Here is a 54,863-nt window from a genome sequence, read left to right on the forward strand (position 1 = left end):
TTCAGCGGCTGTATGAAGAGGGGATTTCCAACGCCAAGGTGCTGGAAGTCATCCGCCGTACACCGCGTCACCTGTTCGTCGACGAGGCGCTGGCTCATCGCGCCTACGAAGACACGGCGTTGCCGATCGGCAACAACCAGACCATCTCCCAGCCTTATATGGTCGCTCGCATGAGCGAGCTGCTGCTGGAGGCCGGTCCTCTGGACAAGGTCATGGAGATCGGCACCGGCTCGGGTTACCAGACTGCCGTGCTGTCGCAACTGGTCGAACGCGTCTTTTCCGTCGAGCGCATCAAGGTTTTGCAGGATCGGGCCAAGGAACGCCTGGTCGAGTTGAACCTGCGTAACGTGGTGTTCCGCTGGGGCGATGGTTGGGAAGGCTGGCCGGCACTGGCGCCGTACAACGGCATTATAGTGACCGCGGTGGCTACCGATGTCCCTCAGGCGTTGCTCGATCAATTGGCGCCAGGAGGACGACTGGTGATTCCGGTCGGGTCCGGCGAAGTGCAACAATTGATGCTGATCATCCGGGAAGAGCAGGGCTTTTCCAGGCGTGTTCTGGGGTCTGTGCGCTTTGTGCCATTGCTCAATGGGCCACTGGCCTGAGCATTTGTTTCAACGCGCTGAATTCTCTTCGATTGCTCCTGTCTTACAGCGGCATCGATAAGTTAAACGGGATTTATCGTCAGGCAGCAAACGTGTGCGCGAAGCCATTTCGCTGCATTAAAGGTAAAGCCTGTACGGCCCGTTATACTTGCGACATTTCTTGCCGGAACACGGCAATCCACATTTTCAGCCACCACAAAGGGAGCGGCGGGTGAGTCTCACAGTCATTGCGCAGCGAATGGGTATAACGAGCTTTCAGCGCCTGGTGACTGGCCTTGTCTTGAGCACCTTGCTGGTCGGTTGTTCCAGCAACAAATCGAGCGACGTGCGCGTCGTCGATCGCAACAATGCCGTCGCCCAGCGTCCGGCGGTGACTACGGGTCAGTACGTCGTTCGGCCGAAAGACACCTTGTTCTCCATCGCCTTTCGCTACGGGTGGGACTACAAAGCCCTCGCGGCACGGAACAACATTCCTACGCCATACACGATCCATCCGGGTCAGACGATTCGCTTTGATGGTCGCACCGGTTCAACGCCGACGACGGTGGTCAGTGCACCGGATTCAACACCTTCATCCTCGTTGAAAACCACGGTAATTCGACGCCAGCCAAATGGCGCTACCACGAGTACAGCGGTGGTTGCACCGTCCGTCGCCAACAAACCTGCACCCGCTCCGATGCCTCCGGCAGGCCCGGCCCCGACCGGCTGGGGATGGCCTTCTAATGGCATTCTCATTGGTAAATTCTCTTCAAACGGCAGTTTGAATAAAGGAATTGATATCGCCGGAGATTTGGGACAGCCTGTTTTAGCTGCGTCTGATGGGACGGTGGTATACGCCGGGAGTGGCTTAAGGGGCTACGGCGAATTAGTCATCATCAAACACAGCGACACCTACGTCAGTGCCTACGGACATAACCGCAGGCTGTTGGTTCGGGAGGGGCAGCAGGTCAAGGTCGGACAGACAATTGCCGAAATGGGGTCAACGGGTACAGACCGGGTGAAACTGCATTTTGAGATTCGCCGCCAAGGTAAACCTGTAGATCCGCTGCAATTCCTGCCACGTCGTTGATTGCTTGCCAGCCTGTTCCGTCACGTAGAGGGAACAGGCTCCAGCGCTGCCAAGGATAAAGGCGTCGCTTGAGCCTGAGGTCGAACTCACCAAAGGACTATAACAATGGCTCTCAGTAAAGAAGTGCCGGAGTTTGACATCGACGATGAGGTTCTCCTGATGGAGACCGGCATCGGTACGGATTCGATGTCGAATGATGAAGGGGCTGCTCCACCTTCCGTTCGTGCCAAATCCAAACACTCCGCTTCGTTGAAACAACACAAGTACATTGACTACACGCGGGCGCTCGACGCCACGCAGCTGTATCTCAATGAGATTGGCTTTTCCCCTCTGCTGTCCCCCGAAGAAGAAGTTCATTTTGCGCGCCTGTCGCAAAGTGGAGATCCGGCCGGGCGCAAACGCATGATTGAAAGCAACCTGCGGCTGGTGGTGAAAATCGCCCGGCGTTACGTCAATCGTGGGCTGTCGCTGCTGGACCTGATCGAAGAGGGCAACCTCGGGCTGATCCGGGCGGTAGAGAAATTCGATCCTGAACGCGGCTTCCGCTTTTCGACCTACGCAACCTGGTGGATTCGTCAAACCATCGAGCGCGCAATCATGAATCAGACCCGGACCATCCGGTTGCCGATCCATGTGGTCAAAGAGCTTAACGTGTACCTGCGGGCTGCACGGGAGCTGACGCAAAAACTCGATCACGAACCTTCACCCGAAGAAATCGCCAACCTGCTTGAAAAACCAGTGGGTGAGGTCAAGCGCATGCTTGGCCTGAACGAACGGGTTTCTTCGGTCGACGTCTCGCTGGGTCCGGATTCGGATAAAACCCTGCTGGACACCCTTACCGACGACCGTCCCACCGATCCATGCGAACTGTTGCAGGATGACGACCTGTCCCAGAGCATCGATCAATGGCTCTCGGAGCTGACCGACAAGCAACGCGAGGTGGTTGTTCGACGCTTCGGCCTGCGCGGTCACGAGAGCAGCACGCTTGAAGATGTAGGCCTGGAAATTGGCCTGACCCGGGAACGGGTCAGACAAATTCAGGTGGAAGGGCTGAAACGACTTCGGGAAATTCTGGAGAAGAACGGCCTGTCGAGCGAGTCGCTGTTTCAATAAGCCATTCGCCAGGTAAGCAACAAAAGCCTCGACTGGTTCGGGGCTTTTTGTTGCCTGGAAGTTGGGCCGGGAATCGCTCAGGTTTGTAGTCTCGCGCTGTAAGTCTTTGCTTACTCTTTCGTAAGTGTTCGTTATTTTTACAGGGTGGCAGTCGTCTATTTTCCTACGCGTGTATGTTTTAACTATTTGATTAACATGCTTATTTTTTTAGATTAACAGCATATGACAGTCCGTTTTTGCGCGGAGGGGCAATTGCTCTTGATTGGGAACTCTCTAGTATCTGGGTTGTGTCGACGGACAGACACGCCCTTCAAGGATGAGGGGGAAGGACATCGCAGGACGCGATTCATCAGGACGATGAAAAGGAACACAGGGAATAGGGAAAAAATGTGGGCGGGTCAAACCGCCCCTTTTTTTTGCCTGCTGGAAAGTCAAAAGATCGCAGCCTTCGGCAGCTCCTACATTGGGATGTGTACACCTGTAGGAGCTGCCGAAGGCTGCGATCTTTTGATCTTTGAAAAACAAAAAAGGCCCTTGTGGGGCCTTTTTCTGGAACGCGGGGGTAATCAGCGTTCGAGGTCTTTGATCTTGCCTTTGACGCCATCCCACTCTTCGGCATCGGGCATCGATTCTTTCTTCTCGGTGATGTTCGGCCAGATTTCCGCCAGCTCAACGTTCAGCTGAATGAATTCCTGCATCTCTTCCGGGACTTCATCTTCAGAGAAAATGGCCACGGCAGGGCATTCTGGTTCGCACAGTGCGCAGTCGATGCACTCATCCGGGTGAATCACCAGGAAGTTCGGGCCTTCGTAAAAGCAGTCCACCGGACAGACTTCTACGCAGTCGGTGTACTTGCACTTGATGCAGTTGTCGGTGACGACGAAGGTCATTTCTAATTTTCTCCTCAGGCGGCGGCAGCGAAGCCCCTTTAGGACGGGGGTCGCCAGGTTTGGGAGCGATAGTCTGCAGGCCAGGCTATTAGCCTGCAGCATCCCAAACCGCGCGAGATTCTAACAGCTTGCAGGCAAGTGCGTTAGATCCGTGTCTTTAATGTATAGAGCATTTCCAACGCCCTGCGTGGCGTCAGGTCGTCCAGGTCAAGCTTGGCCAGTTCATCCAGCACGGGATGCGGCAGGCTGGCGAACATGTCGCTCTGCTGCGGCGCGGCCAGTTTGCCCTTGGTTGGCTTGGGAACTTCATGAGGCAGGGCGGTGGCTTCCAGTCGGCCCAGGTGCTCGCGGGCGCGCACGATCACTTCAGTTGGCACGCCGGCCAGCTGCGCAACCGCCAAGCCATAACTCTGGCTGGCAGGCCCCGGCAGCACGTGGTGCAGGAACACGATGCGCTCATTGTGCTCGGTGGCGTTGAGGTGAACGTTGGCTACCAGTGGCTGGGCTTCCGGCAGTACCGTCAGCTCGAAGTAGTGGGTGGCGAACAGCGTGTAGGCCCGCAGAGCCGCCAGGCGTTCGGCCGCCGCCCACGCCAGGGACAGGCCGTCGAAGGTGCTGGTGCCGCGCCCGACTTCGTCCATCAGTACCAGGCTGCGCTCGGTGGCGTTGTGCAGAATATTCGCGGTCTCGCTCATTTCAACCATGAAGGTCGAGCGCCCACCCGCCAGGTCATCGCTGGAACCGATCCGGGTAAAGATCCGGTCCACCAGCGACAATTCGCAACTGGCTGCCGGCACGAAGCTACCGATGTGCGCCAGTAACACGATCAACGCGGTCTGACGCATGTAGGTGGATTTACCGCCCATGTTCGGACCGGTGATCACCAGCATGCGCGTATTGTCGTCGAGGTTCAGGTCGTTGGCCACGAACGGCGTGGTCAGCACTTGCTCGACCACCGGGTGACGACCCTGGGTGATGCGCATGCATGGCTCGTCGACGAAACGCGGGCAGTTCAGGTCGAGGTTCAGCGCACGCTCGGCGAGGTTACTCAGCACGTCCAGTTCGGCCAGTGCGGCGGCGGGGTCCTGCAACGGTGGCAACTGGGCGATCAGGTCTTCGAGCAGCGCTTCGTACAGCATCTTCTCGCGGGCCAGGGCGCGGCTCTTGGCCGACAGCGCCTTGTCTTCGAACGCTTTGAGTTCCGGCGTAATGAAGCGCTCGGCGCCTTTAAGGGTCTGACGGCGGATGTAGTCGGCCGGCGCCGATTCGGCCTGCTTGCTCGGCAACTCGATGAAGTAACCGTGAATGCGGTTGTAACCGACCTTCAAATGCGACAGGCCGGTGCGGGCCTTCTCGCGGGCTTCAAGGTCGATCAGGAACTGGCCGGCGTTTTCGCTGAGCGATTGCAAGTCATCTAACTCGGCGTCGTAACCGGTTTTCAACACGCCGCCGTCACGGATGACCGCGGGCGGGTTGTCGATGATGGCTTTTTCCAGCAGCGCCGCCAGTTCCGGGTAGGTGCTGGTGGTCTTCGCCAACTGAATGATGTGCGGCGCTTCCAGCTCGGTCATCGCGACTTGCAGTTCTGGCAGGGCGCCGAGGGCGTCGCGCAGGCGAGCGAGGTCACGAGGACGGGCATTGCGCAGACCGATCCGCGCCAGAATCCGTTCGATGTCGCCGATTTCCTTGAGCTGCGGTTGCAGCTTTTCGAAACGGTAACCGTCGAGCAGGCAGGTGATCGAGGTCTGGCGCGCCAGCAATACCGTCAGATCGCGCAGCGGGCGGTTCAGCCAGCGGGTCAGCAGGCGGCTGCCCATGGCGGTCTGGCAACGGTCGACCACCGATTGCAGGGTATTGTCGCGACCGCCGGCCAGGTTGGTGTCCAGTTCCAGGTTGCGACGGCTCGCGCCGTCCAGCACCACAGTGTCGTCCAGGCGTTCATGCCGCAGGCTGCGCAAGTGCGGCAGGGCGGTGCGCTGGGTTTCCTTGGCGTAGCTCAGCAGGCAACCGGCGGCGCCGATGGCCAGGGTCAGGTTCTCGCAGCCGAAACCTTTCAGGTCCTGGGTCGAGAATTGCTGGCAGAGACTTTTCAGCGCCGAGTCGCGCTCGAAATCCCACGGCGCACGGCGACGAACCCCACGACGCTTCTCCGCCGGCAAATCCTTCGGCCAGTCGTCCGGGATCATCAGCTCCACCGGATTGACCCGCTCCAGTTCCGCCAGCAGGTTTTCCCAACCCTTGATTTCCAGCACGGTGAAGTTGCCGCTGGTGATGTCCAGCACGGCCAGGCCGAACAGGCGTTCGTCACCCAGCACCGCAGCGATGAGGTTATCCCGACGCTCATCCAGCAAGGCTTCATCACTGACCGTACCCGGCGTGATGATCCGCACCACCTGACGATCTACCGGCCCTTTACTGGTCGCCGGGTCGCCGACCTGCTCACAAATCACCACCGACTCGCCGAGCTTCACCAGTTTCGCCAGGTAGCCTTCCGCGGCGTGGTAAGGAATCCCACACATCGGAATCGCCTGGCCGGCCGACTGCCCGCGGGCGGTCAGGGTGATGTCCAGCAATTTGGCGGCTTTCTTCGCGTCTTCATAGAAGATCTCGTAGAAGTCGCCCATGCGATAGAACATCAACTGGTCAGGGTGCTGGTTCTTCAGGCGCCAGTATTGCTGCATCATCGGCGTGTGAGAGGACAGATCGGAGAGTGCTTTATTCATCGGATATCAGGCAAATTCGTTGAAAGGTGTAGGGCAAAGGAGGGACGTCGGCCCGGCTTTTCCGCGATGGGCGCAAGGTTAACATGGGCGGTCCTCCCGACGCAGGCATGAAAGCCGTGCGATACGTTTCTGCTGTTTATGCACCGATTATGCAAATCAGCATTTGTCTTGCGTAAAAAGATCCAGCACTATGCGCGTTATGCAAAAACGCAATGTTTCTACTGTCTTAAGAGCGCTGCTCGATCAGCACGGGATCTCCCCCACGGAGCTTCACCGTCGTACCGGCGTGCCTCAATCCACACTCTCGCGCATTCTCAGCGGCAAGATCGTCGATCCCTCGGACAAGCACATCTCGAAGATCGCCGAGTATTTCGCCGTGAGCACCGACCAGTTGCGAGGCCGCGCGGATGTCGCGTCCGCCGCCAATTCCGGTCGCGATGCAGTGCATTCGGAACTCAAGGATATAAGCCTGTGGGACGACGATACGCCTGTCGACGACGACGAGGTCTCGGTCCCCTTTCTGCGCGAGGTTGAATTGGCTGCGGGATCAGGAAGATTCGTCATCGAAGAGAGCGAGCGCTCTAGCCTGCGCTTCGGCAAACGTAGCTTGCGCCACAACGGTGTGCAGTTCGACCAGGCCAAATGCGTGACGGTGCGTGGCAACAGCATGTTGCCGGTACTGCGCGATGGCGCCACCGTGGGGGTTAACGCCGGCAAGTGCGGGATCGGCGATATCGTTGACGGTGACCTTTATGCAATCAATCACAACGGGCAGTTGCGGGTGAAGCAGTTGTATCGTCTGCCGACCGGGATTCGCCTGCGCAGCTTCAATCGCGATGAACATCCGGACGAGGACTACACCTTCCAGGAAATCCAGGAAGAGCAGATCGTCATCCTCGGTCACGTTTTCTGGTGGGGCATGTACGCCCGTTAACCTAATCCCTGTCAGATAAAACCCGCTATCCGGTGGGTTTTTTTTCGCCTGCCAAAAACCGCCAACGCCTTTCTCTACGGGGCTTTCATGCGTCAGCGCATTCAAAACGCATAAATAAATGCATTTATGCATTGACTGTATATGCATCCATGCATATTCTTTGTCTCAAGCCGCTCGACAAAGCAGCTTGAAACGAAGCTCTTCAGTTCCACAAGCAAAGGCAGCGATGAACCGGCCTCAACGGTTCAGAGGGTTGGCAACTGACCCGGGTGTGCAGCGTAAAGCACCAGAAGCAGTTATCCGGCGGGCAGGGACCGCGGTCGGAAAACAATGCAAGGACCGCATTGCTGAAAAGCCCGGCAAGTGCCGGGCTTTTTGGAATGCCTACCTGATGCAGGCAGTTTCTGAAATCAATAAGGATATGAACATGAAGAAATACGCACGCATTGTTGAAGAAAAAATCGACAACATCCTCGAAACCGCTAACCCCGTCACCGACCCGCTTGCGCTGAACATTGGTTGGCATGAGTTGGCATAAGAGCGCGACGATTCGTTCGACCGTTCCGCCGGGCACCTCAAGCATCACCGTATGAAAGACGTATATCTCTCATCTATCACCCCCAGGAGGCGAGACATGACAAACGAGCAACTAGCGTTGCTGAACATGCCGATCTGGCTGGTCATCGTCCTCGCCCTGATGGGTGCTGTGTCCGGCGAAATGTGGCGTGCCGACAAGGAGGGCGCTCGTGGCTGGTCGCTGCTGCGGCGTCTGGCCTTGCGCTCGGGGGCCTGCATGGTCTGCGGGGTCTCGGCATTCATGCTGTTGTATGCCGCCGGCATGTCGATCTGGGCTGCTTGCGCGTTGGGTTGCCTCACGGCGATGGCCGGGGCAGATGTTGCCATTGGCCTTTATGAACGTTGGGCCGCCAAACGGATTGGCGTTTGCGAAGTGCCGCCACGCGATAACCGCCAGGATCTCTGACACCCAAGCCCAATGGATTGGCGAATTGCGGTGCCGACCGGCATCCGACCTGCAAGGACGCGGGTTCCCTGTGGACAGTACCTTTTGCTTAAATCAGCCCCCTATGACAATTACGCAAGAACAGCTACTTAGCGTTATGCCGAACGCCCGCTCTCAAGCGGGCGTTTTCATTTCATTTCTGAACATCGCCATGTCGCACTACAACGTAAGCACCCTGAAACGCATCGCCGCTTTCCTCGCGCAAGTCGGCCACGAGTCAGGGCAGCTGCAATACGTGTGTGAATTGGGCGATGACCCCTACTTGAGCAAGTACGACACCGGTACTCTGGCCGCCCGCTTGGGTAATACGCCAGGGCCCGATGGCGACGGTCAAAAATACCGTGGCCGTGGCCTGATCCAGATCACCGGTCGTGACAACTATCGACAATGCAGCCTGGCGTTGTTTGGCGATGAGCGACTGCTGAATCAGCCCGAGTTGCTCGAGCAACCCCAGTGGGCTGCCGAGTCAGCCGCCTGGTTCTGGAATCGCAGCGGCTTGAATGAACTGGCTGATCGCGACCAGTTCAACAGCATTACCCGTCGGATCAATGGCGGTCTGAATGGGCTGCAAAACCGTTTGCAACTCTGGGCGCGGGCGAGGGCGGTGTTATTCAAGCCTTTGGCCTGAACCCGGTTTTACAGCGGGTCTTGCCGATGTTGTGTTACTGGCCGTGTTGGCCGGTGGGCTCGGCAACCACGCGCGCCTGCCAAGCTTGCGTCAGAGCGCTCGCTCGCTAACATTTTGATCGATCCTGCGCCTTGCAAGCGCGATACGCTCGTGTACGGTAGTCCCATTCCGTTCGCTCAGGAGATGACCGTGAAAGAAATCACCCAACTGGCCGCTGAACTTGGCAGGCGCTTGCAGGTTCTCAATGCCCACGTCACCGCTGCAGAATCTTGTACCGGCGGCGGGATCAGCGAGGCGATCACCCGCATTCCGGGCAGTTCGGCGTGGTTCGAGGCCGGTTATGTCACCTATTCCAATCGTCAGAAAACCGAGCAATTGAATGTTCCTGCGGAGTTGTTTCCTGCGGTGGGGGCGGTCAGTCGCGAGGTGGTCGAGGCCATGGTCCGCGGTGCGCAGGAAAAAAGCCGGGCGCGTTTTGCCGTCGCGGTCAGCGGCGTGGCCGGGCCCGATGGCGGTTCGCCCAGCAAGCCGGTGGGTACGGTTTGGCTGGCCTGGGGCGTTGGCGAGCAGGTGTTCAGCGAGGTTCAGTACTTCCCCGGCAACCGCGACGAGGTCCGCCGACAAACGGTGAAGGCCGCGCTAGAGGGGCTGCTGCGGCATGCTGCTGGAGAAATCTCAAATCAGGGGTAGGCGATCCTGAAACGCTGTGGAATAATACTGGCTACTTATACAGGTGTTGGCCGTCAGGCCTTATTGATTACGTGAGGACTTTAATGGACGACAACAAGAAGAAAGCCTTGGCTGCGGCCCTGGGTCAGATCGAACGTCAATTCGGCAAGGGTGCCGTAATGCGTATGGGCGATCAGGACCGTCAGGCGATCCCGGCTATCTCCACTGGCTCTCTGGGTCTGGACATCGCACTCGGCATTGGCGGTCTGCCAAAAGGCCGTATCGTTGAAATCTACGGTCCTGAATCCTCCGGTAAAACCACGCTGACACTGTCGGTGATCGCCCAGGCTCAAAAAGCCGGCGCGACCTGCGCATTCGTCGACGCCGAACACGCACTCGACCCTGAATACGCCGGCAAACTGGGCGTCAACGTCGACGACCTGCTGGTTTCCCAGCCGGACACCGGCGAGCAGGCCCTGGAAATCACCGACATGCTGGTGCGTTCCAACGCGGTTGACGTGATCATCGTCGACTCCGTGGCAGCTCTGGTTCCAAAGGCTGAAATCGAAGGCGAAATGGGTGACATGCACGTGGGCTTGCAAGCCCGTCTGATGTCCCAGGCGCTGCGTAAAATCACCGGTAACATCAAGAACGCCAACTGCCTGGTTATCTTCATCAACCAGATCCGTATGAAAATCGGCGTAATGTTCGGCAGCCCGGAAACCACCACCGGTGGTAACGCGCTGAAGTTCTATGCCTCGGTTCGTCTGGACATCCGTCGTACTGGCGCGGTGAAAGAAGGTGATGAAGTCGTTGGTAGCGAAACCCGCGTCAAGGTTGTGAAGAACAAGGTGGCTTCGCCGTTCCGTCAGGCCGAGTTCCAGATTCTTTACGGCAAGGGCATCTACCTCAACGGTGAGATGATCGACCTGGGTGTTCTGCACGGTTTCGTTGAGAAGTCCGGCGCCTGGTATGCCTATGAAGGCACCAAGATCGGTCAGGGCAAGGCCAACTCGGCCAAGTTCCTGGCAGACAATCCGGAAATCGCCGCCAAGCTCGAGAAGCAGCTGCGCGACAAGCTGCTGACTCCAGCGCCGGATGTCAAAGCATCGCCAGTCAAAGAGACTGCTGATGACCTGGCTGACGCGGATATCTGATTGATCCGATGACCGCCGTACTCGATACACTCGTCGCGGTGCGGCGAACCGCAATGGACCTGCTCGCACGACGCGAGCACGGTCGAGTCGAGCTGACGCGTAAACTGCGTCAGCGCGGCGCCCTCCCTGAAATGATCGACACCGCACTCGACCGCTTGACGGAAGAGGGCCTGCTGTCCGAATCCCGTTACCTCGAAAGCTTCGTTTCCTACCGTGCCCGTTCCGGCTACGGCCCTTTGCGTATTCGCGAAGAGTTAAGCCAGCGGGGCCTGCAGCGCACTGACATCGAACTCGCGTTACGCGAGAGCGGAATCAACTGGCAGGAACAACTCGAAGACACCTGGCGACGTAAATTCTCCGGGCATTTACCGATAGACGCCCGAGAACGCGCCAAGCAAGGGCGGTTCCTGAGTTATCGGGGATATTCCATGGAAATGATCAGCCGCTTGTTCATCGGCCGAGGGATGGACGATTGAATGAAACGGCTCGCTATTTCGATAGCGGGCCGTTTTTTTTTGCATCACGTCACCTTTGACGGTTCCCGCGTGCGCTGTTGCGCTTGGGGTTTGGGCTGTGCCCAGTTTTCCGGCAGGTTGATGTAGTCCACCAGTTCCCGCAGGCGTCCATGGTCTCGGGCATTAAAGGTGAAGGCCAGTCGCGCCAGATGGCTGAACTGCGGTTCGTCATGCTCCTCGCCGCTGTAGACGTGTTGATGGAAATGATCGCTCAGGCACAGGTCGGCAAATGCCTCTTGCATGTGTTCGAGTGCCTGATCGCTGAGCTTGTGATGCATCCGAATCACGAACTGATGCTTGAGCCAGCGGCTGGAGTGGAAGTTGCTGTAGAACTGGTTGATCTGCTCCACAGCCTCTTCGGCGCTGTAGACCAGGCTCACGAGCTTCATGTCGGTCGGCAGGATGTAGCGATTTTCCTCCAGTTGCTGATGAATGAAGTCCAACGCACCTTGCCAGAACTTGCCGCCAGGGGCGTCCAGCAACACCACCGGCACCAATGGGCTTTTACCGGTCTGGATCAATGTCAGCACTTCCAGCGCTTCATCGAGGGTGCCGAAACCGCCGGGGCACAGGACCAGGGCATCGGCTTCCTTGACGAAGAACAGCTTGCGGGTAAAGAAGAAGTGGAAGGGCAGCAGGTTGGTGGTGCCATTCACGGTGGGATTGGCATGCTGCTCGAAGGGCAGGGTAATGTTGAATCCCAGGCTGTGTGCCAGGCCGGCACCTTCGTGGGCCGCAGCCATGATCCCGCCACCGGCGCCGGTGATGACCATCAGGTCCGAGCGCGCCAGTGCGGCGCCTAGCTCTCGGGCCAAACCGTACAGCGGGTGTTCTATCGGTGTTCGGGCCGAGCCGAAAACGGTGACTTTGCGCCGCCCCTTGAACTGTTCCAGTACCCGGAAGGCATGTTCCAGTTCACGCAGGGCTTGCAGGGTGATCTTGGCGTTCCAGCGGTTGTGGTCTTCCTGGGCCATGCGCAACACGGTCAGGATCATGTCGCGGTAAATCGGAATATTCGGGCTGTTGGGTGAAACCAGGTTGAGTTGCTCTTCGACCTTGCTGGTGAGGTCGTGGCCGCTTTCTTCAAAATGACGGCTCAGGAGGTCATTCGGTTGGTAAGGCATTCAACTTCTCCTTCTGCACAGAACCCTTGGCCCCGACAAAGCAGTCGTCAGCGCCGCGACACCTCGTGTGTCGCTGTCTGCCCAGGCCCGTGCCTGGGCGATCCACATGACTCGGGTTGCAATCGAGTCATCCATACAGGCTCTGTTTTTTCCCTTGGATGAAAGAAACGTTCGCACAACAGGACGTGCAACAGGCAGCCCCTTTTCTGCCCGCAAAAAGTGAACGGGAACACTATGAATCTAGACCCTCGCAGGGTTTTGTGCTGACTCGATCATTGCGCCGCAAAGTCTTTCCTGGCAACCGCTTATTGACGATTTGCAAGGTGATTTCACCACTCGTCTGAAGGCAAGCCGAGTGTCCGACACTCTGATTTACTAAGTTACAGGCGTATCACGACAACTTTGCGTCAAAGGCAGGGCGCACGGTACAAGCGGTTTCAAGGATTTCTCGCTCGTCACGAGTGAAGTGCAAGGAGGCGGGAGCCATGGCCAGAGTGATTCTGGAGATAGAGATCGATACGCAACTGTATCGATTGCTGAAGTCTTCAGCCGAGACCAATCATTTGAGTCTCGAAGAGGAGTGCTGCCGGCGTTTGGAGGGGGCCGAGCGGCGTTCGCGCTACTTGCAGGCGTTATTGGCAGAACTGCGCGCCGAGGATGAACAGCGGCGCGCCAATCCCCGGTAATTACTTCTTCTTGCTCGGGGCCGCTTTCGGGCAGTCCGATTCCTGATAGCTGGCGGAGCCGACCGAGCGATTGGTCTTCACCTCAGTGAAGTCGTAACGCATCACCGCGCCCTTGGCCATCAGTTTGCGGAACGATGGGTTGTTGCAGACAGAGGCGCCCAGCTGGAAATACACAGCTTTCGGGTCGGCACGCATCTTGTTGGCGTGGCTGCTTTGTACGCTCAGATGGTTGATCAGCGTATTGCCTTCGACGGTGTAGCCTTGATCAAGGATGTCTTCGTTGATCGCCCGTGGAGTGCCAACACTGCTTTGTGTGGCGACGTTTCGCAGCTCTCTGTTGAGATTCTGCTCACTCAAGGACGCAGCCTGAGCGCTGAAAGACGACACCAGTAAAATGGCAGCGGTGGGAACGATAAGGCGCAGCATGAAACTCTCCTGGTTCAGTGACTGGTGGTTCGACCCGTCACATGACTGTGCGTTCAGTGGCGGCGAATTATAGGGGAGGAGGCCTGGACGGTACAGGCTTGCGCTGGCTGCTCTGATAAACTGCCGGCACTTTCTGCCTGCCGAGTGTTTTTCGTGAACCCTGAAACGCCACCCTTTGCCGCCAATGCCGTCGCCCGCCTACGCGATCAGCGAGAGGAAGAGGGCATCAAGCCGATTCAGGCCCGTGGCTGGAGAGCGCCCCGTTGCCGTGAATGCCGCGTGATCGAGAGCCACTGCCTGTGCGCCTGGCGCCCGCGCGTCGAGACCCGCTCCGGCGTGTGCCTGATCATGACCAACAAGGAAGTGTTCAAACCGAGCAACACCGGTTGGTTGATTGCCGATGTAGTGCGCGACAACCATGCGTTCATCTGGTCGCGAACGGAAACTGACCCGCAGTTGCTGGCATTGCTCGCCGACCCTCAATGGCAACCGTACCTGGTCTTTCCAGGCGAGTACGTCGAGCCTGAACGGGTGACTAATACGGTCGAAGTCGATACTGCCAAGCGCCCTTTGTTCATTCTGTTGGACGCGACCTGGACCGAAGCCAGAAAGATTTTCCGCAAAAGTCCTTATTTTGATGCGCTGCCAATCCTGAGCCTGCTGCCCGAGAAACTCTCTCGTTACCGGTTGCGTCGGTCTACCCGCAGCGAACACCTTTGCACGGCCGAAGTCGCTGCCTTGTGCCTGGATCTGGCGGGTGACATCGACGCCGCATCGGCGCTGGACGCTTATTTCGACGTGTTCAGCCAACACTACCTCGACGCCAAGCATCAGCTTGAAATGAACGTTTCTACCCCGGCACACGTCGAGCTGATGCCGTTTGTGCAGAAAGGCGCCCATGCCATGTGCTGATTGTCGCCCATACTGCAAAGAACTGTACTGGCCATGCACCTTGACCACCCCGGCTTCGCTGGGCATGCTTGGCGCCGATTAGGGCGCGGCCAAAGTTTGATACGCCGTATTTTTTCGTGAATAGCCACGTAATTGGCGTTGAACGTGCCCTGCTGGTGTAGCTCCGTGGCTGCACCTAGAGTTGTTTGAAAAACAGGATCATTTGAAAAATGGCCACATACGAAATCCTGATTGCCGATGACCACCCTCTTTTTCGTAGCGCCCTGCATCAAGCGTTGACCCTGGGCCTTGGCCCGGATGTCCGGCTGGTGGAAGTGGCCAGCATTGCCGAGCTGGAAACCCGTCTGGACGAAAAAGCCGACTGGGATCTGGTGCTGCTGGACCTGAACATGCCGGGGGCCTACGGTTTTTCCGGGTTGGTGCTGTTGCGCGGTCAGTACCCGCAGATTCCGGTGGTGATGGTCTCGGCCCAGGAAGAAGCCTCGATCATGGTCAAGTCTCGTGAGTTCGGCGCCAGCGGTTTCATTCCCAAGTCCAGCGACCTGAGCGTCATTCAAAAAGCCGTCCGTGCGGTACTCGATGGTGACGTCTTCTGGCCGCCCCAGGCGTTCGAAGCGGTCAGCGTTTCCGCTGAAGCCAAGGCCGCCAGTGAAGGCCTTGCGAGCCTGACGCCCCAGCAGTTCCGGGTGCTGACCATGGTCTGCGAAGGGTTGTTGAACAAGCAGATTGCCTACGAGCTGAGCGTTTCCGAAGCGACTATCAAGGCCCACGTCACGGCGATTTTCCGCAAGCTGAATGTGCGGACCCGAACTCAGGCAGCGTTGCTCTTGCAACAACTTGAGTCAATTTCGAGCTAATCAAGCGCTGCATGTTCACGCTTTTTTGACTTTGCTTGATCTAGCTTTCCCATTCCTTTTTGGTTCAGTTGCCCACTCTATGTCCCCTTTTAAAGGCCAGACCGGCCTAAAACGCATCCTCAACGCCTCTGGCTATTCACTGGATGGCCTGCGCGCAGCTTTCACCGGCGAAGCGGCTTTCCGGCAACTGGTGTTGCTTAACGTCATCCTGATCCCGATTTCGTTCTTCCTGAATGTCAGCCGAGTCGAGCAGGCGCTGTTGATTGCAGTGTGCCTGCTGGCGTTGATTGTCGAGTTGCTCAATTCGGCAGTAGAAGCAGCTATCGACCGCATCTCCCTTGAGCTGCACCCGCTGTCGAAGAATGCAAAAGACATGGGTAGCGCCGCGCAGTTCGTGGCATTGACCATGATCGCGCTGGTGTGGGCGGTGATCCTGCTTTAAGCGATGGTCGGCAGGACGATTTCGTCGCTGCGCTGAACCCCGGCGGTGAAGGCGCGGCACAGATCGAGGAATTCGCGCATCGCCGAGGTCTGATATTTCTGTTTGTGCCAGATGAAATAGAACTGCCGCGCCAGGTCCAGATCCGGTGTCTCCACCGGCACCAGACTGCCACGACGAAAGGCGTCGCGCAGTGCCAGGCGCGAAATGCAGCCAATCCCCAAACCTGACTCCACCGCGCGTTTGATCGCTTCGGTGTGCTCCAGCTCCAGGCGGATATTCAGCGCGCTGCGATGGTGACGCATGGCCTGGTCAAAGGTCAGGCGCGTGCCAGAGCCCTGCTCACGCAGAATCCAGGCCTCGTGGGTCAGCTCTTCCATGGTCGCTGTGCCGCGTTTGGCCAGCGGATGCTGTGGGGCGCAGAACACCACCAACTCATCCTCGACCCAGCTCTGGACTTCGATGTCTGGATGACTGCAATCGCCTTCGATCAGACCCAGATCAATTTCATAGTGAGCGACTTGCTGCACGATGTTGGCAGTGTTCTGCACGTGCAGCTTCACCTGACTTTCCGGATGGCGCTGCATGAAGCTGCCGATCAGCAAAGTCGCCAGGTAATTGCCAATGGTCAGGGTCGCGCCGACCGCCAATGAGCCGAAACCGGACTTGCCGTTGAGCAAATCTTCGATTTCCTTGGCCTGGTCGAGCAGCGCCACGGCTTGCGGCAGCAGTTGTTTGCCGAGGGCATTGAGGCTCAGCCGTTTGCCGGCGCGGTCGAACAGCTGACAGCTGGACTGGCGCTCTAGCTCGGTGATCGAGGTGCTCGCCGCCGACTGCGAGAGGTTGAGCAGACCCGCAGCACGGGATACGCTTTCCTGCTGGGCGACGGCGACGAATACTTGAAGTTGACGGAGAGTAAATCGCATATCTATATAACCGATAACCCTTATCTTAATAATCCATTTAACAGATATTGTCTCTGCTATTAGAATGCGATGCAATTGCGCACAGCGGCGCAGGCAAAATCTCCAGGAGTCCCACGTACATGAGCAACATGAACCACGAGCGTGTCCTCAGTGTTCATCACTGGAACGACACTCTGTTCAGCTTCAAGTGCACCCGCGATCCGGGACTGCGCTTCGAGAACGGTCAGTTCGTGATGATCGGCCTGCAACAGCCCAACGGCCGCCCGCTTATGCGTGCTTACTCGATCGCCAGCCCGAACTGGGAAGAGCATCTGGAGTTCTTCAGCATCAAGGTGCCTGATGGCCCGCTGACTTCCCAGCTGCAGCATCTGAAGGAAGGCGACGAGATCATCATCAGCAAGAAGCCTACCGGCACGCTGGTACTGGACGACTTGAAGCCTGGCAAACATTTGTACCTGCTCAGCACCGGCACCGGTCTGGCGCCGTTCATGAGCGTCATCCAGGACCCGGAAACCTACGAGCGTTTCGAAAAAGTGATCCTGTGCCACGGCGTGCGTTACGTCAACGAAGTCGCCTACCGCGAGTTCATCACCGAGCACCTGCCGCAGAACGAGTTCTTCGGCGACGCCTTGCGTGACAAGTTGATTTACTACCCGACCGTGACCCGCGAGCCGTTCGAGAACGAAGGGCGCCTGACCGACCTGATGCGCAGCGGCAAGCTGTTCAGCGACATCGGCCTGCCACCGATCAACCCGCAGGACGACCGCGCCATGCTGTGCGGCAGCCCGAGCATGCTCGACGAGACCAGCGAAGTGTTGAACAGCTTCGGCCTGAAAGTTTCGCCGCGGATGCGCGAGCCGGGTGACTACCTGATCGAGCGTGCGTTCGTCGAGAAGTGACAGCTGACCTGTAGGAGCGAGCTTGCTCGCGAAGGTCGTCAACGATAACGCGCGCTTAATGGATTAAACGCGGCGTGTTCGAGACCATCGCGAGCAAGCTCGCTCCTACAGAGATCAAAAGCCCGCGTTGCTTGAAGGCAGCGCGGGCTTTTTCGTTTCTGGCGGTTCAGGTGTTTGCAGGGATGACTTCGAGGACGCGGATCAACTCGGGCGTCGGGTAATGCCAGCGCACGTCGACATCCCAAAGCTGCGCGCCGTATTCGCGTTCGGGTGCAGGCATCTGGTACGCCGGGCGTGGGTCTTGTGCCAGGCATTGCTCGATCAGTGCCACCAAAGGCTCTTCAAGGCGCTGAGCGTGTGTGTGAGCCTGTTGCAGCGCAGAGTCCGTCCACTGCACGGGAATCAGCTGCGGCGCGGCACTGGCGATGGTATTGGAGGCACTGTCGATGATGTCGGCGTAAGGCACGTAGGGTTTGATGTCGAGAATCGGCGTGCCGTCCAGCAGGTCGATGCCGGATATCCACAGGCGATTGGCTTCGACCTTGTCCAGTTTGACCACCGATTGGCCGATGCCATTGGGCCGATGCGTAGCGCGGGTGGCGAATACGCCCATGGATTTGTTACCACCGAGGCGAGGTGGGCGGACTTTGAGCCGTGGCTTTTCTTCCAGCGCCTGATGAAACAGGAACAGCAGCCAGACGTGGCTGACCTGGTCCAGGCCCTGCACCGCATCACCCTGATCGAACGGCGGCACCAGTTCCAGGACACCGCGAGCGGCCGGGGCCAATTGCGGTTGGCGCGGGATCGCGAACTTCTCCTTGAAGCAGGAGCGCACGAAGCCGATGGGGGAAACGCTGTAGGTCATGGTTTGAAGTCGAGGCGGGAGCGGGCGGGCATGATAACCCGATCGACCGTTGCTTCGGTGGTGACTGGCAGTCAGTCATCGCGGGCAAGCCACGCTCCCACAGGTTTGGTGTCGTACACAAAATTTGTATTCGCTCGAGAACCCTGTGGGAGCGGGCTTGCCCGCGATGGCCGCGCCGCTGATCTCAGAGGCTAAACCCACCATCCAGCGGAATAATGTTCCCGGTCATGTAAGCCCCGGCCGTACTCGCCAGGCTGATCGCCAGCGCCGCCATCTCCTCCTCGCGCCCCCAACGCTTCATCGGAATCAACGCCGTATCGTCCGCCAATGCCTGCTCGTCGTTACCAATGTGTTGCGTCATCTTGCTCGGAAAACGCCCTGGCGCAATGACGTTGACGTTGATGTGCTGGCTCACCAGTTCCCGCGCCAGAATTCGCGACAGTTGATGCAGGGCGGCTTTACTCGGCCCGTAGGCATAAGCCTGTTCGCCGAAGGAAGAAATCCCCGCCACCGAACCGATGTTGATGATCCGCGCCGGATTGGCTTCGGTGCCGGCCTTGCGCAACAGCGGCAAGAATTGCTGGATGCAGTTGAACACCGAGGTCACGTTGAGCTGCATGACCTTTTCCCAGCCCTTCACCGGGTAGCTCTCCAGCGGCGCGCCCCACGTAGTGCCGGCGTTGTTCACCAGAATATCCAGATGGTCGATCTGCTCGCCCAGTCGTGTAGCCAGTTGCTGCACGCCTTCTTCGGTGGCCAGGTTGGCTGCCACGGCATGGCATTGCCCCAGCGCACTCAGCTCATCAGCGGTTTGCTGGCAGGCTTCGGTATCCCGGGCGCAGACGTACACAGTAGCGCCCGCCTCGACATAGGCCTTGGCGATCATTTTGCCGATACCACGGGTGCCGCCGGTCACCAGAGCGGTGCGGCCTTGCAGGGAAAAGTACGGGTGCATGGCGAATCCTGAGAGCTGAGGGTCAGTACACCCTAGTCGTCAGCCGCGAGAAGCGGAGCCACTATTTTTGCGAGGAATGAAGTGCTATGTCGCTCCCCTGTAGGAGCAAAGCTTGCTCGCGATGGCGTTTTTGAGATCGCCTTCGCGGGCAAGCCTCGCTCCTACAGGGGGCGGGGCGTTCTTGGCGATTTACTGCGGGCGAACGCGCAGGGTCAGGCCTTTGAGGAAGTTGCGCAGCAACTGGTCGCCGCAGGTGCGGTAGTTGGTGTGGCCGAACTTGCGGAACAGCGCGCTCAGCTCAGGCTTGGACACCGGGAACTCGGCGGCCTTGAGGATCGCGTGCATGTCGTCTTCTTTCAGCTCGAAAGCCACACGCAGTTTTTTTAGGATGACGTTGTTGGTCACCGGCACTTCGATCGGCTGCGGTGGACGGCTTTCGTCCTTGCCGCGCTTGAAGATCACCAGGCCATCGAGGAAGTGCGCCATGACTTCGTCCGGGCAGCGTACGAAGCCTTCTTCGTCTTCCTCTTTCTTGTCGAGGTAGGTCAAGAGGTCTTCCAGGCTGACGTCCATGCCGCCGAGCTTGATGATCTCGATGACTTTCTTGTCGCTGATGTCGAGCATGTAGCGCACGCTGCGCAGTACGTCGTTATGAATCATGGTGTGCAGTCCTGATATTCAGCAGTGGGCGTCGCATAAGCCTGCGACGCCGAAATGTGTGGCGGCGTGAAAAGTCTTAGAACTTCTCTTTGCCGGACAGGTAGCGCCATTGCCCCAAAGGCACTTTGCCGATGGATACACCGCCAATGCGGATGCGGCGGATGGCGACGACCTTCAGGCCGACGGCCTGGCAGAACAGGGCGATCACGCCCGGTTGTGGGTTCTTCATCGCAAAACGCAGGCGGTTTTCGTTCTGCCAACTGGCTTTGACCGGCGGCAGTTCCTTGCCCTTGTAGGTCAGGCCATGGTTCAGGCGGTTGAGGCCGTGAGCCACCATGTCGCCTTCAACCTCGACCACATACTCTTGCTCGATCTTGGCGGAGTCGGCGGTGAGCTTGCGCAGGATCTTCCAGTCCTGGGTGAACACCAATAGACCGCTGGCATTGGCCTGCAGGTCGGTGCTGGCGGTCAGGCGCAGGAAGTGGCCCTTGAGCGGGCGTTTGCTGAAGCGGTGTTCTTCGCTCAGGGTTTCGGCGCTGATGGTCGCCATGGCTGTTTCCGCATCCATGCCCGCCGCCACGTTGAACAGGATGGTTACCGGTTCCGGTGCAGTGGCCTGGGCTTGCGGATCGAGCTCGACTTTCTGGGTGTCGACCTTGAACTGCGGCTCGTCGATGACTTCACCGTCCACGGTGACCCAGCCGCCCTCGATGAACAGCTCAGCCTCCCGACGGGAACAGCCGACGAGTTCGATGAGGCGTTTGGAGAGACGAATCGGGTCAGTCATGACAGGGCCGTAAGAAAAAAGGGGTGGGCATTGTACCTGCTGGGCGCCGGTTAATCGCGGGTCCATTTGCGCAGTATGGCAATTAGTGTAGGAGCTGGCTTGCCAGCGAAGAGGCCCGCGAGCGTTGTGGCGATCTATCGGCCGCCTTCGCTGGCAAGCCAGCTCCTACAATGTTTTATGGTGTGTCAGCCATTGCGCGTCAATTGTTGGGTCTGGCGCAAGCGCATGTGCAGCAGCGGATACGGCTGCCCCATGCCGTCGACCTCCGAGCGGCCGATCACCTCGAAGCCCTGCTTGAAGTAAAACCCCAAGGCCTGCGGGTTCTGTTCGTTGACGTCCAGTTCATCGGCGTTCAGGTGTTCCATGGCATAGCGCAGCAGTTGCTTGCCCAGGCCCTGGCCACGGTGAGCCGGGGCGATAAAGAGCATTTCGATCTTGCCCGCGGCGACTCCGGCAAACCCGGTGATACGCTGTCGTGGGTCCCTGGTGCAGATCAGCATCACCGCGTCGAGGTAGCGGGTCAGCACCAGGTTCTTCAGCAGTTCGATGTAGCTTTCCGGCAGGAAGTCATGGGTAGCGCGCACCGAGGCCTCCCAGACTTGCGTGAGTTCTTCGTAGTCGCTCTGTTTCGGCGTGTGGATGACCGAATGTTGGCGCATGGCTCGATGCCCCTTTTGCTATTAATTGTGCGAGTCCTTTCTCCCCCAAAACGATAGACGTAAAAAAGCCCCGCATCTCGTCAAGAGAGCGGGGCTTTGCGTATTTTTTGCGTTTAGATCTGTTCAGCCCACAGGTCGTACTCGTCGGCGTCGGTCACTTTGCACCAGACTTTATCGCCCGGTTTCAAGTTGCTGCCGTTGTCGATGAACACGTTGCCGTCGATTTCCGGGGCATCGAAGAAGCAACGGCCAACCGCGCCTTGCTCGTCGACTTCATCGACCAGCACTTCGATTTCACGGCCGACGCGCATTTGCAGGCGAGCCGAGCTGATGGCCTGCTGGTGCGCCATGAAGCGGTCCCAACGGTCTTGCTTGACGTCGTCCGGCACGATGGCCGCGTCCAGCAGGTTGGCTGGCGCGCCTTCAACCGGCGAATACTGGAAGCAGCCGACGCGGTCGAGCTGGGCTTCGGTCAGCCAGTTCAACAGGTACTGGAAGTCTTCTTCGGTTTCGCCGGGGAAGCCGACGATGAAGGTCGAACGGATGATCAAATCCGGGCAGATCTCGCGCCAGTTCTTGATGCGCGCCAGGGTCTTGTCTTCGAACGCCGGGCGTTTCATGGCTTTCAGGACTTTCGGGCTGGCGTGCTGGAACGGGATGTCGAGGTACGGCAGGATCTTGCCGGCGGCCATCAGCGGGATCAGCTCGTCGACGTGCGGGTACGGGTAAACGTAGTGCAGACGAACCCAGACGCCGAGGGTGCTCAGGGCTTCGCAGAGTTCGGTCATGCGGGTTTTCACCGGTGCGCCGTTCCAGAAACCGGTGCGGTATTTCACGTCGACGCCATAGGCGCTGGTGTCTTGCGAGATCACCAGCAGCTCTTTGACGCCGGCCTTGACCAGGCGCTGGGCTTCGTCGAGCACGTCACCGACCGGACGGCTGACCAGTTTGCCGCGCATCGACGGGATGATGCAGAAGCTGCAGCTGTGGTTGCAGCCTTCGGAAATCTTCAGGTAAGCGTAGTGACGCGGGGTCAATTTGATCCCTTGCGGCGGCACCAGGTCGATCAGCGGGTTGTGATCCTGACGCGGCGGCACGGCGTCGTGCACAGCGTTGACAACCTGCTCGTACTGCTGCGGACCGGTCACGGCCAATACGCTTGGGTGCACCTTGCGAATGTTGCCTTCTTCGACGCCCATGCAGCCGGTGACGATGACCTTGCCGTTTTCCTTGATGGCTTCGCCGATCACTTCCAGCGATTCAGCCTTGGCCGAGTCGATGAAACCGCAGGTGTTGACCACCACGACATCGGCATCCTCGTAAGTGGACACGACGTCATAGCCTTCCATGCGCAGCTGGGTAAGGATGCGCTCGGAGTCGACCAGTGCTTTGGGGCAACCCAGGGATACGAAGCCAACCTTTGGATTGGCCGGCGCAGGAGTGGTGGACATGTCTAACCTCGGTATTTGTGACGCCTCCAGCCGAAGACGGCAAGGCGACAGACGGACGCTATGTTGCGTCTCTGGTCAAAAAGTGCGCAATTCTAGCGATGAGAGACGCGCTTGACCAGCTTTATGCAGGGAAATACGACGAGTGCTGCGCTATGCTTCGCGCCGTTAGGCTTTACCGAATTTTTACAGTCAACAAAACGTCTGTAACCGTAAGTAAAACAGCGCATGCTGCACGGCAAAGCATAGTGCTTCTTATAAGAAGTCCGGGTCTGAGTAGTAGGAGTTTTGGATGGGGCAGGCAAGTAGTCAGACGGCGGGCGCCGAGCATTCGGCGGCAAAACCGATCGGCATGCTGGTTGCGGCAGTCGGGGTGGTTTATGGCGATATCGGAACGAGCCCGCTGTACACCCTCAAAGAAGTGTTTTCCGGTGGTTATGGCGTGCCCGTGAATCATGACGGGGTGCTGGGGATTCTGGCGCTGATCTTCTGGTCGCTGATCTGGGTCGTATCGATCAAGTACATGATGTTCGTGCTGCGCGCCGACAACCAGGGCGAAGGCGGGATCATGGCCCTGACGGCGTTGGCCCGGCGGGCGGCGGCGGGGTATCCAAAGTTGAGGTCGTTGCTGGTGGTCTGCGGGCTGATCGGTGCGGCGCTGTTCTACGGCGACAGCATGATCACGCCGGCGATTTCCGTACTCTCGGCGATTGAAGGCCTTGGATTGGCATTCGAGGGCATCGACCATTGGGTGGTGCCGTTGTCGTTGATCGTGCTGGTGGCGCTGTTCCTGATTCAGAGTCACGGTACTGCGCGTATCGGCATTCTGTTCGGGCCGATCATGGTCACCTGGTTTGTGGTGCTGGGCGCGCTGGGTGTGTACGGCATCCTCCAGCATCCGGAAGTGTTGAAGGCGATGAACCCTGTGTGGGGCGTGCGCTTCTTCATCGTGCACCCGGGCATGGGCGTGGCGATTCTCGGCGCGGTAGTGCTGGCGTTGACCGGTGCCGAAGCGCTGTACGCCGACATGGGCCACTTCGGTCGCAAGCCGATTGCCCGTGCGTGGTTCATTCTGGTGCTGCCGGCGCTGGTGCTGAACTACTTCGGCCAGGGTGCGCTGCTGCTCGGTGATCCGGAAGCCGCGCGCAACCCGTTCTATCTCTTGGCGCCAAGCTGGGCGTTGATCCCGTTGGTCGGCTTGTCGACCCTGGCCACGGTGATTGCCTCTCAGGCGGTGATCTCCGGTGCGTTCTCCCTGACCCGTCAGGCGATCCAGCTAGGTTACATTCCGCGCATGCACATTCGTCACACCTCCAGCGCCGAGCAAGGCCAGATCTACATCGGCGCGGTGAACTGGGCGCTGATGGTCGGCGTGATTTTACTGGTGCTGGGTTTCGAATCCTCGGGTGCACTGGCCTCGGCCTACGGCGTGGCCGTGACCGGGACCATGCTGATGACCACCATCCTGGTGTCGGCGGTGATATTGCTGTTGTGGAAATGGCCTCCGCTCCTCGCGGCGCCGCTGTTGATCGGTTTCCTCTTGGTAGACGGTCTGTACTTCGCCGCCAACGTGCCGAAAATCGTTCAGGGCGGGGCGTTCCCGGTGATCGCCGGTATCGTGCTGTTTGTCCTGATGACCACCTGGAAACGCGGCAAGCAATTGCTGGTCGAACGTCTCGACGAAGGTGGATTGCCACTGCCGATCTTCATCAGCAGCATCGCCGTGCAACCACCGCATCGTGTCCAGGGCACCGCTGTGTTCCTCACGGCGCGGCCGGACGCCGTACCGCATGCGCTGTTGCACAACCTGCTGCATAACCAGGTGCTGCATGAGCAAGTGGTGCTACTGACGGTGGTGTACGAAGACATCCCGCGGGTGCCTGCGTCCCGGCGTTTCGAGGTCGATTCCTACGGTGAAGGCTTCTTCCGGGTGATCCTGCACTTCGGCTTCGTTGACGAACCGGACGTGCCGCAGGCGTTGAAGCTGTGTCATCTCGATGACCTGGACTTCAGCCCGATGCGCACCACCTACTTCCTCAGCCGCGAGACGGTCATCGCTTCCAAACTCGAAGGCATGGCCCGCTGGCGTGAGGCGTTGTTCGCCTTCATGTTGCAGAATGCCAACGGCAATTTGCGCTTCTTCAATCTGCCGCTGAACCGGGTGATTGAGCTGGGTACACAGGTCGAGATGTAAGCCCGCGACATCAAAAAGCCCCCGTTGCCATTGCGGCAGCGGGGGCTTTTTTTGCCTGGGATTTTCGTCTGGCCTCCAGGTATTCGGTCGGTATAGCTATTTGGTGGGTTGCAGTGAGCTTAATTGAGCGCAATACTCTGTGTATAACTGTGTGTTCAATTGTATGTGATTGTGAGAGGAGGTGAGTATGACGGCATTACTAGAGCGTGCTGACCAGGCAATATCGGTTACCGCAATGGTTCGGGGCTTCAGTGCGAGGCTCAAAGAGATCTCCAGCCGAGCCACCGAGCGCCTGGTTATTTTCAAGGACAATCAACCGGCAGCGGTCATTATCAATGTCGATGCGTATCAGGAAATGCTCGACGAACTTGAGAATCTCAGGATTGAAGCCGTGGCGCGGGAGCGACTGATCGGTTTTGATCAAGCCAAGGCCATCAGTCATGACGATATGCGGGCGCGGTACGCCAGGAAGGACTAAAAGGAGCTGTGGATGGTTTGGGGCGTAATCTATCATCCGGAGGTTCAGAAGGATCTGGATCTACTGGGAGCTGCGGCGGCAAACCGTATTCTCGATGTCATCGAGGAGCGGATTATCAACGGTGAGCCGGACAAGAGCGGAAAACCGCTTAGAGCCAGCCTTGCAGGTTGTCGACGAATTCGAACGGGCGACACGCGGATAGTTTATCGAGTGGATGGAAAGGCAATCCAGGTGTTGATAGTCGCCGTCGGTGCTCGACGTGACGAAGAGGTATACGACGCCGCAGAGCGTCGCCTCTAATAACAAAGCTCTGGCTTGCATTGTTGCAGCGGGGGCTTTTTATTGCCTGGCACTTTATCCCCATCCAACGAAGATCCCTGTGGGAGCGGGCTTGCCCGCGATAGCGGTATGTCTGCCATATCCACGTGAATCTGCCGCCCTCATCGCGGGCAAGCCCGCTCCCACAGGGATATGTGCTGAACTCAATTAATGGTCAAAAAAAGCCCCCGCGACCGTGAGGTGGCGAGGGCTTTTTTGTGGGCGGGATCAGATTACTCCTGAGCCGCTGTTTCCTTCGATTGACGCTTCTCGATCACATCCACCAGCCGCTGGGCCAGGGCAGGGTAGTTCTCGTCGAAGTGGTGGCCGCCCGGCAGTTTCATCGCTTCACCTACAGCGGTCTTGTCCGTGCAGCCGCTTTCGTCGACCTCTTCTTCACCGTAGATGCACACCACTTTCTCGGGTGGCAGCTTGGCCATTTCCGGGCCGGTGGCGGCTTCTTTGCCGGCGTTGCCGAGCCAGCCTTCAACTTCGATCTCGAAGCTGCCGGTGCGGGCGAAGGCCAGCAGGATGATGGCGTCGACGCGCTGTTGCTCCGATGCCTCCAGACGGTTGTAGATCGCTGGCAATACATCGGCGCCGAACGAGTAACCGGTCAGGATGAAGCGTTTGGTGCCCCACTTCTGGCGGTAGTGCTGCATCAGCTCAGCCAGGTCCAGGGCGCTTTGCTCCGGGCTCTTGTGTTGCCAGTAGTAGCGCAGGGTGTCAATGCCGACCACCGGGTAGCCGATCTTCGCCATCTCGCCCGCGACGTCGCGGTCCAGGTCGCGCCAGCCGCCGTCACCGGACAGGAACAGGGTGACGGTGTCCTTGGCCTGGCCAGCCGGCACTTCGACTACCGGAATCTGCAAGCCGCCGGCCGCTTTATCACCGCCAACGAGGATCTTGCGCAGTTCGTTGTTCAGCACTTGCGGCAGGTTGATGTCGTAGTCGCTGATGCTGGTTTCGGCGTTGGGTTGGTCACGCACGAAGCCAGCGCTGGCGTCATCCGGGTTGTCGTTCCACGCCACCAGCCAGTGGCCGTGGGCGGCGCTTTTCGGCAGCAGATGCGTGCAGCCGGGTTTTTCCAGGGCCAGGTCCACCGAAATGGCTTGGGCCTTGTCGCTCTTCTGCTCGGACAACCAGCGCCATGCCAGCACGGCGCCAGGGCCGATGCCGCTGACCAGGGTCGCCGGGCCCTTGAGTTCTCTCAAGGCTGATTGCAGGGCGCGACTTTGCAGCAGGCACTCTTTGGGCAGGATCACCTGAACGATCTGTGCCGAGCCGGAGCGGCTGAGGGTCATCAGCTGTTTGTCGCTGAGCTTCTGTTCTTCATTGACCGCCACCAGCACCTGGGCGCGTGGTGTGTTGCCGGGGATGACACGGGTCATCGCGGCGCCATCGGCCGGGGTCAGCCGTTCGAGGGTCGGTTCTGGCGCCGGGCGTTTCAGATACCAGTAACCGCCACCGAGTATCAGGGCCAGCACGACCAGCGTGCCCAGTACGTACCGCAAGGAGCGTTGAATCATCAGCGTTTCACCAATCCAGTCAAGCCGCCCGCAATCAGGGCAGCAGTATCGGCCAGGGCTACCAGCGGATCGAGTCCGGCGGGCACGGCCATATAACGGGGTTCCCAGTCAGGCTGGAATTTGTCTTTGAAGCGGCGCAAGCCTTGGAAGTTGTAGAGCTGCTCACCACGGCGGAAAACCATCGAGCCCAGACGCTGGGTCAATGGCGCGCCGCGACGGGGTTGTAGCCCCGACAACGGCACCATGCCCAGGCTGAAGCGCGCGTATCCATGATTTTTATAATGTTGAATCAGGCCGACCATCATGAACTCCATGGTCAGCTTGGGGGCGTCCGGGTGCGCGCGCATCAGGTCGAGGCTGGCCAATTCATGGCCGTAAGTCTCGAGCAGATTGGCAAACGCCACCGGGCGTCCTTCGAAACGGATCACCGCCACGCGGAAATGTTTCAGGTAATCATCACTGAAGCGGCCGAGGGAGAAGCCTTTCTCGCGCACGTTCTTGCCGGTCAACCAGGCATTGGAAATCACCTTGAGCTCATCCATCGGCGCATGCCCCGGTTCGTGGATTTCCAGCGACAAGCCATCGCGGGTGCCACGGTTCCAGGTGTAGCGCAGGTCCTTCATCTCTTTGCCCTTGGCCTCGAGATCGAAGCGAAGCAGATCGACCCGGGCTTCTTCGCCGAGCTTGATCGCGGTCAGGCCGATGTCCATGTAGTACGGCAGGTTCTCGGCGCGTACCTGATAGAACACCGGGCGGGCGTGGTGGATGTCGCACAGATCGCGGAACTGCCAGATCATTTCCGCCCGCTGCTGGGTCGGGCCAATCGGGTCGTACAGCGCCACCAGGCTGCGGCCACGGCGGGCGTACATCAGGAACGCCTCGTCGTTGGGGTGAAACAGCAGCGCCTTGTCACCGGTCAGGGCGAGGCCGCCATCCGGTTGGGCGGAGGCCATGAGGATTTTTACCGCGCGATCCAGTTCATCGGGTGTCGGCAGATGGATCACCGGGCGCGCGGTCCGCAGCAGCCAGGTCAGCGACACCACCACCAGCAACACAGCGGCGCCGAGCAGCGAGCGCAAGCCGCGCGGGGCATCGGCGTCGAGAGTGAACTGCCACCAGAGCTGATGGCTGTACGGAACGTCTTGATAGGCAAACAGCAGCAGCCAGATCGACGCACCGAGTACGCACAGACTGGCGACCAGGTACAACGGCGAGAACGGCAATTCAGTCAGGCGGCTAGGGCGATAGAACGAGCGCCGAAACACCCCCAGCAGGCTCGCCGTCAGGGTCATCAGGCAGGCTTCTTCCCAGTCGAAACCCTTGAGCAGCGAGAGCAGGGCGCCGACCAGCAGCAGAATGGTGGTCAGCATCCACGCCGCCGACAGTCGGCGACGCAGGCCTTGAGCCAGCAGCAAACACAAAACGCCGACCAGGCTGGCACCGAAGTGCGAGGCGTCGACCAGCCGATGCGGAATCAGGAAGCCGATGTGTTCCAGGCGCGTATCGATTTCCGGCGTCACACCGGAGAACAGCAGCACCACGCCGGACAGGAACACCAGCACCGCCAGAATCGGCGCCGCCAGGCCCGATGCGGCACGCAATGACTGACGCGACAGAAACAGGCGCTGACCTTCATTGATCAACAAGAACACGCAGGCCACCAGCAATGGCAACACCACGTAGATCAGGCGATAGAGCAGCAGGGCGGCAGCCAGTGGTGCGGCGCCGAGTTTGTCGGAGAAGGCCGCCAGCAGAATCGCTTCGAACACCCCGACACCGCCGGGAACGTGGCTGAGCACACCGGCCGCCAGGGCCAGCAGATAGACCAGCAGGAACGCGCCGAAGGGTGGCGCTTCAGGCAGCAATAGATAAAGCACGGTCGCGGCGGCGGCCACGTCGAGGGCGGTGATGATCAGTTGCAGGAACGTCAGGCGGCGGCCCGGCAGGCGCAAGGTGCGGCGTCCGACCTTGACCAGCAGGTTGTCCGGGTAAGGTTGCTCCGGCAGGCGGCGGCGATAGATGCCGATGGCCAGCACCGAGAACAGCAGCAGTACGGCCGCTGCAATCGTGCCAAGCAACGTTTCGGAGAGGCCTAGGGCGGCGGAGGCTGCAGGCAGGTCGCTGAGGGTCGCCAGGGCGGCCAGCGGTGGCAGGGCGCAGCCGAGCGAGAGGCTGGCGAACAGCGTCATGTGCGCGACTTCAGTGGCCCCCAGGCCATGACGTGCATATAGACGGTAGCGAACCGATCCCCCCGAGAGCATCGAAAGACCGATGGCATTGCCGATGGCGAACGCGGTAAAGCCCCCCAGCGCCAGTGTTCGCGGCGCCAGCGTCACGCCGGCATAGCGGCTGGCCGACCATTCATAGCCCAGCAGAATAATGAAGCCGACGACGGTCGCGCCCAATGCGCCGAGCAATGCCGGTTTCGGAACTTCGAGAATCGAGTCGTGCAGAGCGTACAGATCGAGTTCGCTCAGCAGGTGGCGACAGGCAATCAGCGCAATAGCGAACAGCAATAAAGTGACTGCCAGGCCGATGGGCTGACGGTATTTGCTGGCCAGATCAAGCAAGCGCAGACGCTCGGCCTTGATCGGTTGTGTCGCTGTGACGGTGTCTTGTGGATCAGACGAGTTGGCGCGCATCAATCACCTCTTGGATTGTGCGCGACAGGATGGAGGTATCCAGCCAAGTTACCAATCCCTGTAGAAAAAAATAATCACAAATATTAACGCCTCTCGCCGGCATTCGGCGACGGCATGTCATCAGTCGTAGAGGCTTTTGCTTGCGAGTGAGCATAGTCTGAACTCGGCGCACTGGAGACCCGAACGGCTCGCTACACAGTGACAGATCATTGTTGCGAAAGGACTTTTTCAACAGATACAAAAAAGGCCACTCTTTCGAGTAGCCTTTTTTGATGTTTGGTTGCGGGAGCCGGATTTGAACCGACGACCTTCGGGTTATGAGCCCGACGAGCTACCAGACTGCTCCATCCCGCGTCTGTGTGGCGGCATTCTATAGAGATACGCCGGGGTGTCAACCGTTAATCCTGAATAGATTCAAATAAGCGTAAATGAGTGGCGAACGGGCGTAGGGGAGCGCTAAGTTTCGGAATCAGAACGATTTCTCGTTGTTGTGCGGAGCAGGGTGCATGCGTCGTTTTGACAAAACAGACGCGCACAAAAAAGGCCACTCTTTCGAGTAGCCTTTTTTGATGTTTGGTTGCGGGAGCCGGATTTGAACCGACGACCTTCGGGTTATGAGCCCGACGAGCTACCAGACTGCTCCATCCCGCGTCTGTGTGTCGGCATTCTACAGAGGATCGCAGGGCTGTCAACCTTGAATCCTGAGAAAACTGTTCAGGTTCAATCGCTTAGCTTGCTAAATGGATGGCTTGATGCCCCTGAGACGCAGGCGTGGCAAGGCTTTCAGCTCTATTAGTAGGTGCTGTTCGATTGAGAAAATAAATTCACCGGGGACTTTTCCTACGAGCCGGAAAGAACATTCAGACTACTGGTGCTATATACAGGTGTCAGTGAGATACTGCCGATCCGGCTCGAAATCAGGCCGTTTCTTCATCATGAACAGCGCTTTTATATGACGCAGCGAAAAATCATCCACGTCGATTGTGACTGCTTCTACGCCGCTATCGAGATGCGTGACGACCCGCGCCTGGCCGGTAAACCCCTGGCCGTCGGCGGATCGGCGGATCGGCGCGGAGTGATCGCCACCTGCAATTACGAAGCGCGGGCCTATGGTGTGCGCTCGGCAATGTCTTCCGGGCATGCCTTGAAGCTGTGCCCGGACCTGACCATCGTCAAGCCGCGCATGGAGGCCTATAGAGAAGCCTCGAAGGAAATTCACACGATCTTTCGCGATTACACCGACTTGATCGAGCCGCTTTCCCTGGATGAGGCCTATCTCGACGTGTCCGACAGCGCGCATTTCGGTGGTAGCGCCACGCGAATTGCCCAGGACATCCGTCGGCGGGTGTCCAATCAGCTGCACATCACGGTCTCGGCCGGTGTGGCGCCGAACAAGTTTCTCGCGAAGATTGCCAGCGACTGGAAGAAGCCCAACGGTTTGTTCGTCATCACGCCGGATCAGGTAGAGGACTTTGTCAGCGGTTTGCCAGTAAGCAAGTTACACGGCGTAGGCAAAGTGACCGCTGACAAGTTGGGCCGGCTCGGCATCGTCGATTGCTCGCATCTGCGCGAATGGGACAAGTTGGCGCTGGTGCGCGAATTCGGCAGTTTTGGCGAGCGACTCTGGAGCCTGGCGCGTGGGATCGATGATCGGTTGGTGCACAACGACAGTCGTCGGCAGTCGATCAGTGTCGAAAACACCTACGACGTGGATCTGCCGGATCTGGTGAGCTGCCTGGATAAATTACCCGAATTGCTGGAAACCTTGGCGGGCCGCATGGCGCGAATCGACAGCAGCTATCGGCCGGGTAAGCCGTTCGTCAAAGTGAAATTCCATGACTTCACCCAGACCACGCTGGAACAGGCCGGGGCAGGGCGGGATTTGGGCAGTTTTCAGTTGCTGCTGACCCAGGCGTTCAATCGTGGCGGGAAGCCGGTGCGGTTGTTGGGGGTTGGGGTGCGGCTGGAGGATTTGCGGGGAGGGTTTGAGCAGATGGAGTTGTTTGAGCGGTAGGTTTTGCGGTGAATGTGAGGGCCTCTTCGCGGGCAAGCCTCGCTCCTACAAGGACTGTGCAGTACCTGTAGGAGCGAGGCTTGCCCGCGAAGCTTTTGCTGTTAATTCGGCCCTGGATCCGCCACCAGTCGCCCGGCATCCTTGGTCAGTGACTTGAGGAATTCGGTCTGCAACTCTGGGTCGTTGCGGGTCAGTTCGATCAGGCTTTGTTCCAGTTCGCTGGCTTCTTCCTCCAGACCCAGTTCCGACAGACGTTTGACCCGGTGTACCCACTGGCTCACTTCGTCGTCTTCGAGGTCGTCGTAAATCAGCCCATGAGCTTCGAGCAACTTGCCCCGCAAGCCGCTACTGACGGCCAGGGACGAGTCGGTATGCACATCGTCCTGGGCATCTTCGACACTGATCAGCAAGCGGGTCAGATGATTGATGTCATGTTCGGCGAACGGGCTGTCCAGCAGGTTCATGCGCAAGATGCCGTTCTTGTCGGTCGTCAGCTCGAACGTTTCCTTGCCGGCCTTGACCACCACCGGACGCTCGCTCCAGGGTAGGCTCGAGTATTCGGTGCGCTTGTCGAGCTGGACCTCGTCGATACCCGCCAGGTTCTGCTGCGCACGGCCGTGAGACTGCACGTTCATGAACGGGTTGACCCCGGCGAAACCGTAGCTGAGCCAGTCCTTGGTCACGCTGTCCGGCAGGTTGCCGAGGGCGAACACATTGACCACGTTCGCGCCGACACCGGCCACTACAGCCACCATGCCCAGCGGGATCTCGTAAACCTCCCGCCAGGGTTGATAAGGCGTGTAGCGATCGTAGTGGCGCGTGACTTCGAATTCGGTGACTTCGAAGGTCTTCTGCTCGTGGATTTTCACCCGCCGTTGCGGCAACTCAAGCACCTTGGGCTCGCCGACATCGATCTGCAGGCTGTGATCGAGCAATTTGCGCTCGACGCGTTCCTCGTGCTCGCTGCGTTGTGACATGTGATTGGCACAGCCGCTGACCAGCAGGGTGCCGCACAAGGCGGCACCACCGAGGCCTAAGGTGTTTCGCTTGAACATGACTTCTCTATCTGGTGTCAGCGGCGGATACGGGCCTGGAGGAAAGACAGCACGTCAGCGACCGGCAGCGCTTGCGCTTCAGGTTCGGTGCGGCTCTTGTATTCCAGATTGCCTTCGGCGAGGCCGCGGTCACTGACCACGATCCGGTGAGGAATGCCGATCAGCTCCATGTCTGCGAACTTGATGCCCGGGCTGGTTTTCTTGTCGCGGTCGTCCAGCAGCACTTCGAAGCCGGCTGCAGTCAGTTCTGCATACAGCTTGTCGGTGGCTTCGCGAACCTGTTCGGTTTCGTAACGTAGTGGCACCAGGGCAACCTGGAAGGGCGCCAGGGTGTCGCTCCAGATGATCCCGTTGGCGTCGTTGTTCTGCTCGATGGCCGCGGCCACCACGCGGGAAACGCCAATGCCGTAGCAGCCCATTTCCAGGGTGACCGGCTTGCCGTTCTCGCCCAGCACTTCGCACTTCATCGCTTTGCTGTACTTGTTGCCCAGCTGGAAAATGTGCCCGACTTCGATGCCGCGCTTGATTTCCAGAGTGCCTTTGCCGTCAGGGCTTGGGTCACCAGCGACGACGTTACGCAGGTCGGCAACGGTCGGAACCGGCAGATCGCGCTCCCAGTTCACGCCGAAGTAGTGCTTGTCGTCGATGTTGGCACCGATGCCGAAGTCGCTCATCAGCTCGACGGAACGGTCGATGATGATGGGCAGCGGCAGGTTCAACGGGCCGAGGGAGCCGGCGCCGGCGCCAATGGCGTCGCGCAGCTCGCTTTCGGACGCCATGACCAGCGGGCTGGCAACGCCTGGCTGGTTGGCGGCCTTGATTTCGTTCAGCTCGTGGTCGCCCCGGATGATCAGGGCAATCAACTTGCCGGCTTCTTCGGCGTGAACCACCAGGGTCTTGATGGTTTTTTCGATCGGCAGGTTGAAGCCTTCGACCAGTTGCGCAATGGTCTTGGCGTTCGGCGTGTCGACCAGGCGCAGCTCTTCGGCAGGCGCTGGGCGAGAGGTTTCGCGTGGTACGGCTTCGGCTTTCTCGATGTTCGCGGCGTAGTCGGAACCATTGCTGAAGACGATATCGTCTTCGCCGGATTCGGCCAGCACGTGGAACTCGTGGGAGCCGGCGCCGCCGATCGAGCCATTGTCGGCTTCAACAGGGCGGAACTTCAGGCCGAGGCGGGTGAACACGTTGCAATACGCCTGGTGCATGCGGTCGTAGGTGACCTGCAGCGAAGGCTGGTCAGCATGGAACGAGTAGGCGTCCTTCATGATGAATTCGCGACCGCGCATCAAACCGAAGCGTGGGCGTATTTCGTCACGGAATTTGGTCTGGATCTGGTATAGGTTGATGGGCAGCTGTTTGTAGCTGCTCAACTCGTTGCGCATCAGGTCGGTGATGACTTCTTCGTGGGTCGGGCCGGCGCAGAAATCGCGACCGTGGCGATCCTTGAAGCGCAGCAATTCAGGGCCATATTCTTCCCAGCGACCGGATTCCTGCCACAGCTCAGCCGGTTGGGTGCTCGGCATCAACACTTCGAGAGAGCCGGCGGCGTTCATTTCTTCGCGAACGACGGCTTCGACCTTGCGCATCACTCGCAAGCCCATCGGCAGCCAGGTGTACAGGCCCGAGGCGAGTTTGCGGATCATGCCGGCGCGAAGCATCAGCTGATGGCTGATCACGACCGCGTCGGAAGGCGTTTCTTTCTGTGTGGCGAGCAAAAATTGACTGGTGCGCATGGTTGGCCGTTGTCGGTTGCTGATGACGGAAATGACGGGGCATTGTACGGGCGAGATCCGCTGGCGTACAGGCGTACAGGCGTGCGGTCGGCTGTGTGGCAGGAGGGCGGGAATCGCACCGCCCTCCGGGATGCTTCCTACGCAAAGAGCCTACGACTCTTCCGCGACCTGGGTTGGAATCGGTTCCGGCGTGGGCGTCGGGCCTTCGCGGCGGCTCTCCTGGAACCAGTGCAGGGCAATCAGCAGCAGGGTCGGGACGCCGAGCAGGGCGGTGATCAGGAAGAAGTTGTGATAGCCGAACTTTTCCACCATGACGCCCGAGTAGCCGCCGATCAGGCGTGGCAGCAAGAGCATGATCGAGCTGAGCAGGGCGTACTGGGTGGCCGAGAACTTGAGGTTGGTGAGGCTCGACAAATAAGCGACGAACGCCGAGGTCGCCAGACCGGAGCTGAAGTTATCCAGGGAAATGGTCAGGATCAGCATGTTCAGGTTGGCGCCCATGTCGGCGAGCATCAGGAACAGCAAATTGGTGCCGGCTGAAGCAATGCCGCCGATGAACAGGATCGGCAGGATGCCGAAGCGCACGATCAGCAGGCCGCCCATGCCAGCGCCGACCAGGGTCATGATCAGGCCGAAGATCTTGCTGACGCTGGCAATCTGATCCTTGGTGAAGCCCTGGTCGATGTAGAACACGTTGGCCATCACGCCCATCACCGTGTCCGACATCCGATAGGTGGCAATCAGGCCAAGCAGCAGAAAAGCCTGCCAGCGGTATCGCAGAATGAAGTCATTGACCGGTGTCAGCACTGGCGCCAGTCCACGGCGGCCGATGGCCGACAGGCACAGGGCAGTGAGCGTGGTATAGAGGATCGCCCGCAGGAACGCGCGGTCTTGAAGCAGCAGGTCGAGCAGGCTCACGCCTTCAAACAGCACGCTGGCGAAGTCGGTGTTGTAGAGCTGCGTAAACATGGCCGGTACGGACACCAGCAGCACGATCAGCACGAACACCGAGGCCAGTTGATGCACAAAGCTGTAGCGCCCGGCCTGAAGTTGCGTGCGCAGTGGCACCGCCGGTTCGCGCATGAACAGCGAGGTCAGCAGTGCCGGGACCATCAAGGCACCGAACAGCAGGTAAGTGCCGGCCCAGGCCGAATGCTTATAGTTGAAACCGGTGGAGCCGAAACCTTCAGCGAAAAACAGCGCGCCCGCGGTGGCCAGCAGGGCGGCGATCCGATAGCCAGACATGTAACTGGCGGCCAGCGCGGCCTGACGGCTGTCCTCGGCGATTTCCAGGCGATAAGCGTCGACTGCGATGTCTTGCGTCGCAGAGGCGAAGGCGACGACCACAGCAATGGCGATCAGCCAGGACAAGTGCTTTTGCGGGTCGCAGAAGCCCATACCGATCAGGCCGAGGATGACCAGTGCCTGGGAAAGCACCAGCCAGGAGCGTCGTCGACCGAGCTTGCCGAGAAATGGCAGGCGCCATTGGTCGAGCAACGGCGACCAGACCCATTTAAAGGCGTAGGCCAGACCGATCAGGCTTGCATAGCCAATGGTTTCGCGAGCCACACCGGCTTCACGCAGCCAGACCGAAAGTGTCGAGAACACCAGCATGTAGGGCAAGCCGGCGGCGAAACCAAGCAGCAACAGCACGAGCGTTGAAGGGCTGGCATAGGCGGCGAGCGCGGCGCGCCAGGTTTTACGGGGCATGGGCTGGAGTCTGCCTCAAGAATTACGGAAACAAAGCGCGCACTCTAACCGCTGTGCTCTACCGGGCGCCAGCCATGGCGCTGAATATCAACACGATTATTCAGGATACTGATGCCCTCCATGCGCAATCGTGCCCGTTGTTCATCGCCCGAAGGACTGCCTGCAGGCAGGCTGATACGCCCACCTGCGCCGAGCACGCGGTGCCAGGGTAATTTGCTGTCGCCCGGCAATTGGCTCAGTGTCCGTCCGACGAAACGCGCGGCACGACCCAGTCCTGCCAGCTCGGCGAGTTGGCCGTAACTCACGACTTTGCCCTCGGGGACTTGGGCCAGTGTCAGGTAGAGCGCCGTGCGTCGGATTTGCGCCGGGCTTTCGGTTTCCGGGTTTGAATCAGTCACGTTTGGCGTCCTGTAGGAGCGAGCTTGCTCGCGATAAGCGTCAACGATGACGCGAGCTGTCTGGAGTAACGCGTCTGTCTCGAGTTTATCGCGAGCAAGCTCGCTCCTACAGGTGGATCACCGTTCGTAGAGTAAATCCTGGATCACCCATTGAGAAATGAACTCAATAGAAATCGCCGGGTCAGTCCTTGCTAGGGTCTTATTCCTACGGATAATGCCGACTTTTCTTCGCAATCTTGAGCCTGTATTTGCTTATGGTGTCCAGAACCCTGCTGTGCCTCGCTGTCTTGAGCGCTTCCACGCCTCTGCTCGCTGATACCGTCTGGTTGAAAAACGGTGACAAGCTGAGCGGTAAGATCACCCTGTTCGACGGCGGCAAACTGTTGATTCAGACCGAATACGCCGGTGCGGTTCCGATCGACTGGAAACAGGTCAAAACCCTGGAAAGCGATCAGGAGTTGCTGGTCAAGCAGGATGCCTACTCCGGTGAAAAAGCCAAGGCACTGCATGCGGCAGAGGACGGCAAAGTGACCCTGGCCAATGGCGAGGCGCCGAAGACTGTCGAGCTGGCGAGTATCCAGCAAATCCTTAAGCCCAAGCCGGTGGTCGAGGATTTGGTGTGGAAGGGCAATATCGACGCGGCGCTGGATTACCAGCGGGCGGAAAAAGACACCGACGACTACGACATCGACTTCAAGACCACTGCGCGTCATGGCAGATGGCGGCATATTGCGGAAGGCGAGTACAACCGCGAATTCCAGGATGACGTTGTGACCACTGACAACTGGCGGGCCGAATACTCGCTCGACCGCTTCCTGACCGAGAAATGGTTCTGGCAAGGTCGCGTGGTCTATAAGCGCGACAAGGTCGAAGACCTCTCCCGCCAACGCACTGTCGGTACTGGTCCGGGCTACCAGTTCTGGGACAACGAGTTGGGCGCATTCTCGCTGGGCTCGCTGGTCAACCGCACGGACTATGAGTTCGCCGACGGCAGCAAGGAAAACTTCTATTCCGTGGCGATGAAGTGGGATTACAACCGCTACCTCATCGGCAAGAAGGTGGAGTTCTTCACCAATGGCGAGGTCGGCAAGCCATTGTCGGGTGTGGCGGATTACGCGCTCGATGCCGAAGCGGGCTTGCGCTACAAGGTCACCGAGTGGGCATCGCTTAACCTGAAGGCCGAGCGAGACATTATCAGCGGCACCGACGATGCCGATCTGGACAAGACCCGCTATACCGCAGGCTTTGGCGTGGCCTGGTAAGCGCCGCTTAAAGATCAAAAGATCGCAGCCTTCGGCAACTCCTACAGGGATTGAAGTCATCCTGTAGGAGCTGCCGAAGGCTGCGATCTTTTTTTTGCGTGGCAAAAACATACGCCCACAAAAAAGCCCCGCTTTTGAGGGCGGGGCTTTTTACTAAAGCAAGTACAAGTTAGATAACTTGAACTTCTTCAGCTTGCATGCCTTTCTGACCGCGGGTAGCGATGAAAGAAACCTGTTGGCCTTCTTTCAGGCTTTTGAAGCCGTCGGATTGGATAGCTTTGAAGTGAACGAACAGGTCGTCACCGGATTGTGGAGTGATGAAGCCGAAGCCTTTTTCATCGTTGAACCACTTAACGGTACCAGTTTGGCGATTAGACATGGTGTAACTCCTTGAACAAAGATAACTGCGACGCAGGAAGAACCCTGGCCGAGACTGAGTGCAAAGAGCAGGAAAAATTCTTGTAGATGGTTGGATCGAAATTCAACATATCGTGTAGAGATTCTCAGTGACACAAGCAGCACAGTGGCGCCACCTTAACCCTTTTTCCGGAACGTGCCAATGCTTCCTGCGAAGGTTTCTCTGTTTTCGTGACTGACGGTGCACTGCATTGCGGCGAAGGCCCGGAAATTACGGGGGGATCGCCGAGAAATGTTCCCCGGACTTTGAACCCGGCGGCGCGCCCCGGTAAGATGCCGGACAGAATTTTTCCACCTCGCTATTCAGGACACCCGCCATGAGCATCAAATCGGACAAGTGGATTCGCCGCATGGCGCAAGAGCACGGCATGATCGAACCTTTCGTCGAGCGTCAGGTGCGCGGCGAAGGCGCCGAGCGAGTGATTTCCTACGGTGTGTCGAGCTACGGCTACGACGTGCGTTGCGCCGATGAATTCAAAGTGTTCACCAACATCAATTCGGCGACCGTTGATCCGAAGAACTTCGACGAGAAGAGCTTCGTCGACGTCAAGAGCGACGTCTGCATCATTCCGCCGAACTCCTTCGCCCTGGCGCGCACCGTGGAATTCTTCCGCATCCCGCGCAATGTGCTGACGATCTGCCTCGGTAAAAGCACCTACGCCCGTTGCGGCATTATCGTCAACGTGACGCCGCTTGAGCCCGAGTGGGAAGGCCACGTGACCCTGGAGTTCTCCAATACCACCACGTTGCCGGCGAAAATCTACGCCAACGAAGGTGTCGCACAGATGTTGTTCTTCGAATCCGACGAAGAGTGCGAAGTCTCCTACAAGGACCGTGGCGGCAAGTATCAGGGCCAGCTCGGCGTCACCCTGCCACGCACCTGATCCATTCATCTGGCAGCTAGCGGGAATTCTTGAGCGGGTAGACACTCTATTGGGGTGTACTGCCCGGTTCGCCTACAGCGGACCGGGCCATTGCTCAGGAGTGCTTTATGAAGATCGATCCGCGAATAAGTGCTGAACTGGCCAGGCTTGAGCCCAATCAGGTTGGCGTCTTGGCCTGGTCCTTGTTGGCACATCCGCCAATCAGCATGGCAGGGGGCATCCCCGGCCAGCCTGATCCCGATACCCCTAACGAACAACCACAGGAACCCGGTGAGCCCACCCTGCCGGATGAGCCGCCTCCAGCCCCCGTTGCCTGAAACCATTCGGCTGGCGACCTGCACTTTGTAGGAGCTGCCGAAGGCTGCGATCTTTTTGAGGGCAGACGAAAAGCGAGATCAAAAGATCGCAGGCTTCGCCAGCTCCTACAGGGAATCGTAGTAGCGGGCGAATCCTGCGATTTTTATTTCAGGTTACCGCTCAGGAACTGCTTCAACCGCTCACTTTTCGGCCTGCCCAGCACGTCTTCCGGCGCGCCCTCTTCCTCCACCAACCCTTGGTGCAGAAACAGCACCTGGCTCGATACCTTGCGGGCGAAGCTCATTTCGTGGGTCACCATGATCATGGTCCGGCCTTCTTCGGCCAGGCCCTGGATCACTCGGAGCACTTCACCCACCAGTTCCGGGTCGAGCGCCGAGGTCGGTTCGTCGAACAGCATGACTTCCGGTTCCATGGCCAACGCGCGGGCAATGGCGACCCGTTGCTGCTGGCCGCCGGAAAGGAATGCCGGGTATTGGTCTGCCACGCGGGCGGCCAGGCCGACCTTGTCGAGGTAGCGTCGGGCGCGGTCTTCGGCTTCTTGCTTGCTGCAACCCAACACCCGGCGCGGGGCCATGGTGATGTTTTCCAGCACCGTCATGTGGCTCCACAGGTTGAAGTGCTGGAACACCATGGCCAGACGGGTGCGGATCTTCTGCAGTTCATCGGCGTCGGCCACGTGCATGCCGTGACGATCCTTGATCATGCGGATGTTCTGCCCGTCCAGGCTCATGCTGCCGTCGTTGGGTTGTTCGAGGAAGTTGATGCAGCGCAGGAAGGTACTTTTGCCCGAGCCGCTGGCGCCGATCAGGCTGATGACATCGCCGGTGTTGGCCTTGAGCGAAACGCCTTTGAGTACTTCATGATCGCCATAGCTTTTATGCAGGCCTTCGATGGTCAGTTTGTACATGGGGCATGCATCCTCAAGGCGAAAGTAGGTAGCCGCTGCGATAGGCTTCGGTGCCCGCGACGTGCGCGATCACCATGCCGGCAGTGGCCATGCGACGCAGCGAACGGGCGTACATCAACCCGGCGGCGGTGCAATGAACGGGAGTGACGCGATCAGAGATCGGGTCAATGATTTCGGCAATCAACTGCCCGGCTTCCAGGTACTCGCCCGGTAGCGCGGTGAACACCAGCAATCCACCGACAGGCGTTGCCACCGGTTCAACACCGGCCAGCGGTGTGGCCGGGTAGGGCAGCTCGGGCAGTGGGGCGGGTTCGCCAGCAATGGCGCCGAAGTGCATCAGGTAATCGATCAGCGCCTGGCAGTCGAGGCTGGCCAATGGGTGATTGACGTCGCCCTGGCCACGCAATTCGACGGTGACCGAGAAACTGCCTGGCGGAATGTCGAAGTGTTCGCCGAAGCGCTCTTTCAACTGCCACCAGAGCAGCGTGAAGCATTCGTCGAACGACTGGCCGCCGGAATCGGTGGCCAGCAGGCTCGCCTCGGCCCCGATGTAACGCGCCAGCGGCTCGACCTGAGGCCAGGCCTCGGGCGTGGTGTAAAGGTGCGCGACGGCTTCGAAGTCGCAGTGCAGATCCAGCACCATGTCTGCATCGCAGGCCAGCCGTTGCAGGGTCAGACGCTGGGATTGCAGTTGAGTGCCGGCGGTTTGCCTGGCCAGCGCGTTGCGCAAGCTACTGCGGATCAGTTCGAGGTTGTGCTGCGGATCGTCGCCGAGCTGGCCTTCGATCGCGTTGCCGACTTCTTCGCTCAGATCGACGAACCAGCGATTGAAGTTCTGCCCGCTTTCGAGCTCGTAGCGGCCCAGCGGCACATCCATCAGCACCTGTTCCAGGCCGACCGGGTTGGCCACGGGCACCAAGACGATTTCGCTGCGCAGGCGCCCGGCGGCTTCCAGCTCCGCCAGACGCTGCTTGAGGTGCCAGGCGACCAGCATGCCGGGCATTTCATCGGCATGCAGGGATGCCTGGATGTAGATCTTGCCTTTGGCCGACGAGGGGCCGAAGTGGAAACTGTGGATCTGTCGTGCGGTCCCCGGCAGCGGGGCCAGCAAGTCATGAATCTGGTGGCGCATTTGTCTTATTCCAGGAAGCTTGGGCCCTAGTGAGTCGGCCCGAGGAAGGCCAGCCATCGACGTTCGGCGAGGCGGAACAGGCCGACCAGCGCAAAGGTAACGGTCAGGTAGATCAGCGCGGCGATGCCGAACGACTGGAAGGTCAGGAAGGTCGCCGAGTTGGCGTCCCGAGCGACTTTCAGGATATCCGGGATGGTCGCGGTGAAGGCCACGGTGGTCGAGTGCAGCATCAGGATCACTTCGTTGCTGTAATAAGGCAACGAGCGACGCAGGGCCGAAGGCATGATCACGTAGGCATACAGCTTCCAGCCTGTCAGACCGTAAGCTTTGGCCGCTTCGACTTCACCGTGATTCATGCTGCGAATCGCCCCGGCGAAAATCTCCGTGGTGTAGGCGCAGGTGTTCAGGGCGAAGGCCAGGATGGTGCAGTTCATCGCATCGCGAAAGAACGCATCCAGTACCGGTTGGGCGCGCACTGCCGCCAGGCTGTAGATCCCGGTGTAGCAGATCAGCAGCTGGATATACAACGGCGTACCGCGGAACAGGTAGGTGTAGAACTGCACCGGCCAGCGGACGTAGAAGTGCGGTGAAACCCGGGCGATGGACAGCGGGATCGACACCAGGAAACCGATGAAGATCGACGCACTGAGCAGCCACATGGTCATGGCCAGGCCGGTGATGTGGTAGCCGTCGGTATAAAGGAAGGGTTTCCAGTATTCCTGCAAGAGTTCGATCATCGTACGGCCTCCCGGGATCCGGCGGCGTAGCGGCGTTCAAGCTTGCGCAGGACGAAGTTGGATGCACTGGTGATCAGCAGGTAAATCAGCGCAGCGAGCACCAGAAAGTAAAATAGTTGATAGGTGCTTTTACCGGCATCCTGGGCAGCCTTGACCAGATCGGCGAGGCCGATGATCGATACCAGGGCGGTGGCCTTGAGCATCACCATCCAGTTGTTACCGATGCCCGGCAGGGCGAAACGCATCATCTGCGGGAACACCACGATCCAGAAGCGCTGGCCGCGTTTGAGGCCATAGGCCGTGGCTGCTTCGACCTGACCCCGCGGCACGGCAAGAATCGCCCCGCGGAAGGTTTCAGTGAAGTACGCGCCGTAAATGAAGCCCAGGGTGATGACCCCGGCGCTGAACGGGTTGATCTCGATGTATTCCCATTCCATGTACTCGGTGAACGTCGTCAACCAGGTTTGCAGGCTGTAGAAGATCAGCAGCATCAGCACCAGGTCCGGTACGCCGCGAATCAGCGTGGTGTAGAGCTGGGCCGGAAAGCGCAACAATTTGGATTTCGACAGTTTGGCACTGGCGCCCAGCAAGCCGAGTAAAACGGCCACCAGCAGCGACAACGCCGATAATTTGATGGTCATCCAGGTGCCTTCCAACAGCAAAGGACCGAAGCCCTTGAGGCTGAAGGCTGAGAGCCCCAGGTTTTGTAATAGGTTTTCGAACATAAATCAGCAACCTGATCGAGTAAAAAAAGCGCCCACCGCGAGATGGGCGCCGGGCATTATTTGCCGCTGTACAGATTCAGATCGCCAAAGTGTTTCTTCTGAATGGTGGCGTAGGTGCCATCGTCGTGTAACGCTTTGATACCTTTATCCAATAGTGCCTTGAGGTCTTTGTTACCTTTAGAGATACCGATAGCTGTTTTGGCTGGCAGCAGGGGCGCATCAATCGGCTTGCTGACTTCGTAATCGGCACCTTGTGGCGACTTCAAAAAGCCCAATTCGGCTTGCAGCATGTCCTGGACCCCGGCGTCGAGACGACCGGAAGTCAGGTCGGAATACACCTGATCCTGATTCTGATAGGCCTGGGTTTTCACGCCAGCCTTGTCCAGAACGGCTTTGGCGTAGGCTTCCTGGATGGTGCCTTGTTCGTAGCCGACGGTTTTGCCCTTGAGTGAAGCCACGTCGGTGGTAATGCCAGAACCTTTCTTCGACACGTAAGCGGTTGGGCCGGAGAACAGTTCGCTGGAGAAGTCGATGACTTTTTCGCGGGCTTCGGTGACGGTCATCGAAGAGATCACGCCGTCGAATTTATTGGCCTTGAGGCCCGGAATCATGCCGTCGAAATCGCTTTCGACCCATTTGCACTTGACCTTCAGCTCGGCGCAGATTGCGTTCCCCAGATCGATGTCGAAGCCCACCAGGCTACCGTCAGCCGCTTTCGACTCGAACGGTGCATAGGAAGGGTCAACGCCAAAACGCAATTCTTTGTATTCCTTTGCCATGGCGGAGCCGGCAGCCATGCACAACGCCAGTGCAGAAAGGGTCAGCAATGCTTTTTTCATTATTCAATCCCTAAGAACCAATATGAGCGCTTGTGGCGCAGAATTATTGTTACTGGAAAGCGTAAGACTCAATGAAAGTAGCAATTTCCGAACCAGAGTGCCGAACAAGCGTTTAAAAGGTGATTCAAGAAATGGCTGGGGGAGATTTATGCACGAAAACGGGCATAGGAAAATAGCCGCACCAAAATGATTCAAATTGCCAATCTCCTGTAGGAGCAGAGCTTGCTCGCGAAGGCGGTGTATCAGGCACATTTAAGTTGACTGACACCACTTCGCGAGCAAGCTCGCTCCTACAGAAGGCGGGGGTTAGCCGAGCAGATTCTGCAACGTTCCGAGGTTGTCGGCCTCTTCGACCGACTTGTCCTGCCGCCAGCGCAACATCCTCGGAAACCGCACCGCAATGCCGCTTTTATGACGCTTGGACAAGGCGATCCCCTCGAACCCCAACTCAAACACCAGGCTCGGTTTGACACTGCTCACTGGCCCGAATTTCTCGACGGTGGTCTTGCGCACGATGCTGTCGACCTGGCGCATTTCTTCATCGGTGAGCCCTGAATACGCCTTGGCAAACGGCACCAGCGTGCGTTCGCTGGCATCGGGCGGGCCATCCCACACGGCAAAGGTGTAATCACTGTAGAGACTGGCGCGGCGGCCATGACCGCGTTGCGCGTAAATCAGCACCGCATCGACGCTGAACGGGTCGACTTTCCACTTCCACCAGACGCCCATGTCCTTAGTCCGACCGACGCCATACAGCGCATCCCGAGCCTTGAGCATCATGCCTTCGACCCCCAGGCTGCGGGACGCTTCGCGCTGCCGGGCGAGGTCAAACCAGTCTTCACCGGTGAGCACCGGCGAGGGCAACAACACCGGGTTCGCGCAGGTTTTGATCACCTGCTCCAGTTGAGTGCGACGTTGGGCTTGAGGCCGGTTGCGCCAGTCTTCGCCCTGCCACTCCAGCAAGTCATAAGCGAGGACCACCACCGGCACCGCATCGAGGATTTTCTTGTCCAGGGTTTTGCGGCCGATCCGCTGTTGCAACAACGCGAACGGTTGTACCGAGGGCGAGGTTGGCGATTGCGGATTGAAGGCATCTTCTGTGTCCGGTTGTACGGAGTTCCAGGCAACGATTTCTCCGTCGATCACCGTGCCGTCGGGCAAACCGTGAACCAGACTATCGAGTTCGGGAAAGCGTTCGGTGACCAGCTCTTCGCCGCGCGACCAGATCCACAGGCGTCCATCGCGCTTGACCACCTGCGCGCGGATGCCGTCCCACTTCCATTCCACTTGCCATTGGCTGGCCGGGCCGAGCAGGGCTTCGAACTGGTCAACCGGTTGCGACAGGGCGTGGGCGAGGAAAAACGGATACGGCTGGCCGCCCCGTTGCGCGTGCTCGTCGCACGATTCGGCAGCGATCAGCTTCCGGTAACTGGCGGCGCTCGGGCGGTTCGACAGGTCGGTGTAACCCACCAGCCGTTGAGCCACGCGCTTGCTGTCGAGGTGTGCCATGGCCGCCAGGGCACGGGTCACCAGCAATTTGGACACGCCAACGCGGAAGCTGCCGGTGATCAGTTTGATGCAGACCATCAAGCTTTGCCGGTCGAGTTGCGCCCACAGGGCTGGCAACTTTTCGGCGAGGACCTGCGGGGTTTCACCGCGCAGCGGCAGCAGTTTGTCTTCCATCCAGACGGCCAGTCCGTCGTCAGAACTGTGCAGCGCTTCGGGCAGCACCAGCGAGATGGTTTCCGCCAGGTCGCCCACCGCCTGATAACTTTCTTCGAACAGCCACGGCGCCAGTCCGGAAACCGTCTCGGCGAGCTCACGCAGAATGCGCACAGGCACCAATTGGCGAGGTCGCCCGCCCGACAGAAAGTACACCGCCCATGCGGCATCTTCCGGCGCAGCTTCGGCGAAGTAGTGTTGCATCGCCGCCAGTTTGGCGTTGCTCGACGTCGTGGCGTCGAGCTCGGCATACAACTCGGCGAAAGCCTTCATGGCAGCGCCTCGGCGCTTTCAGGCTCCACGCTTTGGATTTCTTCCTCATCGTCGCCGTATTCGGTGTTGAAACTCTGCGCATCGAGCCCTTGCTCACGCAGATGGCGGACCAGTACCCCAACCGAGCCATGGGTGACCATCACCCGTTCGGCAGCGGTCTGTTCGATCGCCCAGAACAAGCCCGGCCAGTCGGCGTGGTCGGACAACACGAAGCCGCGGTCCACGCCGCGCCGCCGTCGTGTGCCACGCAAGCGCATCCAGCCGCTGGCGAAGCCATCGCTGTAGTCGCCGAAGCGGCGCATCCAGCTGCTGCCACTCGCGGACGGCGGAGCGAGCACCAACGCCTTGCGCATCATCGGGTCGCTCTTTTTTACCTCGTTGGTGTAGATCGTTGGCGGTAGATAAACACCGCTCTCGCGATAAACCCGGTTCAGCGGTTCCACGGCGCCATGCACCAAAATGGGGCCGAGACTGGCGTCAATCCCGTGGAGAATGCGCTGGGCTTTGCCGAAGGAATAGCAAAACAGCACGCTGGTTTTATCGACGGCGGCATTGGCCTGCCACCACTGGTTGATCTCGGCAAAGACCTGCGCCTGTGGTTGCCAGCGATAAATCGGCAGGCCGAATGTCGATTCGGTGATGAAGGTGTGGCAGCGCACCGGTTCGAAGGGCGCGCAGGTGCCGTCGGGTTCGATCTTGTAGTCCCCCGAGGCAACCCACACCTCACCCTGATATTCCAGCCGCACTTGAGCCGAACCGAGGACGTGGCCGGCGGGGTGAAAACTCAGTGTCACGCCGTGATGCAGCAATGACTCGCCGTACGCCAGGGTTTGCAGATCAATGTCCTGGCCCAGTCGCGCACGCAGAATCCCTGCACCGGGCGCCGCCGCCAGATAGTGCCGGTTGCCGGTGCGGGCATGGTCGCCGTGGGCGTGGGTGATGACCGCCCGCTCGACCGGGCGCCAGGGGTCGATGTAGAAATCCCCGGCCGGGCAATACAAACCTTCGGGGCGAGCGATAACAAGGTCCATGTCTGTTACCAAAATGGGGGGACTTGTTAGCTATGAGGTGGGCGCGAGGCGAGAAGTTCTATTGATTGTTTCAGCGTTTAAACGCAAAAGATCGCAGCCTCGTTGCACTCGACAGCTCCTACATGGGATGGCGTACACCTTGTAGGAGCTGTCGAGTGCAACGAGGCTGCGATCTTTTGATCTGGTCTTTTGACTTACTTGCCAGGTGTCAGCGTCAGACGCTTGCTCCCATACACCTTGTCAAAGTTCTGCGGCTGCATCGGCAAGCTCATGTACTGGCCCTTGAGCCACGGATCGATGCTGTCGAGGTAGTTCGGGCTGGCCGGGTTGCCGGATTGACCAGTGCCGTTCTGGCCCATCAGCGGTTCGGCCTGGCCGAAGTCGACGATAAAGCGCATGGCGGGCGCCAGCGTCGTGTTGAAGTCCTGCCCCCAGGCGAACGCCGCGGTATTGAGTGTGGTGTGATCGCCACCGGCCGCGAGTGGTCCGCGCACGGTCTGGCCGCTGGCGTTTTTCCACTCGTAGCGGTGCAGTTTGCCCCACTGCCAGGCTTTGCGGTCGCCGCCCAACTGGCTGTCACCGGCCGTAATGGCCGCCGCCAGGCTGCGGGCGAGGATCGCCGGTTTGTCTTCTTTCTGCGCGGTGCGTAAGTCATCCCAGAACGGACTGTCCTCGCGCCCCAGCAGGTGATCGGCCTGGGCCGCGTAGGACAACTTGCCGTTGGCGATAAAGGCCTGCCACGCCGGGCTGCTTTCCGGACCCAGCTCGTCGAGGAATATTTGCTGGGTGCTTTGCTGAAGGAACAACTCGTAAATCGCCGCGTCGGCGGAAGTCGGGCCGAGTTTGCCGTCGAAGGCCATCAAGCGCGTGAAAGCCTCGCGAGCCTTGTCGCGATCGGCCCCCGGCAAGGCTTCAATAGCCTGTTTCAGCGGCTGGGACATGCCCGGTGCGGCGAACATTTTCTTCAGTTTGGCGGCAAACGTGGTGGTCTGGTCGTATTGCATGGCGATCAGGCTGCGCGTGTCGTGTTTGCCCACGCCGGCCAGTTCCGCCATGCGTTCGCCACGTTCCGGTGCCGACCAGGAATTGGACAGCTGCATGCCGTAGCCGTGGGGAATGACCCGCTGGTTGGCGGTGCCGAGCCAGCCTTGGGCCGGGTCTTGGTCATACGGATGGAGCATCGGGTCGGCGTAACCGTCCCAATCGTAGCGACCTTCCCAGCCCGGCGATGGCAGCAGGCCTTCACCTTCGCGACGGTTCGGGTAGCGCCCGGTGACTTGCCAGCCGATGTTGCTGGCATCGGCAAACACCAGGTTCAGGGCGATGGCGCGGATTTCACGGCTGGCGTCCGAGGCTTTCTCGACGGTTTGTGCACGGGACAGGTCGAAAAACGCGTCCAGGGTTTTGTCGTCGGTGAAGTTCGGCGTTTGCAAGGCCAGGCCAAAGCCATTGCCCAACGCGGTGCCCTGGGCGCTGTTGAGCAGCGGCCCGTGACGGGTTTCGTAGACGGCTTCGCGAACCGGTCGCTGACCTTTGACGAAGAAGGTTTCGTTACGCACGATGGCCGGCTGCCATTTACCGCCAACTTCGTAGGAAAGCCCGTTGCCCTGGCGTTTGATTTTCTCCAGGAACAGGTCCTGGTTGTCGCCCATGACCGAGGTCATGCTCCAGGCCACTTTGCCGTTGAAACCGCCCAGGACCATCGGCAACCCGGCAATGGTCACGCCGGAAGCCTGGTATTTCGGCGCACGAATCTGCACGTAGCTGAACAACGATGGCACGCCCAACGGCCCGTGGCTGTCGCTGGCCAGCAGGCTTTTACCGCTGCGGCTGCGTTGCGGGGCGATGGCCCAGTTGTTGGATGACGTGGCGCCCAGCAGATTCAGATCGGACAGCTGGCGTGTGGCTTTGCTGACTTCGGTAAGCCCCGGGATTTGCCCGTTGAGTTTGATGCCTTGAAGTTTTTCGCCTTCGCCCAACGGCAGTTTTTCGTCGGGAGCGGACGGTTCCAGCCAGGGCAGCTTGTCGTTGCTGACGGTCTGGGCCAGCACCAGCGAGGAAATTTCTTCCGGCAGGTTGGCCGACTGGCTGAAGTTCAGCAGGCAGAAAATCAGCGCCGAATCTTCCGGCTGCCAGTATTCAGGCTTGTAACCGCTGGCCATCAGGTCGGCCGGGAGTTTGTCGCGGAAGCGGAAGAGGTAGGCGTTGACCCCGCGCGCATAGACTTCGAAGAAGCGCTTGAGGCGCGGCGAAGACGCCTTGTACAGCTCGCCGGCACTTTTCTTCAGGTTGACCGCACGCATGTAGCGGTCGGCGTCGAGCAGGTCCGAGCCGGACATTTCCGCCAAACGGCCTTGGGCCAGCAGGCGCAGGGTGACCATCTGGGTGATGCGGTCGCTGGCGTGTACGTAGCCGAGGGCGAACAGCGCGTCGTGGAAGCTGTTGCTTTCGATCAGCGGCATGCCCATGGCATTGCGGCGCACCGAAACGTTCTGGGCCAGACCTTTGAGCGGCTGCACGCCGACGGTGGGCGGGAGGGTGTCCTGGGTGTTCCAGGTCTGACAACCGGTCAGGCTCAAAACACCGGCCACTGCTGCGGCTACGCCGAACCGGGGAAGAAAATGTGTAAGGGCTGGCGAGGCCATGGCAAAGCTCCTGCGGAGGTAGAGGCGCAATAAAGGCGCTACGTTAGTGAGCAGGAGGTGGCCGCGCAAGCGGGGTATCAGGTTATTTCAGGATTTGTCTACCAAAGGCAAAAGATCGCAGCCTCGTTTCACTCGACAGTTCCTACAGGGGAATGCAAAACCGTGTAGGAGCTGTCGAGTGAAACGAGGCTGCGATCTATTGATCTTCGATCAGGATTTAGGCGGATTAATCTTGGCGGCCAAGGCATACGCCTTCACCGTCGCCGGACGGCTCTGGATGTGGTTGAACCAGCGCAGCACATTAGGGAAGTCTTCCAGATTTTGACTTTGCCACTTGTGGGAAACGATCCACGGGTAAATGGCCATGTCGGCAATGCTGTACTCGCTGCCGGCGACGAACTCATGGTTCGCCAGTTGCTTGTCGAGCACCCCATACAGGCGCGCGGTTTCATCGATGTAGCGCTTGATCGCGTAAGGGATTTTCTCCGGGGCGAACTGGCTGAAATGATGATTCTGCCCGGCCATCGGCCCCAGGCCGCCCATCTGCCAGAACAACCATTGCAACGCTTGCTGGCGACCCCGCAGATCCTTGGGCAGGAACTTGCCGGTTTTTTCCGCCAGGTACAGCAGGATGGCTCCGGATTCGAACACTGATAAAGGCTCGCCACCCTCGGCGGGCTCATTATCGACGATGGCCGGGATTCTGTTGTTCGGGGAGATTTTCAGAAAGTGCGGCTGGAACTGCTCGTTTTTGCTGATGTTGATCGGGTAAACGTTGTACGGCAGGCCGGCTTCTTCCAGGAATATCGAGATTTTGTGGCCGTTAGGGGTGGTCCAGTAATACAGGTCGATCATGGAGTGCTCCAAATCAAGAGACGTCGTTACGTGCGGACAGCAAACGCCGGCATCAGGTCGTCCTGTTTGCGTTCGATAGCTTGCCTGTAGGAAGAGGTGATGCTGAAGTGGGTGAAATTCAATGACCCCACAGGAGAAAAGTCGGCATGGAGCTCAAGACAAACACGGCGCTGATCATCATCGATCAACAAAAAGGCATCCTGGAGCCCCGGCTCGGTCGCCGAAATAATCCTCAGGCCGAGGAGCGGATGCTGGCGTTATTGGCGCATTGGCGTCGAACCGGGCGGCCGGTGATTCACGTGCAGCACTTGTCCCATTCCCCGGAGTCGGTGTTCTGGCCGGAGCAATCAGGTGTGGAGTTTCAGGAGCGGTTCCAGCCACAGGCCGGTGAGCAGCTGATTCAGAAACGGGTGCCGGATGCGTTTTGTTCGACGGGGCTGGAGCAGCGATTGCGTGAGGCGGGGATCGATCAGGTGGTCATCGTTGGTGTGGCGACGCACAACTCGGTGGAGTCCACGGCGCGAACGGCCGGCAACCTGGGGTTTGAGGCATGGGTGGTGGAGGATGCGTGTTTTACTTTCGACAAGGCTGACTACTTCGGTAAAGCCCATTGCGCCGAAGAGGTGCATGCGATGTCGTTGGGGAATCTGCATGGCGAGTATGCCACGGTCGTCTGCACAACAGAAATCCTGTAGGAGCGAGGCTTGCCCGCGAAAGGGGCACCTCGGTCATGCAGATACACCGCGTCATCGTTCTTCGCGGGCAAGCCTCGCTCCTACAAGGAGTGGGGCGAGCCGGATCACATGTGGGAGCGGGCTTGCTCGCGAAGGCGATTCAACAGGCGAAGAAGCTCTTCGCCCGAAGCATCAAGCGCCGTGGCACTTCTTGAATTTCTTGCCGTTGCCGCATGGGCAAGGGTCGTTGCGGCCGACGTCTTTCAGGGCGTTGCGCACCGGTTCCTGGTGGGCGTGGCCGCAGTTCGGGCCGTGGACATGGCCATGGTCGTGATCATGGTTCTCGTGATGGTCATGATCGTGGTTGCAGTCAGGACCATGGACATGGGGTTGCTGGGTCATCGGTTTTGCTCCGGAATTAAATCGGCGGCGATTATCACGCCATTACGCGCCAGGTGCACGTAGTGCGCGATGAATAAACCGGTTTCCAGTTCACCTTCCAGACGATAGGGAATGGGCTGGTCGGGTTTTTTCAGCAGTTTCACCAGATCCCGAACCTTGGGCCACAGGTTGGTGCGGATCGGCACCTTGAAGTAGGCACTGCGTTTTGGGCCGACTGTGAACCAGTGTTCGTGCTCGCCTTCAGTCAGCAATATGCCCCCCAGATGAATGCGGTACTCCATGCCACGCACCGTCAGGTCGCTGTCGTTGGGATTGTCGACGCGAAAGTGCAGGAGGAATCGTTGCTGCATGAGTTTGGCCTGGACGACCTCGACCTTGACCAGATGCACCTGCGGCTCCGGTTCATCGCCACTGAACCAGGACGCACAGCCGCCGAGCCCGAGAAACACGAGCAGGGTGAGCATCTGTAAGACGCGCCGCTGGGTGGTCATGTTGATGTTCCTCCCTTGTAGCAGCTGGCGAAGCCTGCGTTCGGCTGCGAAGCAGTCGTAAACTCAGGCAACGCGGTATTTCAGGTAGACCGAGTCAGCAGGATTTGCGACTGCTTCGCAGCCGAACGCAGGCTTCGCCAGCTGCTACAGGGAAATCATCCCGCCACGAGATCACCTCAACTGCCGAAATACCCCGCGCAACACTTCTTGAATTTCTGCCCGCTGGCGCAGGGGCAGGCATCGTTGCGCCCGGCCTTGAGTTGTACGGTGGGGTCGATGAAATACCAGTGGCCGGTGTTCTGTACGAACGACGAGCGCTCGCGGTGGCTGTGCTCGCCGGCGCCGTCGTGCCAGCGCGCGGTGAAGGTCACGAAGGCGTGTTCCGGTTGGCCGCCGAAGACTTCAGAGCTTTCCACCTCAAGACCCAGCCAGGTGCTTCGGGCGCTCCAGTCGCTGATGGACTGACGATCCAGACCGGCTTGTTGCGCGGGCAGAGTGGTCGCCACCAGATAGTCGATCAGGCCCAGCACGTAAGCGCTGTAGCGCGAACGCATCAAGGCTTCGGCACAAGGCGCCGGATGCCCTGCGTGGTAATGACCGCAACAGGCATCGAGCAGCGTGCCGCTGCCGCAAGGGCAAATAGATGTACTCATTGCGTTACCACCAATATTTCCCGAAGTTTTCCGGATTGGCCCAGAAGCGTGAGTTGAGCCAGTCGGGTACTTGTTTGTAGTCAAGCAGATCATAGGTGAACAGGGTCAGGACTTGCTCATCTCGCTGGAAGCGCTCGCTGGCCTGCAGCGCCAGGGAGAAAAAATCAGTTTCCTGCCAGCCGCTGGCCGGCAAGTCCGCCAGCACCGCGATGCGACTGGCATTGAGGTTGCGGATCCCGCCTAACAGGTTCAGGCCATCGCGCTTGGGCAAATGTTCCAGGCAATCGACCACCAGCGCCAGATCGAACCGCCGTGCCGCCAGCTCGGCAGGCAACGGCCCCGGTGCCGCGTGAGCCACGCTGCTGTCCGGGTGCGCAAGCTTGAAGGCTTCCAGCGCCGGGAACTCGCTGGCGCCAATCAGCAGCAGACGCGCGGGGGCGTAACGATCAAGCAAAGCGGCCAGCGCTTGCTGCGGGGTACGCGAAGAAATACCTGCAATCATCGAAGATCCTCAATCAGAGCACCAAGACTAGCTTGCCCGAAGGTTCGGGCCTAGAGCGTCTTACCGCAAAAAGCAGCGAACTCCCGTGAACACTGGAAAAAACAGCAATGGCCTATTGCTGGCGGAGATTAAAACTCGGGTCTTTACTACCTGAATCGGTTCTAAGCCGATCCCTCAGGAGAAAACTAGATGAGCATAGTTCGGACAGCATTACCCTTGGTTCTGCTAACCAGTGTGTTGACTGGTTGCGCAGGTTTGCAGAAAACCGACTGGCCGACCTGTGCGGCGGTCGGTGGTGTCGTGGGCGCGGGGCTCGGCGCGACCGAGAGCTCGGCATGGGCAGGGTATGGCGCGCTGCTCGTCGGCGGCACGGCTGCGGCCTATTGCTGGGTTCACGGTGATGGCGACGAAGACGGCGATGGTGTGCCGGACAGCCGCGACAAGTGCCCCGGTACGCCTAGAGGCGTGAAGGTCGATGCCGATGGTTGCCCTCCACCTGTGCCTGCACCAGTGGTCGAAGAGGCGGTGGTGGTCAAGGAAGAAGTCATTGTCATCCGTGATGTTCACTTCCAGTTCGACAAGGCCACGCTGACCCCTGCCGACAAAGAGGTGCTCAATAAAATCGCCACTCGCCTGAAGCAGGAGTCCAGCACCGCCCAACTGACCGTGACCGGTCACACCGACAGCGTGGGCAGTGATGCCTACAACCAGAAACTGTCGGATCGTCGTGCACACTCGGTGGTTGAATACCTGATTTCCCAAGGCGTACCCCGCAGCGAGTTCGTGTCTGTGACCGGTGCCGGTGAAAGCCAGCCGGTTGCCGATAACAAAACCGCTGATGGCCGCGCGTTGAACCGTCGCACGGAAATCAAAATCAACCGCTAGGCCCCGTACACTCCGCGGCTTGTGCAGTCGCGGATGCGGGTCTTTACTCCTGTGTAACCGGTATTGGCCGGTAACACAGGAGCTTTCACCATGAGTGTTCTCACACGGACCGTCTTGCCGGTTCTGCTGCTTGGCAGCCTGATGACCGGTTGCGCTACTCACAGCGATGGCACCGCCCCCCTCAATCAACGCACCTGGCCGATCTGCAGCGTCATCGGCGGACTGGTCGGCGGAGGCCTGGGCGCGCTCGAAAGGGGCGGGTGGGGGGGCGGGGGGGCAGCGCTCGGTATCTTGACCGGTGGCTTGATCTGTTACGCCCAGGATGGCGACGAAGACGGCGATGGTGTTTTCGATCGACGTGATCGCTGCCCTGACACACCCGCCAATACTCCCGTCGAACATCACGGTTGTCCGTTGCCGCAATACCCGGTCAGCGTAAAACCTGTCGCACCGGTGGAGCCGGAAGTCATC

Annotated in this window: 56 protein-coding genes and 2 tRNA genes (2 of these 58 only partly in view); 25 read left to right on the forward strand and 33 right to left on the reverse strand. The window is 59.1% G+C overall.

The window, feature by feature from the left end; genetic code table 11:
* The 3 genes from AEQ67_RS32300 to rpoS all read left to right on the forward strand — a co-directional run.
* A protein-coding gene (locus AEQ67_RS32300; RefSeq protein WP_177333699.1) for a protein-L-isoaspartate(D-aspartate) O-methyltransferase crosses the window boundary here: on the forward strand, nucleotides 1-605 show its 3' portion. Its footprint begins 31 nt before the window's first position; only the last 605 of its 636 coding nucleotides appear in the window; the start codon falls outside the window, past its left edge; its stop codon occupies nucleotides 603-605.
* Between the two features lie 211 nt (nucleotides 606-816).
* Nucleotides 817-1,674 (forward strand): peptidoglycan DD-metalloendopeptidase family protein, encoded by an 858-nt coding sequence (locus AEQ67_RS32305; RefSeq protein WP_059407842.1) that lies wholly within the window; start codon nucleotides 817-819, stop codon nucleotides 1,672-1,674.
* Between the two features lie 105 nt (nucleotides 1,675-1,779).
* The gene (gene rpoS / locus AEQ67_RS32310; protein WP_059407844.1) at nucleotides 1,780-2,787 is read left to right on the forward strand and encodes an RNA polymerase sigma factor RpoS; all 1,008 of its coding nucleotides are present in this window, start codon (nucleotides 1,780-1,782) and stop codon (nucleotides 2,785-2,787) included.
* Between the two features lie 566 nt (nucleotides 2,788-3,353).
* On the opposite strand, the gene fdxA is transcribed toward rpoS, so the two are convergent.
* Together fdxA and mutS are read right to left on the reverse strand one after the other, a co-directional pair.
* The gene (gene fdxA, locus AEQ67_RS32315) at nucleotides 3,354-3,677 is read right to left on the reverse strand and encodes a ferredoxin FdxA (protein ID WP_054047139.1); all 324 of its coding nucleotides are present in this window, start codon (nucleotides 3,675-3,677) and stop codon (nucleotides 3,354-3,356) included.
* A 143-nt stretch (nucleotides 3,678-3,820) separates the two neighbouring features.
* Entirely contained in the window at nucleotides 3,821-6,400 is a 2,580-nt protein-coding gene (gene mutS, locus AEQ67_RS32320; RefSeq protein ID WP_059407846.1) for a DNA mismatch repair protein MutS, read from the reverse strand.
* Nucleotides 6,401-6,599: 199 nt separating this feature from the next.
* On the opposite strand from mutS, the gene AEQ67_RS32325 reads away from it, so the two are divergent.
* The 7 genes from AEQ67_RS32325 to recX all read left to right on the forward strand — a co-directional run bounded on the left by AEQ67_RS32325 (nucleotide 6,600) and on the right by recX (nucleotide 11,285).
* On the forward strand, nucleotides 6,600-7,334 hold the full coding sequence (locus AEQ67_RS32325) for a LexA family transcriptional regulator (RefSeq protein WP_059408038.1): 735 nt from the start codon (nucleotides 6,600-6,602) through the stop codon (nucleotides 7,332-7,334).
* Nucleotides 7,335-7,605: 271 nt separating this feature from the next.
* Nucleotides 7,606-7,872: a hypothetical protein gene (locus AEQ67_RS35795; protein ID WP_152974947.1), complete on the forward strand. Its 267-nt coding sequence runs from the start codon at nucleotides 7,606-7,608 to the stop codon at nucleotides 7,870-7,872.
* Between the two features lie 96 nt (nucleotides 7,873-7,968).
* Entirely contained in the window at nucleotides 7,969-8,316 is a 348-nt protein-coding gene (locus AEQ67_RS32330) for a phage holin family protein (protein WP_059407848.1), read from the forward strand.
* A 103-nt stretch (nucleotides 8,317-8,419) separates the two neighbouring features.
* On the forward strand, nucleotides 8,420-8,983 hold the full coding sequence (locus tag AEQ67_RS32335) for a glycoside hydrolase family 19 protein (RefSeq protein ID WP_059407849.1): 564 nt from the start codon (nucleotides 8,420-8,422) through the stop codon (nucleotides 8,981-8,983).
* A 189-nt stretch (nucleotides 8,984-9,172) separates the two neighbouring features.
* A complete protein-coding gene (locus AEQ67_RS32340) occupies nucleotides 9,173-9,673 on the forward strand; it encodes a CinA family protein (protein ID WP_059408040.1) in 501 nt (166 codons plus the stop codon).
* 83 nt (nucleotides 9,674-9,756) lie between these two features.
* Nucleotides 9,757-10,809: a recombinase RecA gene (gene recA, locus AEQ67_RS32345; RefSeq protein WP_007907270.1), complete on the forward strand. Its 1,053-nt coding sequence runs from the start codon at nucleotides 9,757-9,759 to the stop codon at nucleotides 10,807-10,809.
* A gap of 8 nt (nucleotides 10,810-10,817) precedes the next feature.
* Entirely contained in the window at nucleotides 10,818-11,285 is a 468-nt protein-coding gene (recX, locus tag AEQ67_RS32350; RefSeq protein WP_059407850.1) for a recombination regulator RecX, read from the forward strand.
* Between the two features lie 44 nt (nucleotides 11,286-11,329).
* On the opposite strand, the gene AEQ67_RS32355 is transcribed toward recX, so the two are convergent.
* The gene (locus AEQ67_RS32355; protein WP_059407851.1) at nucleotides 11,330-12,448 is read right to left on the reverse strand and encodes a TIGR00730 family Rossman fold protein; all 1,119 of its coding nucleotides are present in this window, start codon (nucleotides 12,446-12,448) and stop codon (nucleotides 11,330-11,332) included.
* A 485-nt stretch (nucleotides 12,449-12,933) separates the two neighbouring features.
* Here AEQ67_RS32355 and AEQ67_RS32360 point away from each other — a divergent pair, with 485 nt between their 5' ends.
* Nucleotides 12,934-13,134 carry a hypothetical protein gene (locus AEQ67_RS32360; protein ID WP_059407853.1) on the forward strand — a complete coding sequence of 67 codons (201 nt, stop codon included), beginning with the start codon at nucleotides 12,934-12,936 and terminating at the stop codon, nucleotides 13,132-13,134.
* Here AEQ67_RS32360 and AEQ67_RS32365 read toward each other — a convergent pair whose 3' ends face one another.
* Nucleotides 13,135-13,560: a PA3611 family quorum-sensing-regulated virulence factor gene (locus AEQ67_RS32365; RefSeq protein WP_059407855.1), complete on the reverse strand. Its 426-nt coding sequence runs from the start codon at nucleotides 13,558-13,560 to the stop codon at nucleotides 13,135-13,137.
* Between the two features lie 153 nt (nucleotides 13,561-13,713).
* Here AEQ67_RS32365 and AEQ67_RS32370 point away from each other — a divergent pair, with 153 nt between their 5' ends.
* From AEQ67_RS32370 to AEQ67_RS32380, 3 genes are all read left to right on the forward strand, one after another.
* Nucleotides 13,714-14,472, forward strand: coding sequence for a tRNA-uridine aminocarboxypropyltransferase (locus tag AEQ67_RS32370; protein ID WP_059407857.1), 759 nt, complete (start codon nucleotides 13,714-13,716; stop codon nucleotides 14,470-14,472).
* A gap of 209 nt (nucleotides 14,473-14,681) precedes the next feature.
* Nucleotides 14,682-15,329, forward strand: coding sequence for a response regulator transcription factor ErdR (gene erdR, locus AEQ67_RS32375; protein WP_059407859.1), 648 nt, complete (start codon nucleotides 14,682-14,684; stop codon nucleotides 15,327-15,329).
* A gap of 79 nt (nucleotides 15,330-15,408) precedes the next feature.
* A complete protein-coding gene (locus AEQ67_RS32380) occupies nucleotides 15,409-15,771 on the forward strand; it encodes a diacylglycerol kinase (protein ID WP_007947182.1) in 363 nt (120 codons plus the stop codon).
* Here AEQ67_RS32380 and AEQ67_RS32385 read toward each other — a convergent pair.
* Nucleotides 15,768-16,694: a LysR family transcriptional regulator gene (locus AEQ67_RS32385; RefSeq protein WP_059407861.1), complete on the reverse strand. Its 927-nt coding sequence runs from the start codon at nucleotides 16,692-16,694 to the stop codon at nucleotides 15,768-15,770. The genes AEQ67_RS32380 and AEQ67_RS32385 overlap by 4 nt on opposite strands.
* 119 nt (nucleotides 16,695-16,813) lie before the next feature.
* On the opposite strand from AEQ67_RS32385, the gene fpr reads away from it, so the two are divergent.
* Complete coding sequence (gene fpr, locus AEQ67_RS32390) at nucleotides 16,814-17,593, forward strand: ferredoxin-NADP reductase (RefSeq protein WP_008054100.1); 780 nt, start codon at nucleotides 16,814-16,816, stop codon at nucleotides 17,591-17,593.
* A 166-nt stretch (nucleotides 17,594-17,759) separates the two neighbouring features.
* On the opposite strand, the gene tsaA is transcribed toward fpr, so the two are convergent.
* The 6 genes from tsaA to rimO all read right to left on the reverse strand — a co-directional run bounded on the left by tsaA (nucleotide 17,760) and on the right by rimO (nucleotide 22,970).
* Entirely contained in the window at nucleotides 17,760-18,458 is a 699-nt protein-coding gene (gene tsaA / locus AEQ67_RS32395) for a tRNA (N6-threonylcarbamoyladenosine(37)-N6)-methyltransferase TrmO (protein WP_059407863.1), read from the reverse strand.
* 184 nt (nucleotides 18,459-18,642) lie between these two features.
* A complete protein-coding gene (locus AEQ67_RS32400; RefSeq protein ID WP_059407865.1) occupies nucleotides 18,643-19,413 on the reverse strand; it encodes an SDR family oxidoreductase in 771 nt (256 codons plus the stop codon).
* A gap of 189 nt (nucleotides 19,414-19,602) precedes the next feature.
* Complete coding sequence (locus tag AEQ67_RS32405) at nucleotides 19,603-20,073, reverse strand: DUF1456 family protein (RefSeq protein WP_059407867.1); 471 nt, start codon at nucleotides 20,071-20,073, stop codon at nucleotides 19,603-19,605.
* A 76-nt stretch (nucleotides 20,074-20,149) separates the two neighbouring features.
* Entirely contained in the window at nucleotides 20,150-20,860 is a 711-nt protein-coding gene (locus AEQ67_RS32410; protein WP_059407869.1) for an rRNA pseudouridine synthase, read from the reverse strand.
* A gap of 185 nt (nucleotides 20,861-21,045) precedes the next feature.
* Nucleotides 21,046-21,519 carry a GNAT family N-acetyltransferase gene (locus AEQ67_RS32415; protein ID WP_059407871.1) on the reverse strand — a complete coding sequence of 158 codons (474 nt, stop codon included), beginning with the start codon at nucleotides 21,517-21,519 and terminating at the stop codon, nucleotides 21,046-21,048.
* Between the two features lie 113 nt (nucleotides 21,520-21,632).
* The gene (gene rimO, locus AEQ67_RS32420; RefSeq protein ID WP_010462684.1) at nucleotides 21,633-22,970 is read right to left on the reverse strand and encodes a 30S ribosomal protein S12 methylthiotransferase RimO; all 1,338 of its coding nucleotides are present in this window, start codon (nucleotides 22,968-22,970) and stop codon (nucleotides 21,633-21,635) included.
* A 289-nt stretch (nucleotides 22,971-23,259) separates the two neighbouring features.
* Between rimO and AEQ67_RS32425 the strand changes: the two genes are divergently transcribed.
* The 3 genes from AEQ67_RS32425 to AEQ67_RS32435 all read left to right on the forward strand — a co-directional run bounded on the left by AEQ67_RS32425 (nucleotide 23,260) and on the right by AEQ67_RS32435 (nucleotide 25,939).
* Nucleotides 23,260-25,161 (forward strand): potassium transporter Kup, encoded by a 1,902-nt coding sequence (locus tag AEQ67_RS32425; RefSeq protein ID WP_059407873.1) that lies wholly within the window; start codon nucleotides 23,260-23,262, stop codon nucleotides 25,159-25,161.
* Between the two features lie 187 nt (nucleotides 25,162-25,348).
* Complete coding sequence (locus AEQ67_RS32430; RefSeq protein ID WP_059407875.1) at nucleotides 25,349-25,639, forward strand: Phd-YefM; 291 nt, start codon at nucleotides 25,349-25,351, stop codon at nucleotides 25,637-25,639.
* A 12-nt stretch (nucleotides 25,640-25,651) separates the two neighbouring features.
* The gene (locus AEQ67_RS32435) at nucleotides 25,652-25,939 is read left to right on the forward strand and encodes a type II toxin-antitoxin system RelE family toxin (RefSeq protein ID WP_008010128.1); all 288 of its coding nucleotides are present in this window, start codon (nucleotides 25,652-25,654) and stop codon (nucleotides 25,937-25,939) included.
* A gap of 251 nt (nucleotides 25,940-26,190) precedes the next feature.
* On the opposite strand, the gene AEQ67_RS32440 is transcribed toward AEQ67_RS32435, so the two are convergent.
* From AEQ67_RS32440 to AEQ67_RS32455, 4 genes are all read right to left on the reverse strand, one after another.
* Nucleotides 26,191-27,486 (reverse strand): virulence factor family protein, encoded by a 1,296-nt coding sequence (locus AEQ67_RS32440; protein WP_059407877.1) that lies wholly within the window; start codon nucleotides 27,484-27,486, stop codon nucleotides 26,191-26,193.
* Complete coding sequence (gene mprF / locus AEQ67_RS32445; protein ID WP_059407879.1) at nucleotides 27,486-30,128, reverse strand: bifunctional lysylphosphatidylglycerol flippase/synthetase MprF; 2,643 nt, start codon at nucleotides 30,126-30,128, stop codon at nucleotides 27,486-27,488. The genes AEQ67_RS32440 and mprF overlap by 1 nt, the downstream gene beginning before the upstream one ends.
* Nucleotides 30,129-30,405: 277 nt before the next feature.
* Nucleotides 30,406-30,482, reverse strand: a tRNA-Met gene (locus tag AEQ67_RS32450).
* A 220-nt stretch (nucleotides 30,483-30,702) separates the two neighbouring features.
* Nucleotides 30,703-30,779 (reverse strand) — tRNA-Met (locus AEQ67_RS32455).
* Nucleotides 30,780-31,080: 301 nt separating this feature from the next.
* Here AEQ67_RS32455 and dinB point away from each other — a divergent pair.
* Nucleotides 31,081-32,142, forward strand: coding sequence for a DNA polymerase IV (dinB, locus tag AEQ67_RS32460; protein WP_059407881.1), 1,062 nt, complete (start codon nucleotides 31,081-31,083; stop codon nucleotides 32,140-32,142).
* Between the two features lie 101 nt (nucleotides 32,143-32,243).
* Here the strand turns inward: dinB and AEQ67_RS32465 are convergent, their stop codons facing one another.
* From AEQ67_RS32465 to AEQ67_RS32480, 4 genes are all read right to left on the reverse strand, one after another.
* A complete protein-coding gene (locus AEQ67_RS32465) occupies nucleotides 32,244-33,197 on the reverse strand; it encodes a hypothetical protein (protein ID WP_059407883.1) in 954 nt (317 codons plus the stop codon).
* A gap of 17 nt (nucleotides 33,198-33,214) precedes the next feature.
* Complete coding sequence (locus tag AEQ67_RS32470) at nucleotides 33,215-34,930, reverse strand: proline--tRNA ligase (protein WP_059407885.1); 1,716 nt, start codon at nucleotides 34,928-34,930, stop codon at nucleotides 33,215-33,217.
* 150 nt (nucleotides 34,931-35,080) lie between these two features.
* Nucleotides 35,081-36,640 (reverse strand): AmpG family muropeptide MFS transporter, encoded by a 1,560-nt coding sequence (locus AEQ67_RS32475; RefSeq protein ID WP_059407887.1) that lies wholly within the window; start codon nucleotides 36,638-36,640, stop codon nucleotides 35,081-35,083.
* A gap of 44 nt (nucleotides 36,641-36,684) precedes the next feature.
* Nucleotides 36,685-37,038, reverse strand: a complete 354-nt coding sequence (locus tag AEQ67_RS32480) for an MGMT family protein (protein WP_059407889.1) — start codon at nucleotides 37,036-37,038, stop codon at nucleotides 36,685-36,687.
* A gap of 254 nt (nucleotides 37,039-37,292) precedes the next feature.
* Here AEQ67_RS32480 and AEQ67_RS32485 point away from each other — a divergent pair, with 254 nt between their 5' ends.
* Nucleotides 37,293-38,300: a DUF481 domain-containing protein gene (locus AEQ67_RS32485; protein ID WP_059407892.1), complete on the forward strand. Its 1,008-nt coding sequence runs from the start codon at nucleotides 37,293-37,295 to the stop codon at nucleotides 38,298-38,300.
* A 169-nt stretch (nucleotides 38,301-38,469) separates the two neighbouring features.
* Here AEQ67_RS32485 and AEQ67_RS32490 read toward each other — a convergent pair whose 3' ends face one another.
* Nucleotides 38,470-38,679, reverse strand: coding sequence for a cold-shock protein (locus AEQ67_RS32490; protein WP_002554837.1), 210 nt, complete (start codon nucleotides 38,677-38,679; stop codon nucleotides 38,470-38,472).
* Nucleotides 38,680-39,034: 355 nt separating this feature from the next.
* On the opposite strand from AEQ67_RS32490, the gene dcd reads away from it, so the two are divergent.
* The gene (gene dcd, locus AEQ67_RS32495; protein ID WP_007947207.1) at nucleotides 39,035-39,601 is read left to right on the forward strand and encodes a dCTP deaminase; all 567 of its coding nucleotides are present in this window, start codon (nucleotides 39,035-39,037) and stop codon (nucleotides 39,599-39,601) included.
* Between the two features lie 107 nt (nucleotides 39,602-39,708).
* Nucleotides 39,709-39,918: a hypothetical protein gene (locus AEQ67_RS32500; RefSeq protein ID WP_059407894.1), complete on the forward strand. Its 210-nt coding sequence runs from the start codon at nucleotides 39,709-39,711 to the stop codon at nucleotides 39,916-39,918.
* Nucleotides 39,919-40,061: 143 nt separating this feature from the next.
* On the opposite strand, the gene AEQ67_RS32505 is transcribed toward AEQ67_RS32500, so the two are convergent.
* From AEQ67_RS32505 to AEQ67_RS32545, 9 genes are all read right to left on the reverse strand, one after another.
* Nucleotides 40,062-40,826: an ABC transporter ATP-binding protein gene (locus tag AEQ67_RS32505; RefSeq protein WP_059407895.1), complete on the reverse strand. Its 765-nt coding sequence runs from the start codon at nucleotides 40,824-40,826 to the stop codon at nucleotides 40,062-40,064.
* 13 nt (nucleotides 40,827-40,839) lie between these two features.
* Entirely contained in the window at nucleotides 40,840-41,958 is a 1,119-nt protein-coding gene (locus AEQ67_RS32510) for a succinylglutamate desuccinylase/aspartoacylase family protein (protein ID WP_059407897.1), read from the reverse strand.
* 26 nt (nucleotides 41,959-41,984) lie between these two features.
* A complete protein-coding gene (locus AEQ67_RS32515; RefSeq protein WP_059407899.1) occupies nucleotides 41,985-42,695 on the reverse strand; it encodes an ABC transporter permease in 711 nt (236 codons plus the stop codon).
* On the reverse strand, nucleotides 42,692-43,420 hold the full coding sequence (locus tag AEQ67_RS32520; RefSeq protein ID WP_059407902.1) for an ABC transporter permease: 729 nt from the start codon (nucleotides 43,418-43,420) through the stop codon (nucleotides 42,692-42,694). The genes AEQ67_RS32515 and AEQ67_RS32520 overlap by 4 nt, the downstream gene beginning before the upstream one ends.
* 56 nt (nucleotides 43,421-43,476) lie before the next feature.
* On the reverse strand, nucleotides 43,477-44,259 hold the full coding sequence (locus tag AEQ67_RS32525) for a transporter substrate-binding domain-containing protein (protein ID WP_059407907.1): 783 nt from the start codon (nucleotides 44,257-44,259) through the stop codon (nucleotides 43,477-43,479).
* A 306-nt stretch (nucleotides 44,260-44,565) separates the two neighbouring features.
* Nucleotides 44,566-46,254 (reverse strand): ATP-dependent DNA ligase, encoded by a 1,689-nt coding sequence (locus tag AEQ67_RS32530; RefSeq protein ID WP_059407909.1) that lies wholly within the window; start codon nucleotides 46,252-46,254, stop codon nucleotides 44,566-44,568.
* A complete protein-coding gene (locus AEQ67_RS32535; RefSeq protein WP_059407910.1) occupies nucleotides 46,251-47,285 on the reverse strand; it encodes a ligase-associated DNA damage response exonuclease in 1,035 nt (344 codons plus the stop codon). The genes AEQ67_RS32530 and AEQ67_RS32535 overlap by 4 nt, the downstream gene beginning before the upstream one ends.
* 194 nt (nucleotides 47,286-47,479) lie before the next feature.
* Entirely contained in the window at nucleotides 47,480-49,930 is a 2,451-nt protein-coding gene (locus tag AEQ67_RS32540; protein WP_059407913.1) for a penicillin acylase family protein, read from the reverse strand.
* Nucleotides 49,931-50,140: 210 nt separating this feature from the next.
* On the reverse strand, nucleotides 50,141-50,785 hold the full coding sequence (locus AEQ67_RS32545; RefSeq protein ID WP_059407915.1) for a glutathione binding-like protein: 645 nt from the start codon (nucleotides 50,783-50,785) through the stop codon (nucleotides 50,141-50,143).
* Nucleotides 50,786-50,931: 146 nt separating this feature from the next.
* Between AEQ67_RS32545 and AEQ67_RS32550 the strand changes: the two genes are divergently transcribed.
* Nucleotides 50,932-51,480, forward strand: a complete 549-nt coding sequence (locus AEQ67_RS32550) for a cysteine hydrolase family protein (protein WP_059407917.1) — start codon at nucleotides 50,932-50,934, stop codon at nucleotides 51,478-51,480.
* A gap of 171 nt (nucleotides 51,481-51,651) precedes the next feature.
* Here AEQ67_RS32550 and AEQ67_RS32555 read toward each other — a convergent pair whose 3' ends face one another.
* The 4 genes from AEQ67_RS32555 to AEQ67_RS32570 form a co-directional block, all read right to left on the reverse strand.
* A complete protein-coding gene (locus AEQ67_RS32555) occupies nucleotides 51,652-51,861 on the reverse strand; it encodes an SEC-C metal-binding domain-containing protein (RefSeq protein WP_059407919.1) in 210 nt (69 codons plus the stop codon).
* Complete coding sequence (locus AEQ67_RS32560) at nucleotides 51,858-52,352, reverse strand: LEA type 2 family protein (protein ID WP_059407920.1); 495 nt, start codon at nucleotides 52,350-52,352, stop codon at nucleotides 51,858-51,860. Before AEQ67_RS32560 ends, AEQ67_RS32555 begins: the two co-directional genes overlap by 4 nt.
* A 176-nt stretch (nucleotides 52,353-52,528) precedes the next feature.
* A complete protein-coding gene (locus tag AEQ67_RS32565; RefSeq protein ID WP_059407921.1) occupies nucleotides 52,529-53,005 on the reverse strand; it encodes a YchJ family protein in 477 nt (158 codons plus the stop codon).
* A gap of 4 nt (nucleotides 53,006-53,009) precedes the next feature.
* Entirely contained in the window at nucleotides 53,010-53,507 is a 498-nt protein-coding gene (locus tag AEQ67_RS32570) for a DUF6231 family protein (protein WP_059407922.1), read from the reverse strand.
* Nucleotides 53,508-53,696: 189 nt separating this feature from the next.
* On the opposite strand from AEQ67_RS32570, the gene AEQ67_RS32575 reads away from it, so the two are divergent.
* Together AEQ67_RS32575 and AEQ67_RS32580 are read left to right on the forward strand one after the other, a co-directional pair.
* Nucleotides 53,697-54,392: an OmpA family protein gene (locus tag AEQ67_RS32575; RefSeq protein ID WP_059407923.1), complete on the forward strand. Its 696-nt coding sequence runs from the start codon at nucleotides 53,697-53,699 to the stop codon at nucleotides 54,390-54,392.
* Between the two features lie 90 nt (nucleotides 54,393-54,482).
* Nucleotides 54,483-54,863, forward strand: partial view of an OmpA family protein gene (locus tag AEQ67_RS32580; protein WP_059407924.1) — the 5' portion only. The gene runs 333 nt beyond the window's last position; 381 of the gene's 714 nt are visible here — the first part of the coding sequence; it begins with the start codon at nucleotides 54,483-54,485; its stop codon lies off the right edge, out of view.

Source organism: Pseudomonas sp. RIT-PI-q, assembly GCF_001297125.1.
Taxonomy (GTDB): domain Bacteria; phylum Pseudomonadota; class Gammaproteobacteria; order Pseudomonadales; family Pseudomonadaceae; genus Aquipseudomonas.

What these genes read in the sequence shown, in the direction of transcription:
- AEQ67_RS32355 (WP_059407851.1), bottom strand. Translation starts at nt 12,448, where the DNA reads ATGCCTTACCAACCGAATGACCTCCTGAGCCGTCATTTTGAAGAAAGC.
- fpr (WP_008054100.1), top strand. Translation starts at nt 16,814, where the DNA reads ATGAGCAACATGAACCACGAGCGTGTCCTCAGTGTTCATCACTGGAAC.
- mprF (WP_059407879.1), bottom strand. Translation starts at nt 30,128, where the DNA reads ATGCGCGCCAACTCGTCTGATCCACAAGACACCGTCACAGCGACACAA.
- AEQ67_RS32505 (WP_059407895.1), bottom strand. Translation starts at nt 40,826, where the DNA reads ATGTACAAACTGACCATCGAAGGCCTGCATAAAAGCTATGGCGATCAT.
- rimO (WP_010462684.1), bottom strand. Translation starts at nt 22,970, where the DNA reads ATGTCCACCACTCCTGCGCCGGCCAATCCAAAGGTTGGCTTCGTATCC.
- AEQ67_RS32525 (WP_059407907.1), bottom strand. Translation starts at nt 44,259, where the DNA reads ATGAAAAAAGCATTGCTGACCCTTTCTGCACTGGCGTTGTGCATGGCT.
- AEQ67_RS32485 (WP_059407892.1), top strand. Translation starts at nt 37,293, where the DNA reads ATGGTGTCCAGAACCCTGCTGTGCCTCGCTGTCTTGAGCGCTTCCACG.
- rpoS (WP_059407844.1), top strand. Translation starts at nt 1,780, where the DNA reads ATGGCTCTCAGTAAAGAAGTGCCGGAGTTTGACATCGACGATGAGGTT.
- dinB (WP_059407881.1), top strand. Translation starts at nt 31,081, where the DNA reads ATGACGCAGCGAAAAATCATCCACGTCGATTGTGACTGCTTCTACGCC.
- AEQ67_RS32470 (WP_059407885.1), bottom strand. Translation starts at nt 34,930, where the DNA reads ATGCGCACCAGTCAATTTTTGCTCGCCACACAGAAAGAAACGCCTTCC.
- AEQ67_RS32565 (WP_059407921.1), bottom strand. Translation starts at nt 53,005, where the DNA reads ATGAGTACATCTATTTGCCCTTGCGGCAGCGGCACGCTGCTCGATGCC.
- AEQ67_RS32385 (WP_059407861.1), bottom strand. Translation starts at nt 16,694, where the DNA reads ATGCGATTTACTCTCCGTCAACTTCAAGTATTCGTCGCCGTCGCCCAG.
- AEQ67_RS32410 (WP_059407869.1), bottom strand. Translation starts at nt 20,860, where the DNA reads ATGACTGACCCGATTCGTCTCTCCAAACGCCTCATCGAACTCGTCGGC.
- recX (WP_059407850.1), top strand. Translation starts at nt 10,818, where the DNA reads ATGACCGCCGTACTCGATACACTCGTCGCGGTGCGGCGAACCGCAATG.
- AEQ67_RS32555 (WP_059407919.1), bottom strand. Translation starts at nt 51,861, where the DNA reads ATGACCCAGCAACCCCATGTCCATGGTCCTGACTGCAACCACGATCAT.
- fdxA (WP_054047139.1), bottom strand. Translation starts at nt 3,677, where the DNA reads ATGACCTTCGTCGTCACCGACAACTGCATCAAGTGCAAGTACACCGAC.
- AEQ67_RS32335 (WP_059407849.1), top strand. Translation starts at nt 8,420, where the DNA reads ATGACAATTACGCAAGAACAGCTACTTAGCGTTATGCCGAACGCCCGC.
- AEQ67_RS32510 (WP_059407897.1), bottom strand. Translation starts at nt 41,958, where the DNA reads ATGCGCCACCAGATTCATGACTTGCTGGCCCCGCTGCCGGGGACCGCA.
- AEQ67_RS32365 (WP_059407855.1), bottom strand. Translation starts at nt 13,560, where the DNA reads ATGCTGCGCCTTATCGTTCCCACCGCTGCCATTTTACTGGTGTCGTCT.
- AEQ67_RS32520 (WP_059407902.1), bottom strand. Translation starts at nt 43,420, where the DNA reads ATGTTCGAAAACCTATTACAAAACCTGGGGCTCTCAGCCTTCAGCCTC.
- AEQ67_RS32560 (WP_059407920.1), bottom strand. Translation starts at nt 52,352, where the DNA reads ATGACCACCCAGCGGCGCGTCTTACAGATGCTCACCCTGCTCGTGTTT.
- AEQ67_RS32380 (WP_007947182.1), top strand. Translation starts at nt 15,409, where the DNA reads ATGTCCCCTTTTAAAGGCCAGACCGGCCTAAAACGCATCCTCAACGCC.
- AEQ67_RS32400 (WP_059407865.1), bottom strand. Translation starts at nt 19,413, where the DNA reads ATGCACCCGTACTTTTCCCTGCAAGGCCGCACCGCTCTGGTGACCGGC.
- dcd (WP_007947207.1), top strand. Translation starts at nt 39,035, where the DNA reads ATGAGCATCAAATCGGACAAGTGGATTCGCCGCATGGCGCAAGAGCAC.
- mutS (WP_059407846.1), bottom strand. Translation starts at nt 6,400, where the DNA reads ATGAATAAAGCACTCTCCGATCTGTCCTCTCACACGCCGATGATGCAG.
- AEQ67_RS32405 (WP_059407867.1), bottom strand. Translation starts at nt 20,073, where the DNA reads ATGATTCATAACGACGTACTGCGCAGCGTGCGCTACATGCTCGACATC.
- AEQ67_RS32515 (WP_059407899.1), bottom strand. Translation starts at nt 42,695, where the DNA reads ATGATCGAACTCTTGCAGGAATACTGGAAACCCTTCCTTTATACCGAC.
- AEQ67_RS32490 (WP_002554837.1), bottom strand. Translation starts at nt 38,679, where the DNA reads ATGTCTAATCGCCAAACTGGTACCGTTAAGTGGTTCAACGATGAAAAA.
- AEQ67_RS32575 (WP_059407923.1), top strand. Translation starts at nt 53,697, where the DNA reads ATGAGCATAGTTCGGACAGCATTACCCTTGGTTCTGCTAACCAGTGTG.
- recA (WP_007907270.1), top strand. Translation starts at nt 9,757, where the DNA reads ATGGACGACAACAAGAAGAAAGCCTTGGCTGCGGCCCTGGGTCAGATC.
- AEQ67_RS32360 (WP_059407853.1), top strand. Translation starts at nt 12,934, where the DNA reads ATGGCCAGAGTGATTCTGGAGATAGAGATCGATACGCAACTGTATCGA.
- AEQ67_RS32440 (WP_059407877.1), bottom strand. Translation starts at nt 27,486, where the DNA reads ATGATTCAACGCTCCTTGCGGTACGTACTGGGCACGCTGGTCGTGCTG.
- AEQ67_RS32425 (WP_059407873.1), top strand. Translation starts at nt 23,260, where the DNA reads ATGGGGCAGGCAAGTAGTCAGACGGCGGGCGCCGAGCATTCGGCGGCA.
- AEQ67_RS32325 (WP_059408038.1), top strand. Translation starts at nt 6,600, where the DNA reads ATGCAAAAACGCAATGTTTCTACTGTCTTAAGAGCGCTGCTCGATCAG.
- AEQ67_RS32545 (WP_059407915.1), bottom strand. Translation starts at nt 50,785, where the DNA reads ATGATCGACCTGTATTACTGGACCACCCCTAACGGCCACAAAATCTCG.
- erdR (WP_059407859.1), top strand. Translation starts at nt 14,682, where the DNA reads ATGGCCACATACGAAATCCTGATTGCCGATGACCACCCTCTTTTTCGT.
- AEQ67_RS32465 (WP_059407883.1), bottom strand. Translation starts at nt 33,197, where the DNA reads ATGTTCAAGCGAAACACCTTAGGCCTCGGTGGTGCCGCCTTGTGCGGC.
- AEQ67_RS32430 (WP_059407875.1), top strand. Translation starts at nt 25,349, where the DNA reads ATGACGGCATTACTAGAGCGTGCTGACCAGGCAATATCGGTTACCGCA.
- AEQ67_RS32535 (WP_059407910.1), bottom strand. Translation starts at nt 47,285, where the DNA reads ATGGACCTTGTTATCGCTCGCCCCGAAGGTTTGTATTGCCCGGCCGGG.
- AEQ67_RS32530 (WP_059407909.1), bottom strand. Translation starts at nt 46,254, where the DNA reads ATGAAGGCTTTCGCCGAGTTGTATGCCGAGCTCGACGCCACGACGTCG.
- tsaA (WP_059407863.1), bottom strand. Translation starts at nt 18,458, where the DNA reads ATGACCTACAGCGTTTCCCCCATCGGCTTCGTGCGCTCCTGCTTCAAG.
- AEQ67_RS32500 (WP_059407894.1), top strand. Translation starts at nt 39,709, where the DNA reads ATGAAGATCGATCCGCGAATAAGTGCTGAACTGGCCAGGCTTGAGCCC.
- AEQ67_RS32570 (WP_059407922.1), bottom strand. Translation starts at nt 53,507, where the DNA reads ATGATTGCAGGTATTTCTTCGCGTACCCCGCAGCAAGCGCTGGCCGCT.
- AEQ67_RS32475 (WP_059407887.1), bottom strand. Translation starts at nt 36,640, where the DNA reads ATGCCCCGTAAAACCTGGCGCGCCGCGCTCGCCGCCTATGCCAGCCCT.
- AEQ67_RS32435 (WP_008010128.1), top strand. Translation starts at nt 25,652, where the DNA reads ATGGTTTGGGGCGTAATCTATCATCCGGAGGTTCAGAAGGATCTGGAT.
- AEQ67_RS32540 (WP_059407913.1), bottom strand. Translation starts at nt 49,930, where the DNA reads ATGGCCTCGCCAGCCCTTACACATTTTCTTCCCCGGTTCGGCGTAGCC.
- AEQ67_RS32415 (WP_059407871.1), bottom strand. Translation starts at nt 21,519, where the DNA reads ATGCGCCAACATTCGGTCATCCACACGCCGAAACAGAGCGACTACGAA.
- AEQ67_RS32550 (WP_059407917.1), top strand. Translation starts at nt 50,932, where the DNA reads ATGGAGCTCAAGACAAACACGGCGCTGATCATCATCGATCAACAAAAA.
- AEQ67_RS32330 (WP_059407848.1), top strand. Translation starts at nt 7,969, where the DNA reads ATGACAAACGAGCAACTAGCGTTGCTGAACATGCCGATCTGGCTGGTC.